Here is a 57,671-nt window from a genome sequence, read left to right on the forward strand (position 1 = left end):
GTGTTCTCCGCCTGGAAGGCCCAGGGGAGCACCCGCGGGGTCGACTTCTCGAAGATCGACACCGGCAGTCTCCGCGACGATCTCGCGGCCTTCGTGCGATATCTGGTGGCCGACGACCCGGCCAAGGAGCTGTTCGCCTCCGTTCCGGCGGCGATCGCGCGGGACGGGAGCCTCATGGAGATCCTCCGCGAGGTGCTGGTCCACCCTCTGCTGAAGGATTTCGCCGGGCTCTTCGAGCACGCCGTGGAGAGGGGGGAGATCACGGCCGGCAACCCGGTCATCGCGCTGGCGGACCGGATCGTCTTCGGCTCCTGGTTCGCGCAGGACGTCCTCCACGGCACCCCGGCCACCGAGGAACAACTCGTGGCCGTCGTCGACACGGTGCTGATGCCCGCCCTCACCGCACACCACCGGGCCGCCGGATGACCCACTGAGCTGACCCGGTCGCCGAATCCGGCGCCGCAACCACCCGAGCACCGTTCCCGCAGGGAACCGGCCGGTGTTCCGCCCTGCCCGGAGACGGCCCGCAACCCCCGCGAACCCCCGCGCATGCCCTCTCGGCATGCCCCCACATCCGTACACCTTCCGCAGCCCCGCGAGAGCACCCCGCCGGGCTGTCGGCACCGCACGCCCGAAAGCACCCCTCGATTCGGAGTCCTCCACATGGCTACCTTCCTGCACAGGGTCGGCCGGTTCGCCTTCCGACGGCGACGGCTGGTCGTCCTCCTGTGGGCGCTCGTCCTCGGCCTCGTGGGCGCCGCCGCCGTCGGCGGATCCGGGCCCACCAGTTCCGCCATCACCCTGCCGGGGACAGAGGCCCAGCGGGCCATGGACCTGCTGGCGGACAAGTTTCCCGCCGCCAACGCCGACGGGGCGACCGCCCGTGTCGTCCTCAGGGCTCCCGATGGGGAGAGGATCGGCGACGCCGGGAACCGGGACGCGGTCGCGGCGACCCTGGCGGAGGTGGAGAAATCCTCCCCGGACATCGTCCGGGTCACCGACCCCCTCGCGGCCGAGGCCGTCAGCGCCGACGGCACCACCGCGTACGCGCAGGTCACGTACGCCTCGGCGGATACGGAGCTGACCGAAGGCGACCACCGTGGGCTGGCGGACGCCCTGGAGTCGGGCCGCGACCACGGACTGACCGTCGAGGCGTCCGGCAACGCCCTGGCTCCGCCCGAGGTGAGTCACACCGCCGAGGCCATCGGTTTCGCCCTGGCCGCCGTCATCCTCCTCATCACCTTCGGCTCCCTGACCGCCGCCGGACTGCCCCTGCTCACCGCCGTGGCCGGGGTCGGGATCAGCCTCGCCGCCATCGCAGCGCTCAGCGGGCCGCTCGGCCTCAACAGCACCACCCCGGCCCTCGCCACCATGCTGGGGATCGCCGTAGGCATCGACTACGCCCTGTTCATCGTGTCGCGCTACCGCACGGAGCGCGCCGATGGCCACGACGCGCGCGAGGCCGCCGCCCGCGCCAACGGCACCGCCGGTTCCGCCGTGGTCTTCGCCGGGTTGACCGTGGTGATCGCCCTCGCGGGCCTGGCCGTGGTGAATCTGCCCATCCTCACCTCCATGGGCCTGGCAGCCGCCGGCGCCGTCGTCGTGGCCGTCCTCGTCGCCACCACCCTCGTCCCCGCGCTCCTCGGCTTCGCCGGCGAACGCGTCGGCGCACCCCGCCCCCGCCGCCGCGCCGCCGCCGCGGCCCGTTCCGGCCGGCCAGGCCTCGCACAGCGCTGGATCTCCGCCGTCCTGCGCCGGCCGGCGGCGGTACTCCTGCTGGCCGTGACGGCGCTGGGCGTCATCGCCCTGCCGGCCGCGAAGCTCGAACTCGGGCTGCCGGACGACGGCTCCAAGGCCGCCTCGTCCACCCAGCGCAAGGCCTACGACATGCTGGCGCAGTCCTTCGGCCCCGGCTTCAACGGCCCGCTCACGGTGACCGTCGACCACCGCGACCCGGCCGCCGCCGGGGAAGGCGCGAAAGCGCTGGGCTCCGCCCTCGCCGAGTCGCGGGGGCCGGCCGCCGTGAGCCCCGCGTCCTTCAACCAGGCCGGCGACACCGCCATCATCACCGTCGTCCCCAAGGGCGCACCGGACAGCGACGCCACCAAGAGCCTGGTGGACGAGATCCGTTCCCTCTCCCGCGACATCGAGTCGCAGACCGGGGCCCGCACCCTGGTGACCGGCACGACGGCGCTCAACCTCGATATCTCCGACAAGTTCAGCGCCGCGATCCTGCCCTATCTGGCGCTCGTCGTCGGACTCGCCGTCCTCCTGCTGATCCTGGTCTTCCGCTCCGTCCTGGTACCCGTCAAGGCCGCCCTCGGCTTCCTGCTGTCGGTGCTGGCCTCGCTCGGCGCGCTCGTCGCGGTCTTCCAGTGGGGGTGGTTCAAGGACCTGGTGGGGCTGGAGCAGACCGGGCCGGTCATGAGCCTGATGCCGATCCTGATGGTCGGCATCGTCTTCGGTCTGGCCATGGACTACCAGGTGTTCCTGGTGACCCGGATGCGCGAGGCGTATGTGCACGGCGCGGACGCCCGTACGGCGATCGAGTCCGGCTTCCGGCACAACTCCACCGTCGTCACCGTCGCCGCCCTGATCATGATCTCCGTCTTCGCGGGCTTCGTCGGCTCCGCCGACTCCATGATCAAGTCGCTGGGCTTCGGACTCGCCGTCGCGGTCGCCCTCGACGCCTTCGTCGTCCGGATGACCATCGTCCCCGCCGCGCTCGCCCTCCTCGGCCGCCGCGCCTGGTCCCTGCCGGGCTGGATCGACCGGATCCTGCCGAATGTGGACATCGAGGGCGAGAAGCTCACCCGCCACGCGCCGACCGCCCCCGGGGCGACCGGACCCGACCCGGTCGGCACCGGGGACACCTCCCGCTGACCTCCCGCTGACCCACCCCGCTGCCCCGCAGGCCACCTGCGGGGCGGCGGGGTGGTCAAACGAATTTTCTTATAGTTCGAATTGCGTGTGCCGGGCGACCGCATCCGAACGGAAATTCAGTCACCACCCGACGGCGCACCGCTTGAATCCGCCGCCCCGCCTCCCGGCACTCCCTGCGCTCCCTGCACTCCGGAAACCGATGCGCTATCCGCCACCTGCCCAAGCGTCGTTCAGCCCTGCCCTCGGAGGAGGAAAGTCACGAGGGCACACGAACGAGATAAGGGCATGGTCCGCTATTGGCGGGCTATTGATGTTCTGTTCGATATACGTCGCCAACGTCCATATGATCGACTGATTGTCGTTTCTCCCCTTCTCGTCGCTCGCCGCTGTGCGGCGGCAGGTCCGTCATGCCCAGCGCCGCGCCCCACCGCTCTGCCGCCGCGCCCACCGGGCGCGGCCCGATCGGACGGAGGACCGATGACCACGGATCAGAGTCTGCTGAAGATCTACAGCGACCGGACGTACACCCACACCACCATGGTGCGCCACCAGGGCACCGCCCTCGCCTTCGCGCTGGACGACCGGCGCCGCATCGTCTACACGGTGCTCGACCTCTCCACCCATGACGAGAAGCGCGGCGAGCTGGACGCCGCGTACTGGTCGGACAACCCCGTCGAGTTACCCTTCCCGGACGAAATCGTGAAGGTGGGCTACGGGGTGGTGCCCACGACCCGGCTGCCCCGGGTGAAGAAGGGCGGCCGGGCCGAGGCCGGCCAGGCGGACGAGCTGGCGCCGGAGGAGACCGACCGGTTCCTCTCCGGCACCGCGCGGCTCACGGCCGCCGCGCCCTTCCAGGTGCTCTCGGACGGCACTCATCTGGTGGTGCTGCGGCAGGCGATCGGCGCCGCCCACCCGGACGCGGTCCACACTCTCACCGGGGGCGGGGTCTCCGGGGTCGGTACGCGCACCGACTATCTCCAGGTGTCCGGCGCGAAGGTCCCGCTGGTCGCCGACACCCTGCTCTGCGACCGATTCCTGCTGGTCGGCGGGGCGCTGAAGCCGGTGACCGAGGTCCGGTTCAAGCGCAGCCGGCACCGGACACGGCCCGCGTCCGCGAAGGACAGCCTGGGCGCGAAGGACATGGACGGCAAACCGTTCCACGAGCCCACCCAGGAACTGGCCTTCATCCGCAATCTGACCGAGGGCCGCTTCACCGCCGTACTGACCCCGACCGCCGTGCAGGGACAGCGGCGCTGGCAGTTCTTCACGTACAACAACACCACCAAGCGGATCGACTCGTTCAATGTCGAGCAGGGCACCGACGGCCTCTTCAACACCCAGGGCACCCGGTTCTGGACCAGCCCGAAGAAGGAGTACCGGGGCTCGGTGTACGAGCGTTCGCCGGGTGTCTGCCCCTTCAGCGGCGAGGCGCTCGTCCCGGTCGTCCCCGAGAACCGTCTCGCCGAGACCGCGCTCCAGTTGAACCAGAGCGGCGGCACCGCCTATGTGAATCTCGGGACGGACGCCAAGCTCAAGTTCAACGGGCAGTCCTACACCGTCGAGGCATGGGTCAAACCGCAGACGGCGGGCGGTCCCGTGCTCTCCCGCTGGGCCGGTTCGGGCCAGGGTGGCTTCCAGCTGCGGATCACCAACACCGGCCAGGTCGCGCTGGACCACAGCGGCGGAACCCTCACCGCCACCCAGACCGTCACCGCGGGCGCCTACGCGCACGTCGCGGCCTCTTTCAACGGCACGACCGCCACGCTCTACGTCAACGGCGCGTTCAGCGGCAGCGCCGCGCTCGCCTACCCCACCGATGGCACAGCCGGGCTGCGCATCGGATCGGCCCAGAGCGGCGCCGGCTTCAGCGGCGGCATCGACGAGGTGCGGATCTGGAACCGGGCCCGCACCCAGGCCGAGATCTCCGACGAGCGGGGCTTCCGCCTGATCGGGAATGAGCCGGGCCTCATCGCCTACTACCGTCTGGACGAGGGCAGCGGCACCACGGTGTACGACCAGACGGACACCGCCGTCCACGGCACGGTCACCGGGACCACCGCCCTCTGGGTGACCTCCGAGGCCCCCATCAGCGACCATCCCGGGGTGCGCCGGGACAGCTTCACCGTCGCCGGGCGCGATGTGGTCTCCGGTCTCTCCGCCGTCCTCTACTACCAGCAGGAGGATGTCGACTCCGGCTACGAGGCCTCCGCCAGGCCCGCCAAGCGGCAGGCCCGGGTGGTACTCGCCTTCTCCACCCGGCCCACCGGGAACGCGACGGCCGAAGCGCATATCGCCACCGTCGATCTCGGGGTCGGCGTCGACGGCCGGCTGGCCGGCGTCCCGGATGTGCTCACCCTCACCGAACTGGGCCGCCCGGAGGAGGAGAGCGGCGATCTGATCCGGCAGAAGGACGAGCAGGTCAAACGGCTGAGGCAGGAGTACAGCACCCTCGTCGGCGATGCGGCGGCACGGACCGCCGCGTCGCAGGCCGGTCTGGGCACGAGCTACGACCCGACCAAGTCGGTGGTCGCGCTCCGGATCGAGAGCAACGACTACTTCCTCTCGTATGTGTCCACAGGGGGACAGGAACGCCTCGCCCAGCACTATGAGGACCAGGCGGGCGTGGTCGCGAGGTGGCGACTGGCCCCCGTCCCCGGCGGCGCCGCCCGGTACGGCAACCAAAGCTATGCGCTGGTGAGCCTCGCGGAAGGCAACCCGGTGGTGGTCGCGGCGGGCAGCGGGCAGCAGGTGACCCTGGCACGCCTGCCGGTCGACGCGAGCCTTCCGGCGAACGCCCGCTGGTATCTCAAGGGCGGTCTGACGTCCAGCGTCCAGATCCAGAGTGTCCACAACGACCTCTGGCTGGGGATCGGCACTCAGGTGGCCGAGGCCCAGGCGCCCACGTTCCTCCTCGACGCGGTCAGCGCCAACACCACCATGCAAATCTGGTACTACCTGATCGGCGCCCTCGGACGGGACCGCAGAGTCCTCCAGGCCAAACTGGTGCAGATCGCCCAGGCCGAGGAAGAGCTTGCCCGGGCCAGCAACGGTCTCCAGGGCGCCGCCGATCTAACGCTGAGCGTGCCCCATCTCGCCATCGACCCCAGCGGACTGAGCGTCGCGGGCGCGGTGCTGAAATTCGCCCGCACCAGCACTGCCCCCTCCCTCGTGGACAGCTCGACCGGCCGGGTGATCCTCTACTTCAAGGGGGACAACTCCCAGTTCTTCGCCGCCTATCTGGACACCGCGGCGGTCCGGGGCACCCAGCAACTCGCCGCCGGCGGGGTGACAGCGGTGTTCACGGCCCGGGACCCGGGTGTCGACCTCACCGGCACCACGATCACCGTGGCCAACTCCGTGGTGAACGGCGTGGCGATGGACGAGCTGTGCACCCTGACGATCACCCGGGGGACGGACCGGGAGACCTTCGCCCAGCTGCCCCGGAAGGCGAAGGATCTGGCCGCCGCTGTCAACGGCACCAGCGAGGAGCCCGTCCAGCTCGGCTCCGTGACCCAGGTCTCCGACACCGAGATCCGGCTCGGCCGCCCGCTCGCCCTTGCCGTGCCCAAGCAGTCCTATGCACGGATCGACGACCGCACCTATCTGGTCACCGCGCAGGCGGTCGAGTCGGCGACCTCCCTGCGGGTGTTCCCGGCACCGCCGGCCGCCGTGGTGAGCAAGACGGTGTCCCTGGTCCGCTACGACGTGGACAGCGCCTCCGCCTCACGGCCCGGGACCACCCTGGCCGAGGGATCGCGGTGGATCACCGTCAGCGCCGACAAGGGCGACGTCCTGGTGCCCAACGGCACCGCCACCGCGCAGATCACCGGACACGGCAGCCGCTGGCGGGCGGACGCCCCCGGCCGCTCCTTCCTCTTCTCCGGCGGCAGGATGACCCTGCCGGCGGACCGGCTGGACCAGGTCACGGTCCCCGGTGGGGATCTGACCCTGGAGGCATGGGTCAAGCCCGAAACCCCATATATCACCAACCCCCGTGTCCTCCATGTCCACCGGGGCACCACCAAGGCGGCCCTGGCCCTGATCAAGGGCCCGGCCAAGACCGGCGGCATGATCCTGGACGGCATCAACGACGCCATGCTGATCGAGGGCGCGGATCCCACCGGCACCGACTTCACCATCGAATGCTGGCTGAAGCGCACCACCGGGCGCACGGTCCCCGACACTATTCTCGCGATCGGTGCCAACGGGCTCTCCATGGGCTTCACCGCCGACGGGAAGTTCAGCTTCTGCTGCGGTCCCACCACCCAGACCCTCACCACCGCCGATGTCTACTCCGACGACCAGTGGCATCACTGGGCCGCCACCTTCCATCGCACCACCAAGGTCCAGACCATCGTGCGGGACGGGATCGAAGTGGCCCGCGGCTTCGCCACCACACTGCCCAGCGGTACGGGAGGGCTGATCGTCGGCCGTTCCGACAGCGGCACCATCCGCCACTTCGCCGGGCAACTGGCGGAACTGCGGACCTGGAGCCGGGTTCGTACCACCGCGGAGATCGACACCGAACGGTGGCAGCGCCTCGCGTCGTCGGCGTCCGGGCTGACCGGAGCGTGGGTCTACGAGACCGCCGCCACCACCGATGGCGCGCGGAGGTTCACCGACCTCAGCGCGCAGAACCGCACCGGAGGCGTCTGGGGCAACCCGGTGACCACCGAGTCCCCGCTGGCCGAATACCGTGTGGCGGCAGCCGTCGGCGACAAGGTGCGCCAGAGCCGGGACCTGTACCGCTTCGGCGACTGGGCGCATCTCGCGGCGGTGTACGAGCAGTCCTGGGCGCTGCGGTTCGAAGGCGCGGCCTGGGCCGAGACTCCCGACGACGACGCCCTCGACATCACGGAGGACCTCACCATCGAGGTCTTCGCCACGATCGACGCCATCGGTACCCGCCAGGGCCTCGTGTCCAAGGGCGCCCTCGGCAGCGGCGAGGACGGCACCGTGCCGTACCAGCTCGCCGTCAACGCCGACGGCAAGCTGGAGTTCGCCTTCGAGGAGCCCGGATCGGCCATCAAGCGCTACACCTCCACGAGCCCGATAACCGCGGGCTTCCGCCGCATCGCCGTCGTGCGCAAGGGCGGCAGCACCACGGAGGAGAGCAAGACACCGAAGCAGATCACGTACACCGACGCCGACAAGGTCCAGCGGACGATGACCGTCGATGTCGTGGACAAGGTGACGGCCAAGAAGTGGGACGACATCCGCTTCGTCGTGGACGGGACCGAGATCGGCGTCATCCGCTACAACGGCCCGGGCCCCCGGGGCAACAACGGGCCGCTGACGATCGGCCGGGTCGCCGAGGGCACTGCCGCCAACCTGCTCACGGGCACGGTCGGCGAGGTGCGGATCTGGAACACGGCCCGGGACGGCCAGGAGCTGGGCCAGCCCCTCCAGCCCCGTGACGAGGGCCTGATCGCCCGCTGGACCTTCGAGGAGAACGAGGGGAACACCACGGCCGACCTCGCCGGCGGCCACGACCTCAAGTTGCGCGGCGCCCGCTGGACCCGTGACCCGGACCCGAGGGCCGGATCGTTCCTGATCTACCGCAACGGCCAGACCGTCGCCTGCGACACCCCCACCGCCAACCCCCTTTCCTACTGGGGCGACGAGCAGCTGACCCTCGGCAACTTCCACGGCACGTTCGCCAGCGACAGCACGGGCAGCTTCGGCAGCTCCCACGCGGCCTCGTACAAGGGGGTCCTGGAGGAGGTCCGCTTCTGGCGCACCGCCCGGACCCGGGAGCAGATCCTCGACAACCTGTTCACCCGGCTGCGGGGCGACAAGCAGGACCTGGTCGGATACTGGCCCTTCGACGGAGAGTCGACGTACTTCAACACCGAGAACCTCCGGGACCTCTCCCTGCGGGGCAATCATCTCAACAACGACAGCAACGACGTCGTGCTCTCCACGGCCCCGATCTCCACCGACACCGCCATGGTGCGCCCCGCCCTCGCCGGACTGCGCACCCCCTTCCATCAGCTGATCGCCGCTTCCCCCACCGCCACCGAGTACGCCGACCTCCAGTACACCGCCGACGGTGAGGCCCGAGGCGTCCTCAAGCGGGCCTACGCGCACATCACCGGTGGCGCCTGGCATCTGACCACCGGTTACAAGGTCGGCGACCTGATCAGCGAATGGGTGAGCCAGGTCCAGTTCGACCCCCAGCTCATCGGCTACATCGAGGGCGCACCACCCGTCCCGTCGGAGAACCTCACCGGGGACAGCGACCCCTCGGGCACGGCGGAGGTGACGTTCAAGCAGTCGGAGGAGGTGACCTCGACGCTCTCGTCCAGCCGTGAGCGCAGTGTCGACGCCGCCTTCAGTTTCGCGGCCGGGGTGGAGGTCGACGCCCAGTTGCTGTTGATCACCGCCCCGCTGGGCATCGGCACCGCCCAGCCCGCGGCGGACATCGCGCTCCAGGCCCGGGTCGGGGGCAGCCTCGAGTACTCGAACGCCTGGACCGACGAGACCGCGGTGTCCCAGGGCAGCAGCATCGCGCGGGACACCACCGCGAGCCTCACCTGCTCCCGTGAGGCCCTCAACGCCTACCTCAACAGCAACACCGGCCGCCGCTATGTCCCGGCCAACAAGGGATACGCCCTCGTCCAGTCCGAGACCGCCGACGTGTACGCGCTACGTCTCGCCCACTCCGGGGCACTGGTGGCGTACCGGATCATGCCCAACCCGGACATTCCCAAGGACTGGAACATCATCACGTTCCCGATCAATCCGCAGTACACCAAGCAGGGCACCCTCGACGGCGCCGTCGGCCTGACCGCGACGGGCGCCAAGGTCTTCGACACCGCGTACCCCAACGCGGGCCAGCGCGCCGAGTACAGCTACTTCAAGCCCCGTGAGGCGTACGCCATCAAGCGGCGGATCCTGCGGGAGCGGCAGGAGCTGGAGAACTTCTACAACTCCGTCTCCACCGAGACCCATGATCCCGACCCCACCGCGGAACGCGCCAGCAAGTTGCTGGAGTCCTTCGTCGGCTCCGCACCCGCCGACGCCGCCAAGAAGCAGCCCACCGAGTCGGCGGGGTCCTTCGCCAACCGGAACATCGTCAACACCTACGTGTGGACGGCCGACGGCGGCTTCTTCTCCGAGACCACCGGCACCACCGACGTGGTCACCCAGACCACCGGCGGCTCCTACAGCTTCTCCGGCGCAGGAACCTTCTCCATGGAGACCAGCTTCGAGGTGGCCGGCATCGGAGTCGGACTCCAGTTCGACGCCTCACTGGGCGGCGGGATGACCGTCACCCGCCAGCGCTCCACGGAGGCCACCCGCTCCCACAGCCTGGAGGTGACCTGCAACCTGTCCCGGGACATCCAGAAGTACGTCGACGGCAAGGCCCAGTACGACGCGGCGAACAAGCCCGTCCTCACCGTCGGCAAGGTCGACGCCTACCGGTTCATGACCTTCTACCTCGGCCAGGACACCGGCAACTTCGACGACTTCTACCACAAGGTCGTCGACCCCACCTGGCTGGCCAACAGCACCGAACCCCACGCCACCGCCCTCCGCCAGGCCCAGCACTCCGACCGCAAACCCCCCTGCTGGCGGGTCCTCCACCGGGTCACCTACCTCTCCCGCGTCCTCCCGGCCGTCCCTTCCGCCGACGCCCCGCCCCTGGACAAGGCACTGCGCCAGAGCAGCGTCGACGTGGCCAGCAACTACGAACTGATCCGCCGCCTCGACCCTTACGTCTCCACGGCGATCGCCTCCCGCTCCGAGCTGGCCGACGCGACCCGTACCGCCCTGCGAACCCATCTGCCCCAGCTCCTGCCGCACCAGCAGGAGATCACCACCTTCCTCGCCGACTACTACGGCGTCGACAGCTGACCCCGGCCCCGCGGTGAACACGGCGGCGCCCCGGACACCCGACGGTGTCCGGGGCGCTGTCGAGGCGGTCCAGAGACGTACTCCGCCGTTGATCGCGGCGACGGGCGGGATCACCTCACCCCACATATCCTGTTGGTAGTCGTTTGCTACTTTGCGTGGTGGCCGGGGTGGATCCCGGCGAGCCCGGCCTCCTCGCGGCGAACCGCCTTCCTCCGGCACCGTCGGCCGGGCGTCCGGCTCCGGCCACTCGGGGGTGGGCGGAGATACGGAGGAGGAAACATGCGGTCGGTCATTCCCGACTATCTCGCCGAGGCCCTCGGAGATGTCGAGTCGGACACGTCCGGAGAGCCCGCGGACTACATCCCCGAGCTTGCGGCGGCGGACCCCGAGCGCCTCGGCGCGGTCTTCGCCACCGTTGACGGCGAGGTCTACGGCGCCGGTGACATCGATACCGAGTTCACGATCCAATCGATCTCCAAACCGTTCGCGTACGCGTTGGCGCTGGCCGATCGCGGCTTCGGCCCTGTGCTCGCACGAGTCGGTGTCGAGCCGTCGGGAGAGGCGTTCAACCAGATCTCCCTCGAAAGTGATACCGGGCGCCCCTTCAATCCCATGATCAACGCCGGTGCGATCACCACCCACTCCCTGGCCGGCCAGGAGGACATGAATCCGGCGGAACGCGTGGAGCGCGTGATCCGCGGCCTTTCGGCGTTCGCCGGTCGCGAGCTGAGGGCGGACGAGTCGGTGTGCGTGTCGGAGATGGAGCACGCGCACCGCAATCTCGCCATCGCGTACATGCTCCGCGGCTACGGCATCCTCACCGAGGATCCCAGGGTCGTCGTCGAGGGCTACATCCGCCAGTGCTCTGTGCTCGTCACCGCGCGAGATCTGGCCATGATGGCCGCGACGTTGGCCAATCGCGGCGTGAATCCGCTCTCGGGTGAGCGAGTGGTACCCGAACCGGTGGTGCGTCAGGTGCTGAGCGTCATGTCCACCTGCGGAATGTACGACGCGGCCGGTGACTGGGCGACCCAGGTCGGCATTCCGGCGAAAAGTGGCGTGGCCGGGGGCCTGATCGGCGCGCTCCCCGGCCAGATCGGCATCGCCACCTTCTCACCGCGGCTGGACTCCCACGGGAACAGCGTCCGCGGAGTATCACTGTTCGGGAGGTTCTCCTCCGACATGGGGCTGCATGTGATGGAGGTCCCGGCCGCCGCGCGGGCCATCGTACGGTCCAGCCATGTCGTCGGCGTCGGCCCGCATGCGGTCCGGGTCCTCCAACTGCAAGGCGGGATCGCCTTCGCCGGAGCCGAGAGGGTCGTCCGGGAGGTCGTGAACACCGCCCCCGCGGAAGTCGGGGTGGCTCTCGACCTGACGATGGTCTACTCGATCGATGACGTGGCACGGCGCATGTTGCTGGAGGTCGTGCGCCGGCTCACGCTGGATGGGCATGAGGTCTACCTCGTAGACCCGGAATCGATCATGCCCGATCCCGATCCCGGCGATGGTGGCCGGGTCACGGTCGTCGCCGATGTGGAACACGTCGTGCCGGGGCCGCACACACCGGCCCGGCGCGGGAGCCGTCCGACGCGGGGATGACTCTTCGGCCGGTATGGGCGCGACGGACTCCACGACCCTCTCGAACCGTCGTGGAGTCCACCGCCCCCGCCCCACCGTCGGTCGTGGGGCGGGCTCGGACATCAGGCGTCCGGTTGCTCTCCGGCGGTCTCGCGGATCCGGGCGCGGGTGGTGTCGGCCTGTTCCCGGATGCGCTGTTCCACGGCGGCGGGGACGCCCTGGTCGTGGAAGTGGGTGACGAGGGTGTCCAGGGTGGCCTCGGCGCGTTCGAGGTCGCCGGCCTTGGCGTGGACGGTGGCGAGGCGGCGGAACGCGGCGTTGAGGGTGAGGTTGTCCAGGCCGGTGTCCTGGTCGGTACGGGAGACGGTGACCGCTTCGGTGAGCTGGGCGACGGCGGTCTTGGTGTCGGGCTGGCGGACCTGGAGGCGTCCGTCGCCGATGGTCTGGAAGTGGCGTCCGGCGTTGGCGCCCCGCGCGAGGCGGGCGTAGGCGGCGAGCGGGTGGTCGCCGTGACGTTCGACGAGCTCCTGGAGAGCGTCGTTCCCGGCGGTGAGGTGGGGCGCGTCGGAGCCGAGGAAGGCCAGCAGAGTGCCTTGGTCGTCGCCGGTGAGGAGTTCGCCGACCTCCTGGTCCGCGCGGTCGAGCGGGGTACGGACCCGGATGGTGCGGGTGGGCGAGACCGTGCGGGCGCCGTCGAGGCCGGTGTGGACGGCGGTGACCTTGTAGAGGCCGGGTTCGGCGAAGTACAGGCCGTCGCTGCCGTAGCCGAGGTAGGCGGTCTCGTAGAGGGCCGGGTTCGCCTCGGTGAGGGTGACGGTCCGCTCCTGGGGGCCGTGTCCCGTGCAGGCGCGGGCGATGGGCCGGAAGACCCGCGTACGGCCGTACGGATCGGTGATCACGATCGTGGTCCGCTCGCCCTTCGGGCCGATCGCCTCGGCCACGGTCACATCCCCGCGTATCCCGGTGCGGGAGAGCCTCAGCTCGGCCATGACCGGCTCGCCGTAACCGAAGAACCGCTTCCCGCCCAGCGACAGGGACAGGCCCGGATCCTCGCCGGTGCCCGGCAGGGTGAACGACTGTGCGGTGGCGCTGAGGTCGAGTGCGGCGTTGGTGAGGGCGTTGTCGCCGCCGGGGACGATATGGCGGTAGAAGCCGTGGCGCAGATGACGCAGTTCGTTGTCGCTGAAGCAGTACGGGAAGTCCTGCCAGAAGTGCTCCGGCCGCCGGTCGCCGTTGGCGTACACCGACGGGTAGTTCATCCAGGACAGATCGCCGAAACCGTTGTTCGGCCCCAGCGGGGCGGGCGGGACGGCCAGATTCTTCTCCCAGGAGTGGAGCATGTTGAAGACATGCCCCAGCTCGTGGACGTAGGTGAACAGCTCCATCGAGGTGTTGAGGGCGTTGTAGTCCCGCAGGGCATTGTAGAAGACGGCCACGCCCTGGCGCTGCCTGCCGGTCTGGTCGAACATGATCCCGGCGATGCTGTCGTGGTAGGAGTGGTAGGTGGCGACGAAGTTCCAGATCTTCCACTGCTCGGTGTCCCGGTGAAGGCTGAAGTTGGCCTCCATCGCGGCATGCAGCTCGGCCTCCGACCACTTCAGGTCGGCTCCCGAGCCGTCGGCGACCACATTGACCTGGCCCCCGTTCTTGAGTTCGATGCCCGCCTCGGCGTAGGCGGAGGCGAGGGTCAGCACCCGGTTGCGGTAGCCGCGCGGGACGGCGGCCCCCCGCGAGGTGTCGTAGCTCTGGAAGACCTGGGTGCCCGCCATGGCGTCGGTCTCCAGCTCGACCGACCGCAGCGCCGGGCCCACATGGGAGCAGGAGAGTTGCAGCGACGCGCTGTTGTCGCGGGCCAGCAGGGCGAAGTGGGCCGCATTGTGCGGATTGTTCACACCGACCCGGTAGGCATGGAAGACGAGTTGTGTCCATGGTGAGTTGTTCGCCCAGGAGACGCCCGTTGTGCTCACATTGACCATGCCGGACCCCGATATGACGAGCAGCTCGGCGGTGGTGCGGAAGGAGTCGGTCCAGGTGTTGCCGGTGAACAGGTCGCCGCTGATGACGCCCAGGGTCCGCTCGCCCTCCATATCGACGCGCACCTCGACCCGCTGGTTGCCGAGGGTGCCCGTCCAGCGGCCGGTGAACGGGCGGTAGGCGGCGCGGTAGTGCTCGGGGAGCGCGGCCAGTCCCGGAACACCGAGCCGGTCCAGCGCGCCGGAGGCCAGGACCCCGGTCTTCCAGTTCAGCAGGACTCCCTGGGCGCCCTTGATCAGCAGACTCTGCCGGGTGCCGTCCGCCGCGGGCTTGTACGGCGCCACATGGTCGAGCCCGGAGCGGAAGTCCTCCGGCAGCGCGGCCCAGCCCGCGCACCCCGACGCGTCCGGTCCATCGGTGATCAGCGCCTCGCGCACGACTCCGGTGGACCAGTTCAGGGTGAGGACCCGGTTGCCCTTGAAGAAGTACGTCTGCCGCGAGCCGTCCGCCGCGTTGGGCGCCTGGAACAGGACGTCGACCTGGGAGCGGTAGTTGGCCGGAAGGGCCGTACCCCAGTTCGCCAGCGTCGTCCACGGCCCCTCACTCACGACACGTCCGCCCTGGTCCCAGTCGTACCAGGTGTAGGTGTTGCCGTAGAAGAAGAGATTCTGCTGCGGCTCCCCCGGCCGGGACAGCAGCACGGCGCCGACAGCGGCGCCCCGCTGCTGGAAGTTGTACAACGGGGGTGCCAACGCGGTGAGCCAGTCAGAGCCGATCCGCTGCTGCTCGTTGACCAGGGCACCCTCCATACCCTGCGAGAACAGCAGCCGCCACTCACTGCCCGCCGGAGCCGCCAGCACCCAGCTGAAACCCGTCGCCTTGTAACGTATGAACCCCATTGACCCGTACTCCTCTCAGAGAAGGTGAAGCCTGCGGAACTGGCCGTTCGATACGCGCCGCTCGCTTCCCGCATCGCCCGGAGGTGAGGAGAGACCAGTCGTCGGCCTCGGCCTTCGCGGGTTGTCCCGGTGCGGGTGGGGTAGCTGTGAATCTTCATGAGTTTCCGGCCTCGGTGGCCATGGAGCATCCACACCCGGGCAGTGGCCTCCCCTGGGCCGAGGGCGAGCGCCGCGGGGGCTTCCTGGCGAGCGGGTAAAGAAACGGTCATGCCGAGCCGGGCACAGTCGACCACACCGGGCCGTCACCGAAAATCGAACAGACAGCCCGATACGGTCGCACACAGACGGAATGGCGTATACCTCCCTTATGGGAGCCTGCCTGCGCTCCCGCGATCCCGGAGCGCTCTTTTGTTGTGGGCATCCGAAGGAGCGATCACCCCCGCACACCCCGTACACGAGTCCAGCAGCCCGGACGGTGGGCCGTCCCGGAGGCGCGTCCCGTGCCCACGAGGTCGTGGAACTCCACGAAGGGCGGCCCGCCGGCCGGCTCGCTCGAAACGGAACCCCCGCGTCACCCCCCAGAACGACCGGAACCCACCGGCCGCGGAAGGACCCACCGACGCCCCGTCCCCGCACCCGGCGCCGCCGAGCGCGGGACGACGCGGCGGTTCGCAGTCCGTGCCGCAGTAGACCGAGCGGTGGACGCTCCATCAACTCCCTTGATTTCCGGGCTACTTCATGTGATCCGACCTCTTGTGTGCACCCCCGGCATGGACTAGATCTCTTCTCGCGATTGGTACAGACCACCTGACCCCACTCAGACAAGGCCACCAGCATGTTCAGACGCGCCTCCGCGTTCCTGGCGACGGCTCTGCTCGCCTCGCTCATCGCGGCCCCCGCGACCGCCCACGCCGATGACGACGACGACAGCCGCCGGCTGCCCGGCCACCGTGTGGCCTACTTCACCGCCTGGAGCGCCTACAGCGGCTTCTCCGCCAAGAAGGTCCAGGACTCGGGCCAGGCGGCGAAGCTGACCGTCATCAACTACGCCTTTGGCAACATCTCCCCCGAGGGCACCTGCTTCGAGGACAACCTTGCCGACCAGGCCGACGCCTGGGCCGACTACCAGCGCCCGATCGGCGCGGCCGACTCGGTGGACGGCGTCGCCGACACCTGGGACCAGCCGCTGAAAGGCAGCTTCAACCAGCTGCGGAAGCTGAAGGCGAAGAACCCCCATCTGAAGGCCGTCATCTCGATCGGCGGCTGGGGCTGGTCCAAGCACTTCTCGGACGTGGCCGCCACCGACGCCGCGCGCAAGAAGTTCGTGGCCTCCTGCGTCGACCTCTACATCAAGGGCAACCTGCCGCAGCTGGGCTCGCCGGAGGGCGGCCCGGGCAGCGGCGCGGGCGTCTTCGACGGCATCGACCTCGACTGGGAGCACCCGGGCGGCGACGGTCTGCCGGACAACTCGGTGCGCCCCGAGGACGGCCGCAACTTCACCCTGCTGCTGGCCGAGTTCCGGCGGCAGCTGGACGCGCTGGGCGACGGCGAGCGGGGGCGCCACCTGCTGACGGCGGCCGTCGCCGCCAACACCGACGTCGCGGACCGGCTGGAGCTGCGGAAGGTCGCCCGCCATGTGGACTTCCTCAACCTGATGACCTACACCATGCACGGCTCCTGGGAGCCGCAGGGCCCGACCAACCACCAGGCGAACCTCTACACCGACCCGGCCGACCCCTCCGGCCCCGGCTACAGCTACAGCGCGGACCGGGTGGTGCGGCACTACCTGGCCGGCGGCCTGCCGGCCCGCAAGGCGGTGCTCGGGGTGCCGTCCTGGGGCTACGGCTGGACGGGAGTGCCCGCCGGGGCGAAGAACGGCCTCTACCAGCCCGCCACCGGCATGTCCCCGCGCGGCGGGGGCCAGCTGCCCTACAAGGCCATCAAGGACCTGCCGGGCACTGTGCACACCGACCGCAAGCACGGCGCGGCCTGGAAGTACGACGGCACCGAGTTCTGGACGTACGACACCCCGGCCACCGCCGCCCAGAAGGCCCGCTACACCCAGCGGAACGGCCTCGGCGGCGTGATGGTCTGGTCCCTGGACGGGGACGACGCCCAGGGCTCGCTGATCACCGCACTGGACCGCGGCCTGCGACGCTGACCCACGGCCGCGACCCGGTGGCGGCCGGGGCGACCCGACCGCCACCGCATGCGGCAGCCGAAAACACAGAATCCTCCCGGTTGCGGCGCTGGATGGCGCGCGGCTCGATCTGCGCGCGCCAGGCTTCCCCGACACACCGTGGTCACTAAAGCCATCTCACGTTCATCGCTCAGGTCCGCTGCCCTTACGACGGCCCGGGCAACAGGCCCCCTATCCCCGTTCTTCACGTTCTTCCACTGCTGGAACTGGCATCTGCCGGGACGGGATCACGAACTATGAGACGAGGTGCCTCGCTTATGGAGCGGACGATGCGCTTCCGCCCTTCTCCGTTCTGGCCAGCGGAAGCACGTACTCACCAGCAAGACGCGCCAAGTGCAAAGGTAGAGGCCGGGCGAGCGGTGGGTAATCGTCGTGGTAGCGCAATTGATGCGTGAGAGTCGCCCACTCTGTCGGCCGGTCGGGCGAGTCCCCTTCACGCCCCGAGTCCGCCAGCGCCTTTTCCGACAGAATGCCTAGTACGGTGATTTCCAGCTGCCCGGGGTTCCAAGCGGTCTTCCCGGGTGCTGTCCGACCCTGTGCCGTGGGCGCCAGCTTCATGAGCCCCTTGGGTAGTTTCGCCGCTGTGTGCGGGGTCGAGGCCGTACTCGCGAAGACACGGCTCTCCGCCGCCGCAGTCCCCCACACCCCCTCGGAGAAGCCGACCCTGCCCTTGGCATCGTGGGCGTACCACTCCGCCACCTCCTCGCGCGCGTTGGCGTCCCGTACGAGCACCACCCGCAAGTCGTCGCCGTAGAGGGTGTGGCGCTGAGCGGGTTCGGCACCAAAGCCGAGCATGTCGCGATCCAGTGCGCCATTTCGCAGGCCCGGCCAGCACCGGCGCAGATTGCCGGCGTCCGCCAGCAGGAGCGTCGGGCGGTCACGGAGCTGGAAGAGCAGCGCACGGATCTGCCGCTCGGTCTCCCGCTGCCTGTGCTGCTCCACACCCGGGCGGGCAGCGGACCGGGGGCCTTGCCGGGTGACCTTGCCATCGGCAGAGCCTTTCGTGCCCTCCCCCATGCCTGGCCCCTTACCCGGCTCCGCCACCGGTTCCGCTGACTGGGAGAGCAGCAGCAACAGCTTCGGGTACGGCACCCATTCGGCACGTTCGGCGTCCCACCCATCGATGACGCCAGGCCCTTCCCCGGGGCGGACCCGCACCGCGACCAGCCGGTGGACGGGGCACTGCGTGGGCCCCTTCCTGGTATGGCGTACGAGCCAGAGGGCCACGTACTGGAGATCGCCGGGAACTCCGGATCCCACCCGGTGGGCCGGCGGACTGATCGCGCCGAGCTGCCGGAAGGCGTCCAGCCAGGTCCACCTGGCCCGGTGCTTCAGCCCGCTGTCGGTGTCATCAGGCAGGTTGACGAACTGGCTCAGCCGGCCCTGCCGCGCCCAGGCGATGCGCAGCGCGTGTTTGGGGTCGGAACCTGGGACAGCCAGGAAATGCTCCTTGCCAGCGATCTCCGCGATCACAAATCCGACCCCCTCGGGTCGAGGGCCCATCCGGTCCGCCACGAGTCGGCAGCGCCCTTCGACGGCTTCGGCCAGCCGGACGGCCTTCGGATACCTGCGCTCCTGGGAGACCGGCAGGGCGTCGGCCAGCGGCCCGGCGTGCCGGGCTCGTACGCGGATCTCGATCCCCTCGCCCTGCCACCGCCAAGTGTCGCCGTCGGCCGGCCCCACCCTCTCCCCGGGAGGGAATCCAATGAGTTTCGGCAGTTCGGCGAGGAGTGCGGTACGGGTCTCCGCAGACTGCCAGAAGACGTCAATCTCCAGGGGCCGGCCGTTCAGCGCGTGCGCCAGCGCCGCCCGCCGCTGCAAGGCGAGCTGCGCGTCCCGGCCATCCGGGCCACGTCCGGCACCCGAACGGGGCAGCAGTGAGGGGGTATTGCTCCGGGTTACCCGTGTGAGGTCGGGAACCCGAATCAGCATGGGGCGGAGCCCTTCCTCGACCCAGGCATCCAAATCTGCCCGCTCCCGTGGCATCAGCCCGGGCCCGACTTTGTGCTGGCCGATCGACGGGTGGTAGACGATACCGGCGGCCACGTCCCCGGATCCGTTGATCCAGCGTTCCGGATGAGTGAAGAGCGCTGCGGGCTCCGGGTAGTTCCGCACGATATCCAGCTCGGGCACTAGCGGCGCGGGGCTGTGGTGGCGCCAGGCCAGTTGCTTCAGCCGCCGGTCGTAGCCGAGGGTATTCACCATCAGCCGATGGCCCCGGTCCTGGCCTCCCGGCCACGGCAGCGGAGCATCGAGCAGGACGGTTGTTCCGCCGAGCTTGTGAGGCCCTACGTCGAACCGGGTGGCCCATCGGCGTACCTGGGTGGACACATGGACACGGAACCGCGGGGCGAACGGCACGGTGTGGACGGTAATGGTGAGACAGGCCGAGTAGTACCAGGTCTGCCCGCGTCGCTCGTACCGCTGGGGCGGCCAGGAAACGAGTCGCGCACTGTTGCCCGAGCTCTCGACACGGAAGTGGAGTGTGGTGTCCCCAGTGCGGAACGGCCGGACGGCCAGCCGGAAGGCGACCCATTCGGGCAGCAGGCTGTAGAGCCGTGCGGCGGGTTCGGCGGTTCCGCCCGCCGAGGTCACGGTCTCAGCGAGATCGACCGATTCGACCTCCCAATGTGGAAGCTGGGCGGCCTGGGCCGGGTCGTCGGAGCGGAGCCTCTCCTCCAGATCGGCGCCTTCGGCCTCGTCCTCCTCCCGGTACATGCCCGCCGCCCAGGTGCCGATCACCGGGGCCAGCACCTCCGGCGGGACGGCTTCCCGCGCGTAGAGCCACGGCAGACGGCCGTCCGTTCCTGCGTTGCGGCCGGTCGCGATGACACCGGGAGCCAGCGCCTGGAGAAGGGAGTTGAGCCGCCGTACGGGCAGCCGGTCGGGGCGGACGGAGCCCTTGCCGGTCTCGGCGTGGATCCTGGTGAGTTCGGTGTGCAAATCCTCGCCGAGCCGCAGCACCCTCATCTCTTCCCGCCACGGTCCGTGGAGCGGGTCGGGTTCGTAGGCCGCGACGCGAATGGCGTGATACACGAAAGCCTCCTGAAGCTGGAGTTCAGCACTTACGGGTGGGCAGGGGCGAGCAGGCGGGCGAGCATGCGCCGGAGCGGTTCATACAGGGCGCGGGCGATGAACTGCTCCTCCGCGCTCTTCGTGCTGCCGTCGAAGTACGGGTCCAGCACGGCGAGCACGCTGTGCAGCAGGCTGGACTCGGGAGTGTCGGTTCGCGGTGGTACGGCCCCGCGGTTCGGGGCGAAGGCGGCGTCGACGAAGACCACCCGGGCCGGTACGCCGCCGCGCACCAGCCGCCCGATCACCTGCCACATCAGGACCAACATGTCCCAGGTGACCTGCTCCCGCACCTCATCGGCGAGGCGGCTCCACGCCATCGAGCGGGCGAGCACCTGGTACCAGTACGAACGGGCGAGGCGGCGGACCTCGTCGGCGCCTTCCTCGACGGTGGCCTGTCCCCGTACCCAGGTGTCGAAATCACCGCCGGTGACAGCGCGAACGATCCAGTCGTTGACGGCGTGGACGGCCAGGGACAGATCCTCTGGGTGCGGATTGGGGCGTGCCAGAAAGTAGACCGTGCCGATGGCCGCCTCGTCGTCTTCGTTGAGGATGTTGTGCCCCCGCTCGACAGCCAGCAGGGGTGCCACGAGGATGTCCGCATCGAGGTCCCTCAGGTGCTCGACGTCGCCCCGGCGCAGTGACTTCGCACGGTAGGCGGACGGCGCCTCGTCCTCCGGGGCGATCTCCTCGTCGTCCGAGACCAGACACAGCACGCTGTCGCGCCAGCGGGAGTTGAGGTTGTGCAGGGTGTCCGCCACGATGCGTGCCTCGGTGTAGCTGCCGACCAGCAGGAGGATCCGGTCGCGCTCCGGCGGGAGGGAGAGCAGCTCACGCTCCAGTGGACCTCCTTCGAGGGCTTCGTACTCCGCCGCGCCGAGTTGGGTCGCGATGCGGCGCAGTTTCTCGGGGCGGTCGTCGGGGTGGATTCCCGACAGACGCAGCTTCTCGTCGCCGTCGTCGATGAACTCGAAGCGCATCAGGCTCTCGTCCGCAATGCGTTCGGTCACCTCGGCCGGTGGCTCGATGATCACACCAACCGGGACGCAGACGTGGTAGCGACTGGACGAGCCCGCCCAGCTGCTGCCGGACATGAGCAGCAGATGGGCGCCGGGCTTCCCGTCGACGGAGGCGAGGTGGGGCATGGCGCGCAGCAGCTCACGTCCGACGCCACTGCATCGGAAGAAGGTCAGCTCGCCGCTGCGGACTCCGCCCTCGTCCTCGCCCGGGACCCGGAACTGGAAGCCGAGCACGTTGCCCATCGGGGCCTCGGGCACCATCGGACCGTAGTCGAGCGGTCGGCGGTACATCGTGTTGTAGCCCAGACTGAGGGCGGCCTCGACGCGGGGCCACATCGCGTTGATCATGGCGAGTCGGGGTTCCAGGGCGCTGAGAAGCAGCGTGAACTCGAAGCGTTCGGCGAGCTTCTGCCGCCACTGTTCAGGAGTCTGGGGCGGTGGCTTGGGCTTCCGGCGGCGCCCGCGCCCCTTCTGCAGTTCTTCCTCCCCGCGCTGCCACTCGTCGTACTCCTCCTTGTACCGCTGCTCCCGGACGGCCATGTACTGCGCGTCGATGCGGAAGACCTTGTCCATGACCTCGGCCAGGCGGCGCCGAGTGTTCTCCGGGTTGCCGGTGTGGAGCAGTTCGTTGAGAAGGGAGGTCAGCCGGCTGAAGTCCTCCTCCGTCCTGCGGCTGCGGTCGGCGAACGGGTTGTCGCGGAAGGCGTCGAGAAGCTTTCCGAGAGCTTGTCTGGGAGCGTGGTCGCGGTGTTCCGGCCCGCTGTCGTCAGGGAGTTCGTAGCGTTCGTCGAGCAGTCCGAGCTGGAGTGTCCAGGCACTGAAATAGCCTGTCCGCACCCATTTGCGCAGCTCGTACCCGGCGACGAGCATCGCGTACAGTCGGTCGGTGGCTAGTCCGGCGGTGCTGAGGGCGGCGGCGAAGGTCTCCACGTCCCGCTCGGAGAGCTGGGTGCGCCCGCTCTCCGCGAGTTCCCGGATCTTGTGCCGACTCAGCCGGTCGATGAGGCCCTTGTCCTCGTCGCTGGCGAGGACGACGGCGGGTGCGAAAGTCTGGTCGAACTGCATCTGCACACGGTCGGCCTCGTCGATGATCACGAGGTCGCTGCGACGGCAGGCGAGTTCGAGGTAGCGGATCCGCTCGCCGTTCTGAGGGCGGGGCGGCGAGGCGTCGATCAGTCCGGCCGGCGTGGCGACCCAGATCAGGGCATCGACCAGGGCGCGGGCTCCGTGATGCCGGGGGCAGGAGGACCAGTACGGGCAGCTCTTCGCCCTCTTCTGCCATGCGGAGGCCTGTCTGCCGCTCCTGTCGCGCCGCGGGTCCGAGGGGGGCCGGAGCCGGGAGCAGGGCGCCTCACCGAAGGCGAGCGGCTCGGTTGACGAAGTGGTGCCCTGCCGAATGACGTTGAGAACGCAGGAGGTCCCGAGGTAGGCGAAGGCGGGGTCGTCGTGAGCGAGCAGCCGGTGCTCGCCCCGGCCCGCCAGTCGGCGGTGCAGCCGCTGGGCGTGCCGCTCCCGGCCGGAGGAGCCGAGCACGGGCGCGGCACCGCCGTTGGTATAGAGATTGTAGAGCTGGACGAGCTTCAGTACCTCCGCGACGTCGGTGACCACGATCGTGGTGCGCTTTCCGAGCTTGGCGAGATGGACCGCGACGATGTCGCGCAGCGTGCTCTTACCGGCGCCGACGATGCCGAGCAGATGCTGGATCCCGTCGACCGTGAAGGTGTAGTCCTCGCCCTTGCCGGCCTTGTGGAACGTTCCGTTCTCCATGGTGGACAGGTCGAAGCCCCGCAGCCGCTCCAGCCAGCGCGGCGGCCTCACGCCTCCGGTGTGTGCGTACACGGCGTCCATCTCCGCCGCAGTGCGCTCCAGGCTCTTCCTGGTGAAGACCAGAGGCTCTCCGCCACCAGCCGGTTCCAGGTCCGTGTCGTGAGCGACGAGGGGAGTTCGAGGGACGGGAGGCAGGTCGACAACGGCCATGGTGCGGCTGACCGGAAATGCGTGCGGGCCCTGGCCCGCGACCGACATGGGCTTGCCCGCCAGCGGCGGCGCGGCACGCAGAAGTTGCTCATAGACGGGGAAACGGTCCCCGGCGAGGGAGATTTCGCGGCGGGTGGCGGGCGACTCCGTGTCCGGCACTTCGTAGCCGCGTACCCTGGAGTCGAACCTCTGGTAGCTCTCCAGCGCCTCGCGCCAGGTACGGCTTCTGCGCAGCGTCCACAGCGAGTACCGGGCCACCCTCAGCGTCTGCGCGGTGTCCGGTGGCAGCGACGCTCCGTACGCCTCGGCGAAGCCGTATCCGCTGAAAAGCACCCAGGCGGCGCCCGCGGGGCTGCCCGGCATCAGCTTCTGCTGCAGGTAAAGACCGAGCTCCACCTGGCAGAGCGCTTCCAGAGTGGGCTTGGGCACGGACGGCCCCAGGAACGCCTGAAGTGTGTGGAGTACATTGGTCAGGGGCGGTGTGATGCTACGCATCGTCCGTCTCCTCTCTCTGGGCTCGTTCCACATCGGGCACGAGGTCCATGGGTGTGGTGAGTACCAGCCGGTCCCGCAGAAGAGCGGGAAGGGCGTCGCCGAAAGCCTTCCGATAGCCGTCCCGCCCGGCGAGCGCGTCAGGGACCACGACGAGGGTGCAGTCCGCGAGGGAGGCACTGTCGGCGATATGTACAGCCAGCAGAGCCGGCTGCAGGCGGTCGTACACCTGGATGTCCACGATGCCGGGACCGGTGTCCCTCAGCCGGTAGGCGGACAGAGGGCCCGACAGGGCCGCATATTCGATCCCGGCGCGCTCCAGGGCTCCGCGGGCGGCCTCTTCAGTCCGGTGCGGCAGTACGAGGAACGTCCGCAGCGAGCGCCGCAGGATCCACACCTGGTCCGGCTCGCGAATGAGTTCCAAAGGCTTGTCGCGCGGGCATTCCTCCCCCTCACACCAGATGTCCTCGTCTGCGGCGGACGGCCCGGGTACGGGCACGGCCCCGTCCGGGGGCAGCGCGGGGAGGCCGCACGAGGGGCAGCGCAGGAAGACTCCGTCGACGAGCGCGGATTCGGGCAATGGCCCATAGAGGTCCTTGACCCGGCTCCAGACGGCCCTGCTCCAGGCGGGCCCGAAGCGGTCCTGCTGATGGACCACCGGGTGGCGGGCCAGGAACCGCCGGCACTGCCGATAGCGCTCGCCCGTTCCGCACCGCGCTTCCAGATCGCCCAGAAGCGCGCCGGCGTGCGCCGCCACGCCCCCGTCCGGCCCGTGCGAAGCGACTTCGAGGCACGACCGGGTCGGCATCCGGCCCGTCGGGTGCACCAGCGTCGCGCCCGGGGTGACCAGGGAGGCGGGAACCGCAAACAGCGGATCGCCCGCCGGTCTGGTCCGGCACCACTCCCACAGCTCCGGAAGGCTTCTCGGCGGTGTCTCCCCGGCGTCGAGGCAGTGCATCACCATGTGGTCCAGCGCGCCCTGGGCGAGGGCGGGATAGGGCAGGGCGAACGAGCGGAGTCCCTGGACTTCGGCGAGGTCCGCCACCATACGGGCAAGCTCACGGAAGAGTGCGCTGCCCACACCCTCGGGCTCCTCCCCGGTGCCCTGCCGGCCGGCCCGGCGGGCCGCCCCCGCCCTCATGCCGCCGCCTCGGTGGCGAGCGAGGCCGAGCACCAGCGGGCCACTTCGCACCGCTCACAGGAGCGTCCGGGAACGGCCGTGTAGCGGTCGTCCCCGTGCCAGTCGGCCACCATCGCCCGCAGGATTTCCTCTGCCGCGGTCCGGTTGGCCGAGGTGAAGGGATCGATGATCTCCAGGTCGGCGCCGCCGGGGCGCAGCACCTCCAGTTCGACCCGGGCACGGGACGGCTCACCGCCCAGGTCGCCGCGGGCGATCAGCACGACCGCCAGCGCCAATTGGGGGTAGTGCTCCAGCAGAGAGCGGTTGGGCCGCCGGTCGGTGGCGGAAGTCTTGGTCTCACGCCACACCCACGAGCCGGCGTCCCGGTAGAGCAGGTCGGGTGCGGCGATCACCACCACGTCGGCGGTAGTGTCGTGCCGCACCACCCGGGGTTCGGTCCGCACGTCCGTCCCGTCCCCGACGCACCGCAGTGGGCAGACCGCAGCGTGCCGCCGCAGCAGGAGCGCGCCGAGCGTGCGTTCGCGGTCGGGCAGGTCGAATCCGCCCGGCACCCACTCGTCGGGGACCTCCACCGTGCAAGGTCGTGGCGATCCGTGGCCGTGCCGGCCGGCGAGATAGGCGTGCAGGGCCCGGCCGCGCTCGGCCGTCACCTCGCGTTCGACGGAGTCCGCCGGGGGCAGGTGCAGGCGGCGCATGTGGTCGCGGGCCGGACAGGCCCGGTAGTTGCGCCCGTTGGTCACCGACCAGGTGCGGCGGGGCCGGTCCCGCGCCTCGACGCCCAGCAGTCCCGGCGCCGCGCGCAGGGCGGGGCAGACCGACAGGTAGGGGCATTCGCCACAGGCGGATCCGGGGCGGTACTCCCGTCCGTCCAGTACGCCGGTCAGGGCATCGGGGCCATGCTCGCGGTACCGGGCGAGCGCCTGCGCCCGGGTGCCCGAGAAGAGCTCCCGCGTACGGCCGTCGAACAGCGCGAACTCCACGATCCGTACGTGCTCCGGCGGCGGCCCCGGGGCGCCTTCGGCCACCACCAGGGCGACGACTGCGGTGAATCCGTCCGGCGGCAGGTCCCGGTTCAGGCGGTGCACGGGCAGACGGATTTCACGGTAGGCGCCGTCGGCGGAGGCCAGACAGCGGCCCCACACGGTGAAGCGGTACTCCTGGGCGTTGCGCGGATCGGGACCGGAAGGCCGGTAGCGGTACGTCCACGACTCGGGGACCTCCTCCAGGGGGCGTTCCGGGTCGGTGGGGAAGGCCGCTGCGTACGCCTTCACACCATGGTCCGTCCAGTTGCTCAGGCCGTCGTGCGGGGGCGCGGTACGAGTGCGGGGCGGGCTGTCGGAGGGCCGGGAGCGGGTGTCGCAGGCGGCCATGAAGGGGCCGAGTGCGAAGTGCTCCAACCGCTCGCGGCGCCGTGGTACGGGGTCGGACGTGTGGTAGCCGCGGGTCTTGAGAGCATCGGCGGCGGGGCACCGGAACTCTCCGTTCTTGAACATCCCGGCGGATACCGTGATGACTTCGGAGGTGCGGGTCACACCGTCGGGCGGCAGCCATGGCTGTGACATTTCCAGTTCCATTTCCATTTCCATTCGGAGGGAAGAAAGATGACCATGAGGGAGATCGAGGAGATCGGCAATGTGGAGAAGAACTACGAAGTACTGGACATGGTCGGTGACGGCGGGCAGGGCGATCTTTTTCTCGGTCGTGATCGCCGAAGTGGGGAGAGGGTGGCGCTGAAGCTCCAGAAACCCCGGGGTCTCGGCCCGGAATGCTATTTCCGCGAGGCCGGGGATGAACTTGTCGGAGAGGGTTCTCGCATGATGATGCTGACGGGAATTCAGGGGATTCCCGAAATCATCGGCTCCGGGACGCATCGAGGACGCCGGTGCCTGGTCATGGAATTCGTCGAGGGGTGCCAGCTACAGCACGTCCTGCTGGCGAAACGACCGGTCAAAGATCCCATGGTCGTCGCGTCCGTCATCGGCCAGCTGTGCGAAATTCTGGGGGAAGTGCACGACCGAGGCTTGGTGCACTGCGACCTCAAATCGGAGAACGTCATCGTCCAACCGGACGGCCGTCTCCGTCTGATCGACATGGGTCATGCGGTCATGGAGGGCGAGGCGACGTTCGAGGAGCGCGGCACGCTCGGCTGGGCCTCCCCCGAGCAGTCCGATGCCTGTCTCTCAGGTCTGACGCGGCGGGCGGACATCTTCGGGCTCGGCTGCATCCTGCTGGAGATGACCGTCATGCGGCTGCCCTACGGCGGAGTGGAGGGACGGGCGGAACAGGGCTGCCCGGTGCTGCCGGCCGACCGGCTCGCGGAGCTCCCCCCGGAATTCGCCTCCCTCGCGCTGCGGATGGTCCGGTGGGAGGCGGAGGAGCGCCCGGCGGATGTCCGTGAGGTGTTCGACGGGCTCCGCAGGCACCTGCCCGGGCCGGGCTCGCGGCCGCCGTCGAAGCGGCTGCGCCCCGACCCGACGGAGTACTACCGCACGTATGCGCCCCGGCTGTGACGGTGACCGGCGGTCATCAGCCGTCCGGGTCATCTCAGCCCTTCCAGCAGCGCCCGGACCTCGCTTACGCCCTCGCCGCCCATCAGCTCGCGCAGCACGATGACTCTCTCCAACTCCCTTACCGCTTCGTCGGTCTCACCGGAGGACACCAGGACGTCCGCGAAGAGCAGCCGCGCCTTGCTCTCGTTGGGCCGGTTCTCCTGTTCGCGGTAGATGTCGCAGGCCCGCCGGTACAGGGAGACGGCCTCGTCCCGTTCGGAGCGGGACGAATGAACCTTGGCCAGGGTGAACAGCACGTCGGCCAGGCCGTTTCGTTCCGTCGTACGCTCCAGCGCGCGCAGAGCGTCGATGCATCGGCGGAGCGCCTGCTCGTGATCGCCCCGGTCGTGGTGGAGCGCGCCGATAGCGTTCAGCGCGGCCGCCTCCCCGACCGGATCCGATGTCTCCCGGCACAACTCCAGTGCCTGGCGGAGCGCCTCCTCCGCCCCCGTCCGGTCGCCCTGCTTGCGCAGGGTGATCCCGAGCCGGTGCAGCGACCGGGCCAGACTCAGCCGGCCTTTCTCGCTGGGGTCCTCCTCGCTGAGCCGGACAGCACGACGCAGGTGGCCCACGGTCTCGTTGTACTTACCGAGCCGCCACTGTGTGCCTGCGAGCATCCGGTGGACCATGGCGCGATCGACCACCGGTACGGCGGCGGATTCCGCCACGTCGGCGGCGTGCACGAGGTTCCTCAGCGCGTCGCCGAGGAGATGGCGGTTCCACTGATAGGTGGTCAGGGCCATCGGGAGCAGCCATTCGTACCGTTCGATGCCCTGGCTGGCGGCTAATCGGATGCCACGCTGGATGGTGGCGTACTCCTTGTCGAGAAACGTCATCGCCTCCCCGAGATCCGCGAGGTCGGTGACCGTGACCCCGTCGGGCTCACCGATGTCCAGGGTGCGCTCATGGTCAAGCACTCGGTCGCAGGCACGGACGTTGTGCAGCTGGTGTTCAAGCACCTGCCGTGCGGTCGCCCGCTCGATGTCCGCCGTCTCTCCGTCCGGCCCCGGCCGCATGTGCTGGCGGGCGAAGGCCCGTACGAGGTCGTGCAACCCATAGCGGTCGCCCTGGTGTTCCACCAGGTTCGCCGCCACGAGCTCCACCAGGGCCCGGTCGGTGCGCGCGCCTTCGCCCGCCGCCCTCCCGAGGTCCATCACCGCCTCCCAGGAGGCGCTGGGTCCGGGGTGGACAGCGAGCTGCCACAGCAGCAGCCGGGCCTCTCCGCTGAGTACACGTACGGAGCAATTCAGCGCGGTACGGACCGACAGTTCGTACTCCGGCAGGTGCAGGGTGTCCAGCTTCGCCCGCTCCTCCTCCATCTCCCGCACCAGGGCCGGGATGGTGCGCAGCGGACGGGCGCCGCCTTCCAGGAGGCGGGCCACGACCACGAGGGCCAGCGGCAGCCGGCCGCAGAGACGGACCAGCTCGCTGAAGGGCCGGGCGTAGATCGCCCGGTCCTTGGCCGACACTTTCTCCTGGAGCACCTCCAGGGCGTCCGCCTCTTGCAGCGGCTCCATCTTGCGGAACAGCACCTTTCTCTCGGACTGCAGGCGCAAGAGGTCGTTGCGGCTGGTGATGATCACGGCGCAGGTGCCGTCTCCGGGGAGCAGTGGCAGCACCTGCTGGGCGCTGAGCGCGTCGTCGAGGACGATGAGTACCGAGCGGTGGGCCAGTGCCGACCGCAGCGCATTGCTCTTGCTCTCCGGTCCCGTCACCGTGGCGTAGGGTGGCAGCACTGCTAGAAACCCGTCCAGGACCTCGTCCGGTTCGGCGGGCCGCACATCTCCGACGGCGAACCCGTTCAGTTCGGCACGGAGCACCCCGTCGGGGAATCGCTCCCGCAGCTGGCAGGCGAGCTGGTTGGCCACGGTGCTCTTCCCAACCCCCGCCATACCGCTGATGAGGACCAGCGCCAGATTGCCGGCGTCCTGTTCCTCGCGCACGGCCTCGGCGAGGCCACCGATCAGTTCGTCCTGCCCGACCGGCCTGCGTACGCCGCCGGGCAACTGGTTCGGTACGGGCGGGAGGAGCGTCCCACGCCGCGAGTGGGCAGCGCCCCGGACTTCGTCGATAGCGCTCTGCACATCGTCGTCCGGCCTTCCGTTGTGCTTCGTCCACTCCTTGATGAGCCGTTCACGCCGGAGCTCCGGCAGGTCGCTGTGGGCAAGTAGGTAGAACCGGAAGATCTGGGGCTGTTCCGGTGCGCGCTCGAACCATTTCTCTGTCTCCTCTCGGAGCCATTTCTCCTCCCTGGCCTTCCAAGCGGCGTCCAGCCGGGCGTACACGGCGGCCAACAACTCGCCCCGCAACTTCTCCCGGCGCAGCTCGAAGCCGCTCTCGGCCAGCCCACGCAGGGGATCGCCGCCGTCCCACTCCGCCAGAGCCGCGCCGAGTTGCTCGAACCGCTCCGAATAGTTCAGCAGCCCTGCGGCTCTCGTCACCCGAGCGCGGAAGCGGAGCAGGTCGACGCTGTCCGCCGGCAGGCGGAGTGTGCAGTAGCCCGACTTGCCGCCATGGGGCACGACCTCCGGGCCCAGTTTCTTCCGCAGGTCGGAGATGGCACGGTCCACCCGGCCGCCAGCATTCTCGTCGCCCTCCCAGAGAACTTCGGCGATCTCCTTCCTGGTGCATCGGAAGCCCGGTGACGTCGCCAGAAGTGCGAACAGCGCGACCGCCTTCGAATTTCCGAAGGCCCTCTTACCGCCGCCCCCTTCGGCGCTGACCGGGCCCAGCACATGCCCCTCCATCGTCCTTCCCTTCTCCTCGCCGGAAGCAGTGGTCCGGCCCCTGCACGGCACCCCCTTCATGTGTGCACTGCGGTGTGTCCCTTCACACTCCCTTGCTCCTTCACGCCCCCAAGGCTCAGTTTTCCCTCAGTTTCGACTCTGCGGGCTTCACCCGTCCCCGGGCACGATGGCGCCAGCCGCTCGCAGAAGCGCGAGATGGCAGCACAGCTATCCATCGACCATCAGGAAGGAACTGCAGGCCTTATGAACAACCGCCAGCGAAACCGCCGGGCGATCCGTCTGCGCCAGTCGCCGGGCTGGCCGCCGAGCCGCCGTCGGCGGGCGGTCAGCCGGACCGAGGACACCACACCGACGACCCCGCCCACCGAGACGCCGGACGCCTCGCCCTCCGAGACCGCCTGAGCTCCACAGGTCGTGGGCGCCCGCCCAGGCGGGCGCCCACCCTCCTCGCCCCACCCCTGCGAACGCCTACGGTCGGCGAGCTGTCGGTCTCCCTGCACCTGTCACACGCTCGTGGTCGAAGGCGGCGATTCCTGGTCGACATGACTAATTCCGGATACGTACGCATCAAAGTGGGGCACCTGAGACCCCTCCCCGTTCCATCCGCATTTGGGGCCATGTGACCGTCCTGCGGAGCTTCAGTCCGTCCAGCGCATCGACACTCTCAGCCCAGAAAGAGGATATTTCCTGATGTACTCATCAATCACCAGTATGTTCGCCTCGGTGAGGCGGCACTTCGACGACCCTCGGGTCCGCGACGTGGTCCTCGTGACCGTTCCTTCCGGCACTGAAGGCGCGGAGCCGGTCCGGCTGACCGCCGCCGAGACGCATGAGGCCCTGTACGGGCCGAACTCCGACCCTCAGTTCGCCGCCGCGGTCTGGAGGGAGGTACTCCGCACCGCGCCGAGCGACCTCTCCCCACACGGCACGGGGAAGCTCCTGGCGATCTGGCTGACGCTGCCCCGGTTGACCGGGACGGTCTATCGGGTCTGCACACGCCTGCGTGCCGACAGGTCCGACGTGGAGGCCGAGATGGTCTTGGCCCTCCTGGAGGAGCTGGCGGCCCCGGACGCCGCGAACCGGCTCTCCGACTCGTCCCTTATCCGCGCGGCGCGCACCAGGGCATGGCTCTTCGCCCGCGGCGGTCTGCGGGAGCTTCCCTCCACCCAGGTCGAGCGTATCGCCCAGGACCACGCTCTCACCGCTTCCGACGAGGAGACGGACACTCAAGCCGAGGAGGGCCTGGACGTGCAGGTCAACCGTCCGGACGGCCCGGACGGGCTGCGCGCACCACTGCGCTTCCGGGTGCGCCCGGAGCATCTGCGCAAGGGTGTCTTCGCCGGCATCAACGACGGGGGAAGGGGCCGTTCGACGCACGGCGGCCGCTGGAGGAAGCGGCGGTCCGGATGCCTCGTCGGCACCCGTAGGACCCGCCCTGCGGGGAGGCGAGGATGAAGGACCCGGGAGAGGGCCGACTCAGTTTCACCGAGATGTTCGACCTGCCTGTCGCGGTGGATCTGCGGACGGCGGCCCGAGCGCTCGGGATCGGCTCGACGACCGCGTACCGGCTGATCCGTGAGGACGAGTTCCCCTGCCCCGTCCTCCGTGTCGGAGGCAGGTACAGGATTCCGACCCACGAATTGATGCACGCCCTGGGAATCGAGGATCGCCCGCTGTACAGAGTGGACCCCGAGCTGGACGCGGGCAGCCCGGATTCCAGCATCTGACCAGGAAAAAGGGGGACCTCATGTCTCCCACCACTGTGCGGCCCGCGGCTCACGCCGCGGGCCGCATGGCCACGCTTCTCCACGCCCTACCCGGTCCGCCACCCGATGATGGCCCGCAGGGTACCGCCCGTCCCGCGACCAAGGCACGGTCTTCGGGAACGAACTCAGATGATCCTTACGAAGGTGCGTCAAGGTATGGGACACGTCAGAGCACGGCCAAGCGAAACCGGGTCCCGGCCGGCACCGAGCGGCACGACTGCTCATGTGAAGGCGGACGGGCCGCTTGTAGCAGCTCAGGGCGACGGCATTGACCTCCCTCACGGCACCGGCCACCATCGCAGTAAAGCTTCATCTGCAACTACCCCTGCCTGTAGGTCTCCAGCAACCGCCGCAAAACACACCGCAGTGGGGTCAAGGGTCGACGGTACGGCGCGTACGCCCGCTCAGGCCGGGCGGAGGCCCGTGGTCAGTGACTGGACCACCATGTCGGCCCCCTGGGCGTTCGTCAGCTCCGGCATCTCGTGCGCGGCCATGGTGGTGAGATGAACGAGCAGTGAGCGGGCCCAGCGGTCGGGAAGCCCGGGGCGGATGACACCTTCGCGCACAGCGCGGTCCATGAAGCCGTCGAGCCGCTCCAACAACCGGCGGAGACGATCGGCCCCCGCCTCGTCCTGTACCTGCCGCACGTCCACCGGCAACCGTCTACTGACGGCGATGATGCCTTCCGCATAGCGGTGCAGGGCGACCAGCACGGGCGCCTCGGTCAGTCGCGCCTCGGCGACGACCTGCTCGCAGGCATCGAGCTTGGCGGTATGGATTGCGGCCAGGAGCTCCTCGCGCGTGGTGAAGCGGCGGTAGACGGTGCGCCGGTCGACCCCCGCCGCCGTCGCGATCGCCGCGATGCTCGCGCCTGGGTCGGCCGCCAGCAGGCGCGCGCCGGTCCGGAGGACCGCGTTCAGGTTGCGTTCCGCGTCAGCTCTCATCGTGACCCGGAGTCTACGTGGAGCGGCAAATGAATCATCAATCACCCCATCACTGTTGCGCACCCTCGATAAAACGCCTCATAGTTGTGACACTTGATGCATTCGACGTGTCTGTCGCAACGTCTGCTCTCAGACAGGAGTCACGTGTGAGCCCGGTCCGCCTGTCCGTGAAACTCAAGGAGGCCCTCGATGCCCGGATCTTCGTCACTGTGGCGACCCTGCGGCCCGACGGGAGCCCGCACCAATCGGTGGTCTGGATCGGGAGGGAGGGCGACGAGCTCTTCCTCGTGACCGGCGTCGACAAGATCAAAGTTCGCAATCTGCGGCACGATCCGCGGCTGGGCGTCATGGTGAACCCGCCGGACGAGCCGTACGGGTACGCGTCGATCAGCGGCACAGCCCGGTTCGAAAGCCCGGGCAGCCGCAGGCGCCTGGACCAACTGGCCGTCAAGTACACCGGCATGACCTACGCCGAGCACAACCCGGAAGCCCACACGGCCCTCCCGGAACTGGTGACCGTCCGTATCACTCCCGAGAAGATCGCGGCCCGGTTCCTGTGAGCCGGGGGGCACGAGCGAGGAGTACCGCGGTGAAGACCTACGTCATCACCGGCGGCACGGACGGCATCGGCGAGGCCATCGCCCGCACCTACCTGGACCGGGGACAGGAGGTGGTGGTGGTCGGACGCAACGCGGAGAAGGGCGAGGTATGGCTGGAGACCGCGCGACGACGCGATGCGGCCTCCCGGGCACACTTCCTCTGCGCCGACCTGAGCCTGCTGTCCGAGACCGGAGCACTGCTCGACACGCTCCGTTCGTCCTTCGCGAAGGTCGATGCCCTAGTGCTGTGCGCCCGGCACTTCCGTACCACCCGTCTGGTCACGGCCGAGGGTTTCGAGAACACCTTCGCCCACTTCTATCTGAGCCGATTCGTCCTGAGCCACGGGTTGACCGGCCTCCTCGACTCGGCCGATGCCCCGGTCATCGTCAATGTCGCAGGGCCCGGCGGCACAGGGAAGATCCACTGGGACGACCTCCAGTTCACCCGGGAATACGACGGGCACACAGCTCTCACCCAGGGCGGCCGGCTCAACGACCTGCTCGGCGTCGCCTACGCGGACCGCCGGCCAGGGACGAACGTGCGGTACGTCCTGTTCCACCCGGGAACGGTCAGCACCGGATTCTCCGGCGAGTACACCCCGGACGCCCTCGCCCAGATCGCCGACATCCGCAGAATCGCCCAACCGGTGGAAGAAGCCGTGCTCCCGATCATCCGGGTGCTCGACAGTCCACCCGACACCGCACTCAGCGCCTTCGTCCGGTATACACCCCTCCTCACACAAGGCCCGGGGTTCTCGGCCGAGCAAGCCCGCCGACTACATCTGTACACCGAGGGGGTGCTGGCGGACCATGCCCTAGTGCTGTGAACCGCGGGCCCACGGCAAACCTTTCCGGTCACAGCACTAGTCACGAGGAGCAGTTGACACTGCGCACTGTGCGTGCGGCCTGAGCGACGGTCAGTCCTGCCGGTACGCCTCCAGCAACCGCCGTAAAGGACACACCATAGCCGGACCGATGGAGGAACAGAAGACAGAAAGCCGAGGGGCGAGGTGACCTGGCTCGCCGAAGCCAAAACGGCTGTCACCGCGAAGGTTCCCGCGCCGGGGGCCCGGCTCCTCGTCTATGCCGACGAGGTCGCTCATCCGGCTCTTGGCCTCGCCGCCGATGCCCTCGTTCGCGAGCGCGTCGCCCGTGTTCCTCCAGGTCTGCTCGGACTGGGCCGTCGCCCGATCGACGGACTCGCGGCTGCAGTCCGGGGTGAGGTAGTCGGGTTTGAGGACCTCGCCCCAGTCCTGTTTCGTGATCTCGTCCTCGGAGGCGTGCGGGTTCCCGGCACCGGCCCCCCAAGACGTAGGGGTCCAGAAAGGAGACATCGAGTGCGACCACCCGGATGAGCTGATCGCCGACTTCGACCAGGTCAACGGCCCGCCCGATCCCGAAGCCAGGTTCGCCGAGTGGGCCGGGCTCACTGGGACCCGCATGCCTGCGCCTCCGCCAGGTACCGCGCCACCGGTCCCATGGTCAGCATTCCGCTCGCGGCGCCGGCGTGTTCCGCACGGGCGCCGCGCAGGACGTCCGCGGCGCGGGCGGCGGCTTCGCGGTCGCCGAGGCGGGCGGCCGCGCGGGCGGTCAGGCACCACAGGGCCTCCTGGAGGTGGTCATGCGGCGGTTCGGGGGCGGCGGCGAGGGCTGTACGGGCCTCGCCGACGCGGTCCTGTGCGAGCAGCACGAGGGGCCGTACCCAGGGCAGGTACGGACCCCAGTCGAGACGCGGGTCGGTGGGCGCGGGCCGGTCGTGCAGCAGGCGCAGCCCCAGCAGGGCGAGCGGAAACAGACCGCGGTGCAGTCCGGGCATTCCGGCCGTGCGGAGGGCGTCCTCGCAGACGCGGTAGTGCGCTGCCGCCGTGGCGGCGGTGGGTCCGCCGGGTTCGGTGCTGCGGGCGGCCGTGGCCCGGGCCCTGAACCACCCGGTGAGGACGGGGACGAGGGGCGCCTCGGTGGCGGCGGCGAGCTGTTCGGCGGCCTCGGCGTGCGAGGCCGCGGCGTCCAGGTCACCGAGGGCCGAAGCGGACTGCAGACGGATGAGCCGGCCGAGTACGGCGAAGTCCGGCAGCTCGTGCCGGGTCGCCAGGCCGAGGATCTCGGCGCCGGTCCCGTCCCGTACCGCCGCGAGCCCGGGACGGGTGAAGGACTGCAGGAACACCCCGTTGAGGGCGAAGGCCAGCAGGGCGGGGTCGGCCAGGTTCCGCGCCAGGACCTCGGCCTGCCGGGCCGCCTCGTGCGCGCGTCTCAGCCCACTCGCGGACAGATCGGCGCTGCGGCTCTCGACAGCGATCGTGGCCAGGAGACGGCCGCGCAGATCGTCGGGGCCGCCGGGGCCGAGCGCGGTGAGGGTGCGCTCGGCGGCCGCGACGACGGCGCGGGACTGCCCGGGGTCGTCGGCCCGGCTCCAGAGGGCGGGTACGTCGTAGGCGCCGATGATCCGGGCGGTCAGGGAGGGGTCTCCGGTGCGTTCCGCCGCCCGGACGGCGGCGAGGCGGTCGCGCCGTGAGTGGACGAGGGCGTCACCGCCCGCCAGTGCGAGCGTGCGGGCCAGCGTCACGGTGGTGCGCGGGCCGAGCCGGACACCCGTACCGGTCCACGCGGCCGATACACCTTCGGGGGGCGCGGATCCGCTGAGGATGTCCCGCTCCAGGCGCTGAAGGTCGGAACCGGGGTCCAGCCCGAGCTGATCGACGAGCATCGTGCGGGCGCGGCGGAGGGTGGCCAGCGCGTCGGCCCGGCGGCCCGCCCGGTGCAGCGCGCGGGCCAGCAGTCCCCAGGCCGGCTCGCGCCATGGATGCTCGGCCACATGAGCGCCCAGCCCGGCGACGAGACCGGCCCCTTCCCCGGAGTCGAGGAGGATACGGGCGTGCAGTTCCACGCCCTCCAGCCGCAGTTCCTCCAGCCGGATCCGCTCGCGCAGCGCCCAGGGGGAGTCGGGCACATCGGCGTAGGCAGGCCCGCGCCAGGCCGCGAGTACCGTACCGAGACCGGTCACCGCACCGGGTGCGCCGGGGTCGCGGCGGGCCCGGGCCAGGGTGTCCTGGAACCGGTGGACGTCCACGTCCTCGCGCGGCAGGCGCAGGACGTAGCCGGGGCCTTCGGTGACGATGACGCGCGGCGGGCTGCGGGGCGGCCGGTCGGGTTCGAGGGCGCGGCGCAGCGCGGCGACGAACGTGCGCAGGGCGCCCACGGCGCGGGCCGGCGGATCGGTCCACAGGTCGTCGACCAGGGTGTCGGTGGTCACCATCCGTCCCTCGGCGGCGACGAGCCGGGCGAGTACCTCGCGATGGCGGGGTCCACCCAGATCAATCGGGCTGCCGTCGTCGCGGAGGGCCCGCACGGCGCCGAGCACATCGATTCGCATGTCCCCATCCTCGGTGCCGGGGGCGGCCGGGCCCAACCGTACTGATCGGTTGCTGATCGCCGTCGCCCAGGCTGATCCGGTCGGTTCCCCCACTCGAAAGGACGGCCTGTCATGACACTCGCCATTCCCGGCACCATTCCCGGCTTCGACCACCTTCGCCTGCCCGGCGCGGACGGTACAGAGCTGGCTGTCGCCGTCGGCGGCAGCGGCAGCCCGCTCGTGCTGCTGCACGGGTTTCCCCAGACCCATCTGATGTGGCGGCACGTCGCCGAGCGGCTCGCCGGGGAGCACACGGTGATCTGCCCCGACCTGCGGGGCTACGGCGCCAGCGACAAGCCGACGGCCACCGGACCCGAGGTGTACGCCAAGCGCGCCATGGCCGCCGACACCGTTGCCCTGGCGGCGGCGCTCGGTCACGACCGCTTCGCCCTCGCCGGGCACGACCGGGGCGCCCTGGTCGCCTTCCGGGCGGGTCTTGACCACCCGGATACCATCACGCACCTGGGCATCCTCGACACCGTACCGACTCTCGACATGTGGAACGTCCTGCACGGCGTCCCGGCGGCGGTCGGTTACCACCTCTTCCTCATGGCGCAGCCACCCGGTCTGCCGGAGACATTGATCGCCAACAGCGCCGACTCCTTCTTCGGCTCGTTCCTCGACGCCTGGGCGAACGACCCGGCCGCGATACCGGAGGAGGTAAGGACCGAGTATCTGCGGGCGAGCGCGGCGGCGGTGCCGTCGGTCGTCGCGGACTTCCGGGCCTCGGCGGGCATCGATGTCGTGCACGACCAGGCGGACCTGGACGCCGGGTCGCAGCTGGCCATGCCCGTGACGGTCGTCCAGCAGGACTGGGGCGCACAGCTCGGCTACGACGCCGCCGGGGTGTGGCGGGCCTGGGCACCGGACCTGGACCACCGATTGACCCGATCGGGCCATTTCATGGCCGAGGAGGCCCCCGACGAGATCGCGGCGGCCCTGCGGGAGCTGCTGGCCCGCTGACCTCCCCCGCGGGCGTGTCACGGTGTGGCCGAGCGGCGCCGTCGGCCCTCCGGCGCGCGTCTGTACCCCGGACGCCCCGGCGCGGGGCCGCGGGCCTCGGTCAGGCCCTCAGGGTGTCCCGTCGAGCACGGCGACCGCCGCGAACTCCACCAGCTGATCGGGGATGACAACGCCGCCCGGGCCTTCCGCCTGTTCTCCCTGCCGCGGCTGCCGGCCTTCTCCGTGCGGACCTCCGCCGCGCTGCTGGGAACCAAGCAGCGCGACGCCGAAGGCGTCGCCGAACACCTCGTCGACGCGGGCATGCTGGAGGGGGTCGGCTATGTCACCTACCGCTACCACGACCTGCTGCGACCTCCCGGCCGCCGGTCGGGACAGGACCCGGACCAGGCCCGTCTCGGTCCGCACGATCGGGGCGAGAGCCCGGGGCCCGGAGTCGGCCTCCGTCCCGGGGACGACGACGGCGGCGGCCAGACCGGCGAGCACCGGGCCCACCAGCAGGGCGGGCAGTTCTCGCACGTCGTTTCATCGCGCTCTCCCGCACACGGGGCGGTGAGGTCTCAGCGCCGCCCGGCGATCCCGTCGCACGCCCGTGCACGCCCCAGCCCCCAGCCCCCACCGTCCGCCTGCCGCCCTTGAGTCCTCCGGGATATCCCCGGCCGCCGTCAAGGACACGCCGGAGTTACCCGCTCGCACCGCCGCCCGGGATGTTCGCCTTCGCGGCCTGCCTCAAGGTCCTGCCACCGCCGACGCGACACAACCGTGGCAGAGAGGCCAAGGACCAGGTCACCGCGGGCTCGGGCGAGCCGGGATGCCTCTGCCGACCGACATGTCCTGGAAGGGCCGAGGCGGCACCGGCCAAGCATGAGCCCGGCTTCCGCGCGCTGGTCGGCGACGGCGAGGTGAGAACTCTGCGGGCTCGTCGAAGTCGGCGAGGAAGCCGCCGACGGTCACCCCTGCCTGTACGTCTCCAGCAACCGCCGCAAAGGACACACCGTAACTGGAACAGCCGCCCCTCGGGAACAGTCCCGAAACCGATTATTTCGTCTAATTTACCCCCTGGGCACTCAGGGCTGGAGGCTTAAAAGTTACACAAACTTCAACATTGCCCCCTTAAGTAATCATCAAGTGGTATAGGCTCATCACTGCATTTCCACTCTTCAGGCCGACTCACAGAGAAGAGCATCGATGTCTATCACCCCTCGAGGCATGTCGATCCAAGAGGCTTACAATCTCTACCGAGGGGAAAAGTTGATTGTAAATCGAAATTACCAAAGAAAGCTCGTTTGGGGAGTAGACGAAAAGATTCACTTGATCGATAGCATCCTAAAGGGGTTTCCCATCCCTCTTTTCCTGCTTGCCGAAACAGCGGACGGTGACTTCGAGATTATTGATGGCATGCAAAGACTCGATGCCATTTTCAGCTACATCGAGCAAAAATACGCCATTCAAGACGGCGACGTCGGGCGCTTCTTCGATCTGAAAGAGTTCTCGCGTGCACGCCAGTTGGCCGAGGCTAGAGCATTCGAACCCGAGGCGGGAAATCCGGATCTTCTTCCAGCGAGCAAGTGTGCAGATTTGCTTGATTATCAACTTGCAGTGACCGTATTCGACTCAAAAGACGAAACTCAGGTGACTGAGGTATTTCGGCGTATTAATTCAGGAGGTCGCCAACTCAGCGCCCAAGAGAAAAGGCAAGCAGGCGTGGTGAGCGATTTTGTTCGAATGGTTAGAGGTCTGGCTTCTGACTTTAGATATGATGGGTCACCTGACGTACTTCCCCTCACAAAAATGCCAGCCGTTTCGATCGACTCTGCACGCGAAAGGCTCGGATATGGTATCGCAGCAGAGGAGACATTCTGGTGCGGTCTGGGTGTCCTGAACCCTCGTCAGCTGCAACAGAGCGAGGACGAGCAACTCCTGGCCGACATCTGCATTTCTGTTGTGAGGGGTAATACATTCAGCGTTAGCTCTGATGTTCTTGATAAATACTTTGACCCGACTACACCCGAGAGCCAATCACTCACGATCGATCTAAGCTCCTACGGAACTGAAGCCTTGGCCAACGACGTAAAAGCCGTACTGGGCGCCATGAAAACCATGGTGGAATCCGAACGGCCGGGAGTCAATGGAGCTTTCCGATCTCATGTAAGTACCAGCAGTTTCACTTCCGCAAAAACGCCGTTCTATGCAGTATTCATGGCATTCTACGACCTGATAATCAGGCAACAAAAGCAGCTGGTGGACCCTAAATCCGCATTTGCGGCAATTCGAAAAGTGTCCGCCAAGTTGACGCCTAGCAGAAATACAACAACCGAACAACAAAGACAAGAGAATATCGACATCGTTCGTGGTCTCCTAGAAAAACACTTCGTCAGCGCACCACGACCCGCACTCGCGCACGGACCCGCCATGGAGATCGAGTTTCCCAGTATTATTAGGCGAGCCCCCATAGAAAGTGCCCGCTATGAATTTAAGCAAGGAATAGTATCGCTAGCCAGGAAGCGGCAAATTGACGAGCGCTTCCTTGGGAAACTGCCGAAAATAATCTCGGCTATCGCAAATGTGGGACCCGAAGCAGATGGCTACATAGTCTTCGGTGTAGCCGACACTCAGAGCGACGCAGAACGAGTTGAACAACTCGACTCCATCACCCCTCTCCGCATGGGAATGCAACTACTTGTCGGCATCGACAGGGAATGCAGAGCCCTTGGAATTCAACTTAGCGATTACACTCGAAGAATACTTAGTTCGGTACAGAAATCTCCGCTAAGCGAACCCTTGAAGAGCGCCGTGCTGGCCAACGTGGACACAATATCGTACTCCGGCCGGGCTTATGTAATTGTTAGAATTCCCGCACAGTCGGAGCTTTCTAGCTATGACGATGAATACTACACTCGCGATGGCGAAGATCTGCGAAAAATGACGATTAGCGAAGCCCTGGCAACCTCTAAGCGATTCAAGTGAGCTTCTTCAGGCGGGTCACCGCGCGGCGTGGCGAGCAAGCTCCCGAGCAGTTGACTGCCGCTGCAACCTCCGCCCGGCCCCAACGTGTCCTGATCTCCCTGCACGAACACACCGCCCTCGCCAAGCTCTCGGGGTCGGGTTCGGCATCAGCAAGGCCACTGCCCACACCTACATACAGCGTCACCGAACTCCTCGCGGCGACGGCATCGTCGCTGGCCCGTGCGCTGGGCCGGGCCCGAGTACGTGCTCATGGATGGGACGATCGCCGGGTACGACGCAGTCGGGAACGGCCGGGCCGACTACTCGGGGAAGGCTCGTCGACTCAGTGTGAACATCCAGGCCGTCGCCGACCCGACCGGAGAACTCATTTGGTACTCACCCTCCCCGCTGGACCGGAACATGGGCATTACCGCCGCACGCACCCACGGCATCATCACCGTGTGTCAGCGGCTGAAGATCCCGGTCCTCGCCGACAAGGCATACGAAGGCACCGAGGACACCTTCTCCACGCCCTTCAAACAACACTGTGGCCAAGACATCACCACCTGCCAGGCCGACGTCAATATGGCGCACTCTCTAATCCGAAGCCCTGTCGAGCTCGTTTTTGCCCGGCTCAAGCAGTGACGCATCTTCCATCGCGCTCGCTGCAGACCGAACCTGCTCACGTCAAATCGTACAAGCCGTACTCACCTTGGAGCGGCACCGCTGAAGAAGCTCACTGCGATCGACTCGCTCGTCCTGCAGAACTGCTCCATCGCTTTGATCCCTAACCCCCGCCTCGGCGCTGCTCCCATAAGCAAGTAATAGCGCAGCAAGACCGAGAGTCGTCAGCTCCTACGACACCATGAGTTCAACCTTGGTAACCCCGATACACCTCCAGCAGCCGGAGCCAGATCTCGCTGATCGTCGGGTATGACGGGACCGCGTGCCACAGGCGGTCCACGGGGACCTCGCCGACCACCGCGATCGTCGCGGAGTGGAGCAGCTCGCTGACGGCGGGGCCGACGAAGGTGGCGCCGAGGAGGATGTCGCGGTCGAGGTCCACGACGAGGCGGGCGTGGCCGCGGTAGCCGTCGGCGTAGAGGGCGGCTCCGGCGACCGATGCGATGTCGTGGTCGACGGCGCGGACGCGGTGGCCCGCGGCCTCGGCCTCGGCGAGGGAGAGGCCGACGGAAGCGGCCTCCGGGTCGGTGAAGACGACCTGGGGGGCGCCCGCCGTGTCGGCGGTGGCGCTGTGGGCGCCCCAGCGGTCGGTCTCCAGCAGGGGGACGCCCTGGGCGCGGGCGACGATCGCGGCGCCGGCGATACGGGCCTGGTACTTGCCCTGGTGGGTGAGGAGGGCGCGGTGGTTGACGTCGCCTACGGCGTAGAGCCAGTCGCTGCCGTCGACCCGGAGGGTGTCGTCGACGTCGAGCCAGGAGCCGGGGGTCAGGCCGACGGTGTCCAGGCCGATGTCGTCGGTGCGGGGGGCGCGGCCGGTGGCGAAGAGGACCTCGTCGGCCTCGACGCGGTCGCCGTCGGCGAGGACGAGGGTGACGGGGCCGGTGCCTCCGTCGCGTACGACGGCGGTGACGTCGGTGTTCAGCCGGACGTCGGCGCCCGCCGCGGTGAGGGCGTCGGCGATGTGTTCGCCGACGAAGGGCTCCATCCGGGGCAGCAGTCCCCCGCCGCGGACGAGCAGGGTGACCCGGGAGCCGAGGGCCTGCCAGGCGGTGGCCATCTCGACGCCGACGACACCGCCGCCGACGACGGCGAGCCTGCCGGGCACGGCGCGGGCGCTGGTCGCCTCGCGGCTGGTCCACGCCCTGGCCCCGCCGAGCCCCGGGAGGTCGGGCAGGACGGCGCGGCTGCCGGTGCAGACGGCGACGGCGTGGCGGGCGGTCAGGACGTGGTGTTCGCCCTCGGGGCTCTCGACGACGACCTCGCGGGGGCCGTGCAGCCGTCCCCGGCCCCGGTAGAACCGCGCGCCGGTGGAGTCGAGCCAGGCGACCTGGCCGTCGTCGTTCCAGTGGGAGGTGAACGCGTCGCGGTGGGCGAGTACGGCCTCCGCGTCGAGCGGTCCGCCGACCGCTTGGCGCACCCCGGGTACCTTGCGGGCGTCCGCGCGGGTGATCGCCGGACGCAGCAGGGCCTTGCTGGGCATGCACGCCCAGTAGGAGCACTCGCCGCCGACCAGCTCGCTCTCCACCACGGCGGCGCTGAGCCCGGCCGCCCTGACCCGGTCCGCGACGTTCTCACCGGTGGGACCGGCGCCGATCACCACGACGTCGTACTCCACGGGGTCCGGCCTCGTACTGTCCATGGTGTCCGGTGTCCTTCCCTGCGCCACGCGCGCACAGCCCGCTCACAGAATGTCCTGATGTCCAGTTTCTGTCGATCATCACACAGACTCATGGCTCCCGTCGGGGTTGAACGGGCCGCGGCGGGCAGGAATAGCCGGGTCGGGGGCGCCGTTGTCCCCAGAGCCGGTGCGGGCCGTTTCGCCCGGAAAAGGAAAAGGAGCATGTCATGAGCACGGTTGAGCTCACCAAGGAGAACTTCGACCAGGTGATGTCGGAGAACGACTTCGTCCTGATCGACTTCTGGGCTTCCTGGTGCGGCCCGTGCCGGCAGTTCGCGCCCGTCTACGAGGGCGCGGCCGAGCGTCACCCCGATCTGGTCTTCGGGAAGGTCGACACCGAGGCGCAGCAGGAGCTGGCCGCGGCGTTCGACATCCGGTCGATTCCGACCCTGATGATCGTCCGCGAGCGGGTCGCGGTCTTCGCCCAGCCGGGCGCGCTGCCGGAGGCGGCGCTGGAGGACGTCATCGGCCAGGCGCGGGCGCTCGACATGGACGAGGTGCGCCGTTCCGTGAAGGAGGCGGAGGCCGCCGGGGGCGGGGAGAAGTAGGCCGTACGACGGTGAGGTGCGGGCGGCGCGGCGGGCCTTCGGGTCAGTCCCGCCCCGCGTCCACCACCCGTACCGACAGTCCGTAGTCCAGTTCGGCGCCGTCGACCAGGACGGCCTCGACGGTCCGGGTCACCGGGTCGATGTCCGCGACGACGCCGTGGCCCGCGTACCGCGGATAGCCGGACGCCCCCCACTCGCCCGTCGCCTCGACGACGGCGGAACGGATGGCGTCCTGGGCCAGTTGCGCCGCGTCGTGTCCCACCACGTGCTCGGGCACGACGAGGATCTCGTAGCGCTGCGGTTGTGTACTCATGCGAGTGACGGTAGAGGGGCGGGCCGGTCGGCGCACCCGGACCCGCCCGCCGCACCCACCGGGGGTCAGGTCGATTCGCGGTGTATCGCCCGCGCCCCCATCAGATCGTGGACGACCGGCTCCTCGCCCGGCTCGCGCACCACCCGGTCGACGAGCTCGGCGAGCCGCCGGCCGGTGACCAGGTCGATATGGACGGTGCTGAGCCGGGGCCGCTGGAGCCGGCCGAGGAGCAGATCGTCGGCGCCGATGACGGCGGTCTCCGCGGGGACGGCGATGCCCTCGTCCTTCAGGGCGCGCATGAGCAGCACGGCGTAGTCGTCGTTGTACGTGAACACCGCGTCGAGGCCCAGCCGCCGCCAGCGCGCGGCGAGCGCGGCCGCCGGTTCCTCCTCGTAGGACAGCGGAAGCGCCTCGATCCGGGCGCCCGCGGCGGCCGCGGCCCTGCGGGCGCCCTCGATCCGGGGCTCCGAGAACCGTTCGAGGCCGGTCTCCTGCGGCATCACGACCCCGATGGCGCGCCGTCCTCGTTCGACCAGATGGGCGACAGCCCGGGCGCCCACCTCCCGCTGGTCCATGACGAAGCAGTGGGCCCCCGCGACCCGCCGGGAGCCGAGGGTGACCACGGCCCGGGCGCCGGAGCGTTTGAGGACGTCGACACCGTGCGGGGTCAGTCCGACCTCACCGAGGGCGACGACGGCGACGGGCCGCAGTTCGGCCCAGGCGCGGGCGGCCTCGTCGCCGTCGAGCCCGAGGCCGCCGTACTGGACGACGGTGTAGTCGAGGCGGCGCAGCGCCGCCTGGAGTTCGGCCAGGAAACGCCCGTAGAGGGGTCCGGCGGGCAGGGTCGCGGGCGGCAGGACGACCATCCGGGTGTGTCCGGCGCGCAGGCTCCTGGCCGCCGCGTGGGGCACGTATCCCAACTCCTCGGCGGCCTCGCGCACCCGGCGCCGGGTGGGCTCGCTGATCCGCACGGACGCGGTGTTGTTGAGGACGTACGAGACGGTGGCCCGGGAGACCCCGGCTAAGCGGGCGACATCGGCGCTGGTGGGTACGGAACGGTCCGCGGTCTGTTTGGGTGTCTGGCTCATCGCTCTCGGTATCTTTCCAGAACGACCCTGCACAACGTCGGCCGGTTGGCCGGATTAGGCGCCCGTGATATTCGGACCAACTGCCTTGCGGGTAAGGGGTGTTCCGTGTGACACCGGGACCGCGGCGGGCCCGGCCGCTCAGCCGGTCCGGTCGGACCCGAGGCCGGTCCCTTCGGACCCGAGTCCGGTCCCTTCGGACCCGAGTCCGGTCCGGTCGGACCCGAAGGCGGCCTCGAAGGCGCCGATGGTGCTCCGGGTCTTCGTCCGGTCCAGCACCGCGAACTCCACCTGGTCGAAGTGGCGGGCGAATCCGCCCTCGCCGGTGAGCAGCGCCCGGAAGGTCCCGGCGACGGTCGCCGGGTCGTTGCGGAAGACGCCGCAGCCCCAGGCCCCCAGCACGATCCGGCGGTAGCCGCGGTCCACGGCCACCTCCAGCACCCGTTCGGCGCGGGCGGCGAGCGCGGCCGGGACGAGGTGGGCGCGTTCCGGCTCCCGCCGGGCCACCACTCCCGCGTTGGGCGCGGGCGAGGTGAGGAAGCCCACCGTGCGCGGGGTGTCGAGGAGGCGGTCCTTGTGGTCGCGGAAGACGGGCACGGCCGGTGAGTGGATCACGCGGTCGGAGTAGAGGGGGTCGCGGTTCTCGCGGTGGTACGCGTAGTACGCGGGCGCCCGCAGCAGGGTGGCGTGGAGCGCGGAGGCCCGGCAGAGCGCCTCCTCCTGCGCCTGGGCGCCGTTGACGTAGCCGCCGCCGGGATTGCGGGCGGAGGCGAAGTTGAGTACGGCCACCGGGTCGGGGGCCTCGGCGGCCAGCCGCAGGGCGGCTGCGGTGCTGCTCGCGCCGGTGACACGGATCCGCGTCACCCGGTCGGTCCCGGGGGTGACGGTCAGAGGGGCGGGCCCGTACAGCCGGGTGCCGTCGAGGGCCTCGGCGAGCCGGTCCCCGAGGGCGACCACATGCCCGCCCGGGGCGTGATAGCGGCCCGCTTCGACGATTTCCTGGTTCTCACGGGCGATGGCCCGCAGTCGTGCGCTCATCCCCGCCATCCTCTGTGACCTGCGAAGACGGCGGCAAACGGTTTTCCCCGGCGGGTGCGGTCCCGGGCGGTCCGACGCCGGTCCTGGTCCGGGCGCCCTTGTGCGGCCGGGTGAGGGTGGCTTTAGGTTGGCAGGGGTGCCTTCACAAGAGGAGCCGTCATGCGACCTTCCGAAGCCGGCGACCCCGCCCGGCCCATCAACGAAGCGGAGGCGGAGGATCTGCTCCGCTGCATCTGCTTCAAGACCGGCCCGCCCCGCGCCCTCGGCGTGGAGCTGGAATGGCTCGTCCACGAGAAGCGCGACCCCCGCCGCCGGGTCCCGGCAGACCGGCTCACGGCGGCCCATACGGGGGCCCGTTCCCTGCCGCTGACCTCGGCCGTCACCGTCGAACCCGGCGGGCAGCTGGAACTCAGCTCGGCCCCGGCCGCCTCCCTGATGGAGTGCGTCGACACCGTCGCGGCCGACCTCGGCGCCGTCCGTGCCCTGCTGGAGCGGGACGGGCTCGGCCTCACCGGAATCGGGATCGACCCCTACGGCACGCCCCGGCGGCTGCTGCGGGAGCCCCGCTACGACGCCATGGAGGCCTATCTCGACCGCACCGGTGCCTGCGGCCGGGTCATGATGTGCTCGTCCGCTTCGATCCAGGTCTGTCTGGACGCCGGAGAGGAGGAGCCGGGCCCGCTGGGCCTCGGCAGGCGCTGGCGGCTGGCGCATCTGCTGGGCGCGGTGCTGACCGCCGCGTTCGCCAACTCGCCCGTGCTGGAGGGCCGTACCACCGGCTGGCGCTCCACCCGGCAGGCCGTCTGGGCCCAGCTGGACGCGGTACGGCCGATCGCGCCGCCGCTCGACCGCGAGCCCCGGTCGGCGTGGACCGCACATGTACTCGACGCGCCGGTGATGGTCGTACGGTCCCCGGGCGACGGGCCCTGGGAGCGGCCCCGCGGCCTGTCCTTCCGCCGGTGGATACGTTCCGGGACACCCCGGCCGCCCACCCGGGCCGACCTCGACTACCACCTGACGACGCTCTTCCCGCCGGTACGCCCGCGGGGCCATCTGGAGCTGCGGATGATCGACGCCCAGCCGGGCGACGACGGCTGGCAGGTGCCGCTCGCGGTCACCGCCGTGCTCTTCGACGACCCCGAGGCGACCGAGCGGGCCTACCGGACGGTGAAGCCGCTGGCCGAACGGGCCGGGCCGCGGCCCGCGCCGCGCAATCCGCTCTGGCTGGACGCCGCCCGGCACGGACTGGCCGACCCCGAGTTGCACGGCGCCGCCGTGGCCTGCTTCGAAGCGGCGCTGGAGGCGCTGCCCAGGGCGGGCGCTTCGGGCCGGGTCCGGGACGCGGTGGCCGACTTCCACGAGCGCCATGTCCTGCGCGGCCGATGTCCCGCCGACGACCAGCCACCGCCGTCCCACGGGAAGGAGCCGGGAGCGTGACCACCGACGACACCGCGCGCCGCGGAACGGAAGGGGCCGGGGAGCCGGAGCCCGCGCCGGACGGGCTGCGGCGCCGCGCGCTCGACGCGCTGACCGCCGCCCGCACCCGTACCGCCCTGCTGACCGACACCGTCGACGACGGCGAACTGACCGCCCAGCACTCCCCCCTGATGTCGCCCCTGGTCTGGGACCTGGCACATATCGGCAACCAGGAGGAGCAGTGGCTGCTGCGCACGGTGGGCCGCCGGGCCGCCCTGCGCCCCGAGATCGACTCCGTGTACGACGCCTTCGAGCACCCGCGCGCCAGCCGCCCCGCCCTGCCCCTGCTGCCGCCGCCCGAGGCGCGCCGCTACGCGGCCGAGGTCCGCGCCCGGGTCGTCGACGTCCTCGGTACCGTCCCGCTGGAGGGCGGCGGTCCGCTGACCGACGCGTCCTTCGCCTTCGGGATGATCGCCCAGCACGAACAGCAGCACGACGAGACGATGCTCATCACCCATCAGCTGCGGAGCGGCCCGGTGGCGCTCACCGCCCCGGAACCGCCGCGCCCGGCGCTCGCCCCCGGACCCTTCGGGCCCTTTGAGGTCCTTGTGCCCGGCGGCCCGTTCACCATGGGCACCTCCACCGAACCGTGGGCGCTGGACAACGAACGGCCCGCGCACCGGCGGGACGTCCCCGCCTTCTTCCTCGACACCGCCCCGGTGACCTGCGGCGCGTACCGGGCCTTCATCGACGACGGGGGCTATCGCGACCCCCGCTGGTGGGCGGCCGACGGCTACGGGCAGATCCGGCGGCACGACATCGGGGCCCCGCTGTTCTGGCGGCGCGACGGCGGGCAGTGGCTGCGCCGCAGGTTCGGTGTCGTCGAGACGGTCCCCGACGACGAGCCCGTCCTCCACGTCAGCTGGTACGAGGCCGACGCCTACGCGCGCTGGGCCGGCCGGCGGCTGCCGACGGAGGCCGAGTGGGAGAAGGCGGCCCGCCACGACCCGGCGACCGGCCGGTCCCGCCGCTTCCCCTGGGGCGATACCGACCCCACCCCGGAGCGGGCCAACCTGGGCCAGCGCCATCTGCGGCCCGCGCCCGCCGGCAGCTATCCGGACGGCGCCTCACCGCTCGGCGTGCGGCAGCTCATCGGCGATGTGTGGGAGTGGACGGCAAGCGATTTCCTGCCCTATCCGGGGTTCGCCGCGTTCCCCTACCGGGAATACTCGGAGGTCTTCTTCGGCCCCGCCCACAAGGTCCTGCGCGGCGGCGCCTTCGGTGTCGACCCGGTGGCCTGCCGGGGTACGTTCCGCAACTGGGACCTGCCGGTGCGCCGCCAGATCTTCGCCGGGTTCCGTACCGCCCGGGACGTCTGATGTGCCGCCATCTGGCCTATCTGGGGCCGCCGCTGCCGCTCGGCGAGGTGCTGACCGCCCCCGCGCACAGTCTGCTCCGCCAGTCGTGGGAGCCGCGCCGCCAGCGCCACGGCACGGTCAACGCGGACGGCTTCGGCGTCGGCTGGTACGCGGACGGGGACCCGGTACCCGGCCGCTACCGGCGCTCCGGGCCCGTCTGGGCGGACCCGTCCTTCGCCGATCTGGTCCGGGTGGTCCGCGGCGGCGCCTTCCTGGCGGCCGTCCGGGACGCTACGGTGCCGGGCGCCGACGGCGAGGCGGCCGCGGCACCGTTCGCCGCCGGGCCCTGGCTGTTCAGCCACAACGGCGCCGTCGCGGGCTGGCCGCGTACCGTCGCCCCGCTCGCCGCCGCGCTGCCCGCGGCGGATCTGCTGGCGCTGGAGGCCCGCTGCGACGCGGCGCTGCTGTGGGCGCTGGCGCTGCGGCGGCTGCGTGACGGCGACGAGGCGGGTGAGGCGCTGGCGGCGACCGTGTACGAGACGGCGGGTACGGCACCGGGATCCCGGCTCAATCTCCTGCTCACCGACGGCGCGACGGTCACGGCCACCGCCTGGGGCGACTCCCTGTGGTATCTGACCGGGCCCGGCGCGCCCGGCGGCGGCACGGTCGTGGCATCGGAGCCGTACGACGACGATACGCGCTGGCGCGAGGTCCCCGACCGCACCCTGCTGCGGGCCACCTCCGCCGATGTCCTCCTGACCCCCCTCAAGGAGCCCTCCCCGTGAGTCCGTTCGTCCTGACCCGCACCCTGCCCGATGACGCCACCGGCGCCGCGCTGCGCGCCGATGTCCGGAAGGGGCTGACCGCCCTGCCCAAGACCCTGCCGCCGAAGTGGTTCTACGACGCCCGGGGCAGCGCCCTGTTCGACGAGATCACCCGGCTGCCGGAGTACTACCCGACCCGCGCGGAGCGGGAGATCCTGCTCGACCGCTCCCCCGGGATCGCCGCCGCGACCGGCGCCGCGACCCTGGTGGAGCTGGGCTCGGGCTCGTCCGACAAGACGCGTCATCTGCTGGCCGCGCCCGGCGGGCCGCGGAGCTATGTGCCGGTGGACGTGAGCGAGAGCGCGCTGACGGGGGCGGCGCGTACCCTGCTCGCCGAGCGACCCGGTCTCGCCATCCACGCGCTGGTGGCGGACTTCACCGCCGGGATCGAACTGCCGGAGACCCCCGGGCCCCGGCTGGTGGCGTTCCTCGGCGGCACGATCGGCAATCTGCTGCCGGACGAGCGCGCGCTGTTCCTGGCATCGGTACGGGCGCTGCTGGCGCCCGGTGACGCGTTTCTGCTCGGCACCGACCTGGTGAAGGACCCGGCGGTCCTGGTCCGGGCGTACGACGACGCGGCGGGGGTGACGGCCGAGTTCAACAAGAACGTGCTGCGGGTGCTGGCGCGGGAGCTGGACGCGGACGCCGACCCCGGAGACTTCGACCATGTGGCCCTGTGGGACGCGGACCGGGAGTGGATCGAGATGCGGCTGCGGGCCCGGTCCGCCCTCACCGTGAAGATCCCGGAGCTGGGGATCGCGGTGCCGTTCGAGAAGGGCGAGGAGGTACGGACGGAGGTGTCGGCCAAGTTCCGCCGGGAAGGGGTACGGGGCGAGCTGGCCGCGGCCGGTCTGGAGCTGACCCACTGGTGGACCGACCGCGCGGGACGGTTCGCGCTGTCGTTGTCGTCACCGGAGGGCTAGCGATGTCGCAGGGTGTCCCGCGGGCCGGGCCCGGCAGATGTCGCGGGAGCGCGCGCCGGGCGCGCCCCGTCGGTGGCGTCCTCGGCGTCAGAGCGTCGCGGAGAGGGTCTTGGTGATGGCGTCGGACGCCTGCTTGGCGTTCCGCGCGATGTCGCCGCCCTGGAGCACCGCCGTCATGTACCGCTTGATGGGGTTGTCCAGCTCGACATTGGCCCAGCGGGGCGAGTTCGGGGTCGCCTTGCTGCCCGGGGCGCCGGCGCCGCGGGCCATGGCCTGGGCACTCTCGCCGGAGACCACCTTGCCGAGGGACCTCTTGTTGGGCACGTAGTTCATGGTGCGGGCGAGGTCGGTCTGCCACTTCTCGCTCGCGAGGGCCTTGACGACCTCGACGGCCTCGGCGCGGTTCTTCGCCTTGTCCGGGATGATCAGGTCGGAGCCGCCGGTGAAGACGGCGCCCGGCTTCTCGGCCTTCTTGCCCGGTATCGGGAAGTAGCCGAGCTTGCCCTTGAGGGCCGGATTGGCCTTGAGGATCTGGGCGGTGGCGCCGGGGGTGTCGATCAGCTGGGCCGCGTCGCCCTTGGCGAACACCCCGGCCTGGATCGGATTGCGCTCGTCGCCGGCCTTGGGGCCGCGGCCCAGGGCCTGCAGCTTCTGGTAGAACTTCATGCCCTTGACGGCGGCGGCGCTGTCCAGCTCGCCCTGCCAGGAGCCGCTGCGCTCGACGGCGAGTTCGCCGCCTTCCTCCCAGATGAAGCCCGCGAGGACGTACCAGTCCTGGCCGGGCAGATAGATCCCCTGGGTGCCGCCCTTGTTGAGCTTCTCGGTGACCTCGAGCCACTCCTTCTGGGTGGTGGGCAGCTCGGTGACGCCCGCGGCGCGGAAGAGGTCCTTGTTGTAGATGACGACGCGGTTGGCCGCGTACCAGGGGATGCCGTACTGGGCGCCGTCGATGTTCCCGGGCTCGGCGAGACCGGGCAGCCAGTCCTCCTGGCCGAGGTCCCGGGTGGACTCCACGGTCAGATCGGTCAGGGCGTCGGTCTCCGCGTACTGCGCGACCTGGGTATTGCCGACCTCGATGACCTCGGGGGTGTCCTTGCCCTCCAGGGCGGCGTTCACCTTCTTGCCGATGCCCGTCCAGTCCTGGAAGTCGAACTTCAGGTCGACGGACGGGTTGTCCTTCTCGTACTGCTTGGTGAAACGGTCGAGGAACTCGTCCGACGCGCTGTCCTTCATCAGCCAGATCTTCACCGTGGTCTTGTCGGACCCGGTGCCGGGGATGATTCCGCAGCCGGTGAGTGCGACAAGGCACACCAGTGCGACGGAAGTGGGGACAGGGCGGCTTCTCACAACGTTCACCTTATGGCATGAAAATGTGAACCCGATGGGGGGTATCGCGCTCAGGGACGCGCGGGGCGTGGCTGGATTTTGGTATGGACCAAAAGGCGAGGTCAACCCCCGAAGAGGCCTCGATCCGGACACCTCACCCACCGTTCACATCCGGAACGGGGTGGGGTGAGCGTACCGAGAGGAGAGCAAGCCCCATGCCGAATCACATCTATCGGGTCACCGAAATCGTCGGAACCTCCCCCGAGGGCCTCGATCAGGCCATCCGTAACGGTATCAACCGTGCGAATCAGACAGTGCGCGGGCTGGATTGGTTCGAGGTCACCGAGATGCGCGGCCATATCGCCGATGGGCGCGTGGACCACTACCAGGTCGGACTGAAGGTCGGCTTCCGGCTGGAGGACGGCGACTGACGGTCCGCCGTGCCGCCGCGGCCCGGCGCGGCGGCACCCCTATGTTTTTGGCCACAGGCATATGCGGACGGCGCCTCCATTTGTGAAACACGCATGTCGGGGCGGCGAGGGGTGGAACCGGTGTACGGCGCATACCGGCACGGCCGGGCGCGCCCCACCCGGATCGGGTGGGACCTGCCTTGCGCCGGGCCCGCGGTTCGCGTTCGGGTCGTTTCCCGCCGGGCCCGCGGCTCGGGTCCGGCCCGTTCACACCGGACCCGCGGCTCGGGTCCGGGCCGTTTCCCACCGCACCCCGCGGGTCAGGTACGGCCCGTCCGCTGCTGGGCCTCGCGCATCGCCGCGGTCGTGGTCCCGGCCGCCCAGTCCACCCGGACCACCGGGAACCCGGCCTGTTCGGCGGCGGCGCAGACGAGTTCGTCGTCGTCCACGAGCATCCGTATCGTGCGGCCCCGGCCGATGGCGCGCAGCACCTCCAGCTTGGTCACCCGGGCCGGTCTGCGGTCACCGCCGCGGCGCATCAGCAGCCGCCCCTCGGGCAGCCCCTGCGCGGCGAGCCAGGCGAGGGTGTCCTTGCGGCAGCGCTCCGGGCGGCCCGTCAGATAGACGACGACACACTCCTCGGCGGCTGCCAGACAGCGGGCGACGCCCTCCGGCAGCGGCGGATCGTGCGGCGCCCCGGCGAAGAAGGCGTCCCAGTCACGGGGGCGGGATTCGAGATGGTGCTGGCGGTGCCGGGCGTCCGCGAGGGTTCCGTCGATGTCGAAGACGGCCACGGGCCGGGATCCTGGGCGAGTCATCGCACAAGATTAGGCGCGGCGGTCCGCGCCGGGAGCGCTCGCGCCCCGGAGGCCCGGCCGATGGCAAGCGCCTAGAATCAGCCAACGTGCACCACCCTCATGACCCCTTTGTACGTGTTCGTGGCGCGCGGGAGCGCAATCTGCGCGATGTCGACGTGGATCTGCCGCGGGACGCCCTCGTGGTGTTCTGCGGTGTCTCCGGGTCGGGGAAGTCGTCCCTCGCCTTCGGCACGGTCTACGCCGAGGCCCAGCGCCGCTACTTCGAGTCCGTCGCCCCCTACGCCCGTCGGCTGATCCACCAGGTGGGGGCGCCGGTGGTGGGCGAGATCACCGGGCTGCCGCCCGCGGTCTCCCTGGAGCAGCGCCGTTCCGCGCCCTCGTCGCGTTCGTCGGTGGGGACGGTCACGACGCTCTCCAACTCGCTGCGGCTGCTGTTCTCCCGGGCGGGTGACTATCCGCCGGGCGCCGGGCGTCTCGACTCGGACGCCTTCTCGCCGAACACCGCCGCCGGTGCCTGCCCCGAGTGCCACGGTCTCGGCCTGGTCCACCGCACCGACGAGGATCTGCTGGTCCCCGATCCGTCCCGGTCGATCCGCGAGGGCGCGATCGAGGCCTGGCCGGGCGCGTGGCAGGGCAAGAACCTGCGCGATGTGCTGGACGCGCTGGGGTACGACGTCGACCGGCCGTGGCGGGAGCTGTCCGCCGCCGACCGGGAGTGGATCCTGTTCACCGACGAGCAGCCGGTGGTGACGGTGCATCCGGTCCGGGACGCGGACCGGATCCAGCGGCCGTACCAGGGGACGTACCAGAGCGCCCGGCGCTATGTGCTGCATACGTTCGCCACCTCGAAGAGCCGGACGCTCCGGGCCCGCGCGGAGCGCTTTCTGCGCTCGGCGCCGTGTGCGCGGTGCGGCGGTGCCCGGCTGCGGCCCGAGGCCCTGGCGGTGACCTTCGCGGGCCGGACGATCGCCGATCTGGCGGCCCTGCCGCTGGACGCGCTGGCCGGGGTGCTGGCGGCGGCGGACGGCGGTACGACGGCGCGGGTGCTGACGGCGGATCTGCTGGCGAGGATCGCCACCGTCACCGAACTCGGTCTGGGCTATCTCTCCGTCGACCGGCCCGCCCCCACCCTCTCCAGCGGTGAGCTGCAACGGCTGCGGCTCGCGACTCAGTTGCGGTCGGGGCTCTTCGGTGTGGTGTACGTCCTCGACGAGCCGTCGGCCGGGCTGCACCCGGCGGACACCCGGTCGCTGCTGGTCGTGCTGGAGCGGCTCAAGGCGGCGGGCAACTCGGTGTTCGTGGTGGAGCACCATCTGGATGTGATGCGGGCCGCGGACTGGATCGTCGACGTGGGTCCCGGCGCGGGCGAACACGGCGGGCGGGTGCTGCACAGCGGTCCGCCCGCCGGGCTGGCGGAGGTGGCGGATTCGGCGACCCGCCGCTTCCTCTTCGGCGACGGTACGGCGGCGGGGAAGGCGGGGCGGCGGGGGCGCGAGCCGTCGGAGTGGCTGTCCCTGGGCCCGGTGACCCGGCACAATCTGCGCGGCGTACGGGTCCGGATCCCGCTCGGTGTGCTGACCGCGGTCACCGGCGTCTCGGGGTCCGGCAAGTCGACGCTCGTCGGCGAGATCACCGCGGACGTGCCCGGGGTGGGGCGGCTGGTGACGGTGGACCAGAAGCCGATCGGCCGTACGCCCCGGTCCAACCTCGCCACCTATACAGGGCTCTTCGACACGGTCCGCAAGCTCTTCGCGGCCACCGACGAGGCCCGGGCGCGCGGCTTCGGCGCGGGCCGGTTCTCGTTCAATGTCGCGGGCGGGCGGTGCGAGGAGTGCCAGGGCGAGGGTTTCGTCGCGGTGGAGCTGCTGTTCCTGCCGAGTACGTACGCGCCGTGCCCGGTCTGCGGGGGCGCCCGGTACAACGAGGAGACGCTCGCGGTACGGCACCGGGGCCTGACGGTCGCGGAGGTGCTGGCTCTGACGGTGGAGGCGGCGGCGGAGCGGTTCGCGGACGTCCCGGCGGCGGCCCGGAGCCTGACCACCCTGCTCGACGTGGGTCTGGGCCATCTGCGGCTCGGGCAGCCCGCGACCGAGCTGTCCGGCGGCGAGGCGCAGCGGATCAAGCTGGCGAGCGAGTTGCAGCGGCCGCGCCGTGAGCGGACGGTGTACGTACTCGACGAGCCGACCGCCGGGCTGCACCCGGCGGATGTCGAGGTACTGATGCGGCAGCTGAACGGGCTGGTGGACACGGGCCACTCGGTGGTCGTGGTGGAGCACGACATGTCGGTGGTCGCGGACGCGGACTGGGTGGTGGACCTGGGTCCCGGCGGCGGCGACGCGGGCGGGCGGGTGGTCGCCGCCGGCACCCCCGCCGAGGTGGCGTCGGCCGCGGAGAGCCGTACGGCGCCCTGGCTGGCGCGGGTACTGGAGGTACGGACACCCCGCTGACCGGGCCGGCGGGGTGCGGACACCCCGCCGGCCGGGTGTCAGCGCTTGGCGCGGCGGGTGGCCCGCAGCCACTCCTTGTTCATCGCGGAGATCGACGGCAGCGGGATGCCCTTGGGGCAGGCCGTCGCGCACTCGCCGGTGAGGGTGCAGCCGCCGAAGCCCTCGTCGTCCATGGTCGCGACCATGTCGAGGACCCGGTCCTCCCGCTCGGGCGCGCCCTGCGGCAGCACATTGAGGTGGTTGATCTTCGCCGAGGTGAAGAGCATCGCCGAGCCGTTGGGGCAGGCCGCCACACAGGCGCCGCAGCCGATGCATTCGGCGTGCTCGAAGGCGAAGTCGGCGTCGGCCTTGGGTACGGGGGTGGCGTGGGCCTCGGGCGCCGAGCCGGTGGGCGCGGAGATGTAGCCGCCCGCCTGGATGATCCGGTCGAAGGCGGAGCGGTCCACGACCAGGTCCTTGACGACCGGGAAGGCGGCGGCCCGCCACGGCTCGACGTCGATGGTGTCGCCGTCGGCGAAGGAGCGCATATGGAGCTGGCAGGTGGTGGTCCGCTCGGGGCCGTGGGCGTCGCCGTTGATAACCAGGCTGCACGCGCCGCAGATGCCCTCGCGGCAGTCGTGGTCGAAGGCGACGGGGTCGTCGCCGCGGAGGATCAGCTCCTCGTTGAGGGTGTCGAGCATCTCCAGGAACGACATGTCGGGGGAGATGTCGTCGACCTCGTAGACGGCCATGGCGCCGGGGGCGTCGGGACGCCGCTGGCGCCAGACGCGGAGGGTGAGCCTCATGCGTAGCTCCGCTGGGTGGGGTGGACGTATTCGAAGACGAGGGCCTCCTTGTGGAGGACGGGGGCGCGCCGGTCGCGGGGGAACTCCCAGGCGGCGACGTAGCCGAACTCCTCGTCCCGGCGGGCGGCCTCGCCGTCCGGGGTCCGGGACTCCTCGCGGAAGTGGCCGCCGCAGGACTCGGCGCGGTGCAGCGCGTCGAGGCACATCAGCTCGGCGAGCTCCAGATAGTCGACGACGCGGTTGGCCTTCTCCAGCGACTGGTTGAACTCCTCGCCGCTGCCCGGCACCTTGATCCGCTGCCAGAACTCCTCACGGATCCGCGGGATCCGCTCCAGGGCCTTGCGGAGTCCCTCCTCGGTGCGGGACATCCCGCAGTACTCCCACATCAGTTCGCCCAGCTCGCGGTGGAAGGAGTCGGGGGTGCGGTCGCCGTCGACGGCGAGCAGCAGATTGATCCGGTCCTCGGTCTCGGCGACGACCTCGGTGACCTCGGGGTGGGAGGCGTCGGGCCGCTCGCCCGGCGGGGTGCGGGCGAGGTAGTCGTTGATGGTGGACGGCAGGACGAAGTAGCCGTCGGCGAGTCCCTGCATCAGCGCGGAGGCGCCGAGCCGGTTGGCCCCGTGGTCGGAGAAGTTGGCCTCGCCGATCGCGAAGAGCCCGGGGACCGTGGTCCTGAGGTCGTAGTCGACCCACAGTCCGCCCATGGTGTAGTGGACGGCGGGGTAGATCCGCATGGGGACCTCGTACGGGTTCTCGGCGGTGATCCGCTCGTACATATCGAAGAGGTTGCCGTACTTCTCGGCGACCTTGTCGCGGCCCATGCGGCGGATCGCGTCGGCGAAGTCGAGATAGACGCCCTGTCCGCCCGGGCCGACGCCCCGGCCCTCGTCGCAGACGTTCTTCGCGGCCCGGGAGGCGATGTCGCGGGGCACCAGATTGCCGAAGGAGGGGTAGATGCGCTCCAGGTAGTAGTCGCGTTCGTCCTCGGGGATCTCGCCGGGCG

Annotated in this window: 39 protein-coding genes (2 of these 39 cut by a window edge); 21 read left to right on the forward strand and 18 right to left on the reverse strand. The window is 70.0% G+C overall.

Going from position 1 to position 57,671, the window contains the following annotated elements:
• The 4 genes from ACFXG1_RS07990 to ACFXG1_RS08005 all read left to right on the forward strand — a co-directional run.
• Positions 1-426 carry the 3' portion of a TetR/AcrR family transcriptional regulator gene (locus ACFXG1_RS07990; protein ID WP_384741639.1) on the forward strand. The gene continues 198 nt to the left of window position 1, outside the view, so only the last 426 of its 624 coding nucleotides appear in the window; its start codon lies off the left edge, out of view; it ends in the stop codon at positions 424-426.
• 237 nt (positions 427-663) lie between these two features.
• A complete protein-coding gene (locus tag ACFXG1_RS07995) occupies positions 664-2,883 on the forward strand; it encodes an MMPL family transporter (protein ID WP_384741641.1) in 2,220 nt (739 codons plus the stop codon).
• 477 nt (positions 2,884-3,360) lie between these two features.
• On the forward strand, positions 3,361-10,743 hold the full coding sequence (locus ACFXG1_RS08000) for a LamG-like jellyroll fold domain-containing protein (protein ID WP_384741643.1): 7,383 nt from the start codon (positions 3,361-3,363) through the stop codon (positions 10,741-10,743).
• A gap of 279 nt (positions 10,744-11,022) precedes the next feature.
• Entirely contained in the window at positions 11,023-12,342 is a 1,320-nt protein-coding gene (locus ACFXG1_RS08005; protein ID WP_384711716.1) for a glutaminase, read from the forward strand.
• 101 nt (positions 12,343-12,443) lie between these two features.
• On the opposite strand, the gene ACFXG1_RS08010 is transcribed toward ACFXG1_RS08005, so the two are convergent.
• A complete protein-coding gene (locus ACFXG1_RS08010; protein ID WP_384741645.1) occupies positions 12,444-15,194 on the reverse strand; it encodes a hypothetical protein in 2,751 nt (916 codons plus the stop codon).
• An 835-nt stretch (positions 15,195-16,029) separates the two neighbouring features.
• Here ACFXG1_RS08010 and ACFXG1_RS08015 point away from each other — a divergent pair.
• A complete protein-coding gene (locus ACFXG1_RS08015; protein ID WP_384741647.1) occupies positions 16,030-17,355 on the forward strand; it encodes a glycoside hydrolase family 18 protein in 1,326 nt (441 codons plus the stop codon).
• A 294-nt stretch (positions 17,356-17,649) separates the two neighbouring features.
• Here the strand turns inward: ACFXG1_RS08015 and ACFXG1_RS08020 are convergent, their stop codons facing one another.
• From ACFXG1_RS08020 to ACFXG1_RS08035, 4 genes are read right to left on the reverse strand one after another with little or no spacing between them, the layout of a single operon-like run.
• Positions 17,650-20,430, reverse strand: coding sequence for a pPIWI_RE module domain-containing protein (locus ACFXG1_RS08020; protein WP_384710965.1), 2,781 nt, complete (start codon positions 20,428-20,430; stop codon positions 17,650-17,652).
• Between the two features lie 29 nt (positions 20,431-20,459).
• A complete protein-coding gene (locus tag ACFXG1_RS08025) occupies positions 20,460-23,957 on the reverse strand; it encodes a hypothetical protein (protein ID WP_384710962.1) in 3,498 nt (1,165 codons plus the stop codon).
• Positions 23,950-25,035, reverse strand: a complete 1,086-nt coding sequence (locus tag ACFXG1_RS08030; RefSeq protein ID WP_384741650.1) for a hypothetical protein — start codon at positions 25,033-25,035, stop codon at positions 23,950-23,952. Before ACFXG1_RS08030 ends, ACFXG1_RS08025 begins: the two co-directional genes overlap by 8 nt.
• Before the next feature lie 56 nt (positions 25,036-25,091).
• Positions 25,092-26,657, reverse strand: coding sequence for a PD-(D/E)XK nuclease family protein (locus ACFXG1_RS08035; protein WP_384710956.1), 1,566 nt, complete (start codon positions 26,655-26,657; stop codon positions 25,092-25,094).
• A gap of 45 nt (positions 26,658-26,702) precedes the next feature.
• Here ACFXG1_RS08035 and ACFXG1_RS08040 point away from each other — a divergent pair, with 45 nt between their 5' ends.
• The gene (locus tag ACFXG1_RS08040) at positions 26,703-27,605 is read left to right on the forward strand and encodes a serine/threonine protein kinase (protein ID WP_384710953.1); all 903 of its coding nucleotides are present in this window, start codon (positions 26,703-26,705) and stop codon (positions 27,603-27,605) included.
• Positions 27,606-27,634: 29 nt separating this feature from the next.
• Here ACFXG1_RS08040 and ACFXG1_RS08045 read toward each other — a convergent pair whose 3' ends face one another.
• Positions 27,635-30,391: a tetratricopeptide repeat protein gene (locus tag ACFXG1_RS08045; protein ID WP_384741653.1), complete on the reverse strand. Its 2,757-nt coding sequence runs from the start codon at positions 30,389-30,391 to the stop codon at positions 27,635-27,637.
• Between the two features lie 243 nt (positions 30,392-30,634).
• Between ACFXG1_RS08045 and ACFXG1_RS08050 the strand changes: the two genes are divergently transcribed.
• The 3 genes from ACFXG1_RS08050 to ACFXG1_RS08060 all read left to right on the forward strand — a co-directional run bounded on the left by ACFXG1_RS08050 (position 30,635) and on the right by ACFXG1_RS08060 (position 32,118).
• Positions 30,635-30,793 (forward strand): hypothetical protein, encoded by a 159-nt coding sequence (locus ACFXG1_RS08050; RefSeq protein ID WP_384710944.1) that lies wholly within the window; start codon positions 30,635-30,637, stop codon positions 30,791-30,793.
• Positions 30,794-31,081: 288 nt separating this feature from the next.
• Positions 31,082-31,846, forward strand: coding sequence for a hypothetical protein (locus ACFXG1_RS08055; RefSeq protein WP_384741655.1), 765 nt, complete (start codon positions 31,082-31,084; stop codon positions 31,844-31,846).
• On the forward strand, positions 31,843-32,118 hold the full coding sequence (locus ACFXG1_RS08060; RefSeq protein ID WP_384723372.1) for a helix-turn-helix domain-containing protein: 276 nt from the start codon (positions 31,843-31,845) through the stop codon (positions 32,116-32,118). The genes ACFXG1_RS08055 and ACFXG1_RS08060 overlap by 4 nt, the downstream gene beginning before the upstream one ends.
• A 443-nt stretch (positions 32,119-32,561) precedes the next feature.
• Here the strand turns inward: ACFXG1_RS08060 and ACFXG1_RS08065 are convergent, their stop codons facing one another.
• The gene (locus ACFXG1_RS08065; protein ID WP_384721706.1) at positions 32,562-33,101 is read right to left on the reverse strand and encodes a TetR family transcriptional regulator; all 540 of its coding nucleotides are present in this window, start codon (positions 33,099-33,101) and stop codon (positions 32,562-32,564) included.
• Between the two features lie 146 nt (positions 33,102-33,247).
• On the opposite strand from ACFXG1_RS08065, the gene ACFXG1_RS08070 reads away from it, so the two are divergent.
• Positions 33,248-33,661 (forward strand): PPOX class F420-dependent oxidoreductase, encoded by a 414-nt coding sequence (locus ACFXG1_RS08070; RefSeq protein WP_384721709.1) that lies wholly within the window; start codon positions 33,248-33,250, stop codon positions 33,659-33,661.
• A gap of 29 nt (positions 33,662-33,690) precedes the next feature.
• Positions 33,691-34,527, forward strand: a complete 837-nt coding sequence (locus ACFXG1_RS08075) for an SDR family NAD(P)-dependent oxidoreductase (RefSeq protein WP_384721712.1) — start codon at positions 33,691-33,693, stop codon at positions 34,525-34,527.
• A gap of 90 nt (positions 34,528-34,617) precedes the next feature.
• Here ACFXG1_RS08075 and ACFXG1_RS08080 read toward each other — a convergent pair whose 3' ends face one another.
• Both ACFXG1_RS08080 and ACFXG1_RS08085 read right to left on the reverse strand, forming a co-directional pair.
• Positions 34,618-35,034 carry a hypothetical protein gene (locus tag ACFXG1_RS08080; protein ID WP_384721714.1) on the reverse strand — a complete coding sequence of 139 codons (417 nt, stop codon included), beginning with the start codon at positions 35,032-35,034 and terminating at the stop codon, positions 34,618-34,620.
• A 92-nt stretch (positions 35,035-35,126) separates the two neighbouring features.
• A complete protein-coding gene (locus ACFXG1_RS08085) occupies positions 35,127-37,070 on the reverse strand; it encodes a BTAD domain-containing putative transcriptional regulator (protein WP_384741658.1) in 1,944 nt (647 codons plus the stop codon).
• A 111-nt stretch (positions 37,071-37,181) separates the two neighbouring features.
• Here ACFXG1_RS08085 and ACFXG1_RS08090 point away from each other — a divergent pair, with 111 nt between their 5' ends.
• Positions 37,182-38,072, forward strand: a complete 891-nt coding sequence (locus ACFXG1_RS08090) for an alpha/beta fold hydrolase (RefSeq protein ID WP_384741660.1) — start codon at positions 37,182-37,184, stop codon at positions 38,070-38,072.
• Between the two features lie 108 nt (positions 38,073-38,180).
• Here ACFXG1_RS08090 and ACFXG1_RS08095 read toward each other — a convergent pair whose 3' ends face one another.
• Complete coding sequence (locus ACFXG1_RS08095) at positions 38,181-38,588, reverse strand: hypothetical protein (RefSeq protein ID WP_384713021.1); 408 nt, start codon at positions 38,586-38,588, stop codon at positions 38,181-38,183.
• A 669-nt stretch (positions 38,589-39,257) separates the two neighbouring features.
• Here ACFXG1_RS08095 and ACFXG1_RS08100 point away from each other — a divergent pair.
• Together ACFXG1_RS08100 and ACFXG1_RS08105 are read left to right on the forward strand one after the other, a co-directional pair.
• Complete coding sequence (locus ACFXG1_RS08100) at positions 39,258-41,036, forward strand: DUF262 domain-containing protein (RefSeq protein ID WP_384741662.1); 1,779 nt, start codon at positions 39,258-39,260, stop codon at positions 41,034-41,036.
• Between the two features lie 249 nt (positions 41,037-41,285).
• Positions 41,286-41,660, forward strand: a complete 375-nt coding sequence (locus ACFXG1_RS08105) for a transposase family protein (protein WP_384713027.1) — start codon at positions 41,286-41,288, stop codon at positions 41,658-41,660.
• A gap of 226 nt (positions 41,661-41,886) precedes the next feature.
• Here ACFXG1_RS08105 and ACFXG1_RS08110 read toward each other — a convergent pair whose 3' ends face one another.
• On the reverse strand, positions 41,887-43,338 hold the full coding sequence (locus ACFXG1_RS08110) for a dihydrolipoyl dehydrogenase family protein (RefSeq protein ID WP_384741665.1): 1,452 nt from the start codon (positions 43,336-43,338) through the stop codon (positions 41,887-41,889).
• A gap of 206 nt (positions 43,339-43,544) precedes the next feature.
• Between ACFXG1_RS08110 and trxA the strand changes: the two genes are divergently transcribed.
• Positions 43,545-43,925, forward strand: coding sequence for a thioredoxin (gene trxA / locus ACFXG1_RS08115; protein ID WP_384741667.1), 381 nt, complete (start codon positions 43,545-43,547; stop codon positions 43,923-43,925).
• A gap of 43 nt (positions 43,926-43,968) precedes the next feature.
• Here the strand turns inward: trxA and ACFXG1_RS08120 are convergent, their stop codons facing one another.
• From ACFXG1_RS08120 to ACFXG1_RS08130, 3 genes are all read right to left on the reverse strand, one after another.
• Complete coding sequence (locus tag ACFXG1_RS08120) at positions 43,969-44,238, reverse strand: hypothetical protein (RefSeq protein ID WP_384724422.1); 270 nt, start codon at positions 44,236-44,238, stop codon at positions 43,969-43,971.
• Between the two features lie 65 nt (positions 44,239-44,303).
• On the reverse strand, positions 44,304-45,326 hold the full coding sequence (locus ACFXG1_RS08125) for a LacI family DNA-binding transcriptional regulator (protein ID WP_384741669.1): 1,023 nt from the start codon (positions 45,324-45,326) through the stop codon (positions 44,304-44,306).
• Between the two features lie 138 nt (positions 45,327-45,464).
• Complete coding sequence (locus ACFXG1_RS08130; RefSeq protein ID WP_384715587.1) at positions 45,465-46,361, reverse strand: TIGR02452 family protein; 897 nt, start codon at positions 46,359-46,361, stop codon at positions 45,465-45,467.
• Positions 46,362-46,520: 159 nt separating this feature from the next.
• On the opposite strand from ACFXG1_RS08130, the gene egtA reads away from it, so the two are divergent.
• Genes egtA through egtD form a run of 4 tightly spaced genes read left to right on the forward strand, consistent with a single transcriptional unit; the run spans position 46,521 to position 50,882 of the window.
• On the forward strand, positions 46,521-47,798 hold the full coding sequence (egtA, locus tag ACFXG1_RS08135) for an ergothioneine biosynthesis glutamate--cysteine ligase EgtA (protein WP_384715590.1): 1,278 nt from the start codon (positions 46,521-46,523) through the stop codon (positions 47,796-47,798).
• Complete coding sequence (gene egtB, locus ACFXG1_RS08140) at positions 47,795-49,156, forward strand: ergothioneine biosynthesis protein EgtB (RefSeq protein WP_384741671.1); 1,362 nt, start codon at positions 47,795-47,797, stop codon at positions 49,154-49,156. The genes egtA and egtB overlap by 4 nt, the downstream gene beginning before the upstream one ends.
• Entirely contained in the window at positions 49,156-49,920 is a 765-nt protein-coding gene (gene egtC / locus ACFXG1_RS08145; protein WP_384741673.1) for an ergothioneine biosynthesis protein EgtC, read from the forward strand. The genes egtB and egtC overlap by 1 nt, the downstream gene beginning before the upstream one ends.
• Positions 49,917-50,882 (forward strand): L-histidine N(alpha)-methyltransferase, encoded by a 966-nt coding sequence (egtD, locus tag ACFXG1_RS08150; RefSeq protein ID WP_384715599.1) that lies wholly within the window; start codon positions 49,917-49,919, stop codon positions 50,880-50,882. Before egtC ends, egtD begins: the two co-directional genes overlap by 4 nt.
• A gap of 87 nt (positions 50,883-50,969) precedes the next feature.
• Here egtD and ACFXG1_RS08155 read toward each other — a convergent pair whose 3' ends face one another.
• Complete coding sequence (locus ACFXG1_RS08155) at positions 50,970-52,229, reverse strand: extracellular solute-binding protein (protein WP_384715602.1); 1,260 nt, start codon at positions 52,227-52,229, stop codon at positions 50,970-50,972.
• Positions 52,230-52,423: 194 nt separating this feature from the next.
• Between ACFXG1_RS08155 and ACFXG1_RS08160 the strand changes: the two genes are divergently transcribed.
• Positions 52,424-52,639, forward strand: coding sequence for a dodecin (locus ACFXG1_RS08160; protein WP_384715605.1), 216 nt, complete (start codon positions 52,424-52,426; stop codon positions 52,637-52,639).
• 299 nt (positions 52,640-52,938) lie between these two features.
• On the opposite strand, the gene ACFXG1_RS08165 is transcribed toward ACFXG1_RS08160, so the two are convergent.
• The gene (locus ACFXG1_RS08165; protein ID WP_384741676.1) at positions 52,939-53,436 is read right to left on the reverse strand and encodes a hypothetical protein; all 498 of its coding nucleotides are present in this window, start codon (positions 53,434-53,436) and stop codon (positions 52,939-52,941) included.
• Positions 53,437-53,522: 86 nt separating this feature from the next.
• Here ACFXG1_RS08165 and ACFXG1_RS08170 point away from each other — a divergent pair, with 86 nt between their 5' ends.
• On the forward strand, positions 53,523-55,883 hold the full coding sequence (locus tag ACFXG1_RS08170) for an ATP-binding cassette domain-containing protein (RefSeq protein ID WP_384741678.1): 2,361 nt from the start codon (positions 53,523-53,525) through the stop codon (positions 55,881-55,883).
• A 38-nt stretch (positions 55,884-55,921) separates the two neighbouring features.
• Here the strand turns inward: ACFXG1_RS08170 and ACFXG1_RS08175 are convergent, their stop codons facing one another.
• Together ACFXG1_RS08175 and ACFXG1_RS08180 are read right to left on the reverse strand one after the other, a co-directional pair.
• Positions 55,922-56,668, reverse strand: a complete 747-nt coding sequence (locus tag ACFXG1_RS08175) for a succinate dehydrogenase/fumarate reductase iron-sulfur subunit (RefSeq protein WP_384741680.1) — start codon at positions 56,666-56,668, stop codon at positions 55,922-55,924.
• Positions 56,665-57,671: the 3' portion of a fumarate reductase/succinate dehydrogenase flavoprotein subunit gene (locus ACFXG1_RS08180; RefSeq protein WP_384741681.1), read on the reverse strand. 940 nt of this gene lie beyond the right edge of the window; the window shows 1,007 of its 1,947 coding nt (coding positions 941-1,947); its start codon lies beyond the right edge, outside the window; its stop codon occupies positions 56,665-56,667. The genes ACFXG1_RS08175 and ACFXG1_RS08180 overlap by 4 nt, the downstream gene beginning before the upstream one ends.

Source organism: Streptomyces sp. NPDC059248 (assembly GCF_042753905.1).
Taxonomy (GTDB): domain Bacteria; phylum Actinomycetota; class Actinomycetes; order Streptomycetales; family Streptomycetaceae; genus Streptomyces.

Coding starts and splice junctions, on each gene's coding strand:
- ACFXG1_RS07995 (WP_384741641.1), top strand. CDS start 664: ATGGCTACCTTCCTGCACAGGGTCGGCCGGTTCGCCTTCCGACGGCGA.
- ACFXG1_RS08000 (WP_384741643.1), top strand. CDS start 3,361: ATGACCACGGATCAGAGTCTGCTGAAGATCTACAGCGACCGGACGTAC.
- ACFXG1_RS08005 (WP_384711716.1), top strand. CDS start 11,023: ATGCGGTCGGTCATTCCCGACTATCTCGCCGAGGCCCTCGGAGATGTC.
- ACFXG1_RS08010 (WP_384741645.1), bottom strand. CDS start 15,194: ATGGGGTTCATACGTTACAAGGCGACGGGTTTCAGCTGGGTGCTGGCG.
- ACFXG1_RS08015 (WP_384741647.1), top strand. CDS start 16,030: ATGTTCAGACGCGCCTCCGCGTTCCTGGCGACGGCTCTGCTCGCCTCG.
- ACFXG1_RS08025 (WP_384710962.1), bottom strand. CDS start 23,957: ATGCGTAGCATCACACCGCCCCTGACCAATGTACTCCACACACTTCAG.
- ACFXG1_RS08035 (WP_384710956.1), bottom strand. CDS start 26,657: ATGTCACAGCCATGGCTGCCGCCCGACGGTGTGACCCGCACCTCCGAA.
- ACFXG1_RS08040 (WP_384710953.1), top strand. CDS start 26,703: ATGAGGGAGATCGAGGAGATCGGCAATGTGGAGAAGAACTACGAAGTA.
- ACFXG1_RS08045 (WP_384741653.1), bottom strand. CDS start 30,391: ATGGAGGGGCATGTGCTGGGCCCGGTCAGCGCCGAAGGGGGCGGCGGT.
- ACFXG1_RS08050 (WP_384710944.1), top strand. CDS start 30,635: ATGAACAACCGCCAGCGAAACCGCCGGGCGATCCGTCTGCGCCAGTCG.
- ACFXG1_RS08055 (WP_384741655.1), top strand. CDS start 31,082: ATGTACTCATCAATCACCAGTATGTTCGCCTCGGTGAGGCGGCACTTC.
- ACFXG1_RS08060 (WP_384723372.1), top strand. CDS start 31,843: ATGAAGGACCCGGGAGAGGGCCGACTCAGTTTCACCGAGATGTTCGAC.
- ACFXG1_RS08065 (WP_384721706.1), bottom strand. CDS start 33,101: ATGAGAGCTGACGCGGAACGCAACCTGAACGCGGTCCTCCGGACCGGC.
- ACFXG1_RS08080 (WP_384721714.1), bottom strand. CDS start 35,034: ATGTCTCCTTTCTGGACCCCTACGTCTTGGGGGGCCGGTGCCGGGAAC.
- ACFXG1_RS08085 (WP_384741658.1), bottom strand. CDS start 37,070: ATGCGAATCGATGTGCTCGGCGCCGTGCGGGCCCTCCGCGACGACGGC.
- ACFXG1_RS08090 (WP_384741660.1), top strand. CDS start 37,182: ATGACACTCGCCATTCCCGGCACCATTCCCGGCTTCGACCACCTTCGC.
- ACFXG1_RS08100 (WP_384741662.1), top strand. CDS start 39,258: ATGTCTATCACCCCTCGAGGCATGTCGATCCAAGAGGCTTACAATCTC.
- ACFXG1_RS08105 (WP_384713027.1), top strand. CDS start 41,286: ATGGATGGGACGATCGCCGGGTACGACGCAGTCGGGAACGGCCGGGCC.
- ACFXG1_RS08110 (WP_384741665.1), bottom strand. CDS start 43,338: ATGGACAGTACGAGGCCGGACCCCGTGGAGTACGACGTCGTGGTGATC.
- trxA (WP_384741667.1), top strand. CDS start 43,545: ATGAGCACGGTTGAGCTCACCAAGGAGAACTTCGACCAGGTGATGTCG.
- ACFXG1_RS08120 (WP_384724422.1), bottom strand. CDS start 44,238: ATGAGTACACAACCGCAGCGCTACGAGATCCTCGTCGTGCCCGAGCAC.
- ACFXG1_RS08125 (WP_384741669.1), bottom strand. CDS start 45,326: ATGAGCCAGACACCCAAACAGACCGCGGACCGTTCCGTACCCACCAGC.
- ACFXG1_RS08130 (WP_384715587.1), bottom strand. CDS start 46,361: ATGAGCGCACGACTGCGGGCCATCGCCCGTGAGAACCAGGAAATCGTC.
- egtA (WP_384715590.1), top strand. CDS start 46,521: ATGCGACCTTCCGAAGCCGGCGACCCCGCCCGGCCCATCAACGAAGCG.
- egtC (WP_384741673.1), top strand. CDS start 49,156: ATGTGCCGCCATCTGGCCTATCTGGGGCCGCCGCTGCCGCTCGGCGAG.
- ACFXG1_RS08160 (WP_384715605.1), top strand. CDS start 52,424: ATGCCGAATCACATCTATCGGGTCACCGAAATCGTCGGAACCTCCCCC.
- ACFXG1_RS08165 (WP_384741676.1), bottom strand. CDS start 53,436: ATGACTCGCCCAGGATCCCGGCCCGTGGCCGTCTTCGACATCGACGGA.
- ACFXG1_RS08175 (WP_384741680.1), bottom strand. CDS start 56,668: ATGAGGCTCACCCTCCGCGTCTGGCGCCAGCGGCGTCCCGACGCCCCC.